Consider the following 57,671-nt stretch of genomic DNA (forward strand, 5'->3'; position numbering starts at 1 on the left):
CCGGGGCACCATCGCCGACACGGGTGAGCCGTTCGCGCAGCCCGCCATCTTCGTGCTCCGCGTACGCGACGGCGAGATCGTCAGCTCCCGCGACTACTTCGACCACCTCACCACCGCCCGAATCCGCGGCCAACTGGACGAACTCGTCGCGGCTGTCAGCGCGACCCCGACCACCTCGACGTAGCACCGTTGGGGGACACGGCGGTGTCCTGAACGACGCGATCGGGACGTTCAACGACACGAGCGCGTCTTTCGGGACACCGCCCGCAGCGTGAACACGCCATTCGTGCGCGGCCGGCACGCTTGAGCGGTGCGAGGAAGGACGCCTTCCTCACGCTGGCGGTGAAGAAGGACACCTTCCTCGCACGGCTGCCCGCCGAAGTCGCCACCACCCCGTGACGTCAGGCGGTTTCGGGCGCTTCGCGCCCGAAACCGCGCAGCGGGCCCAACGAGCCGCACCCTGGCGCACCGCAAGCCATCAAGACCATCGGTGGGCTCAAACGTCCCCAGGTGCCCCTCAGGACATCCGTGCCGGCTATGCGCACACGCTCTGGGTGCTGTTGACCAGTGTGTTGTTGCGGAAGACCGTGTTGGTGCCGCACGGGCTCTCGCGGATCGTCTGGTTCGTCACCCGCAGGTTCTGGACGTAGATGTCGGCGTTGTTGGGGAACTCGGTGCGGGCCGCGAGGCGGATCTCGCCGCCGCCCGTGATCGTGCCGCTCTGGCCGGCGATCGTGACGTTGTAGCAGTTCTCGATCAGGATCGCGTTGTTGCCGGTGTTCGCGATGTCGACGCGGTCGATGACCATGCCGCCGCTCTCCGAGACGCAGAAGATGCCACGGCCGCCGCCGCGGGCGCGGACCGTGCCGACTCGGATGTTGGTCGGGTAGCTGCTGCCGACGCGGCCGTTGCGGTTGGCGACCCGGAACGCCGCGTACCCGGTGCCGGCGCCCGCGTTCTCCGCGTCCACCGTGCCGACCGTGGCGTTGATGGTGTCGTTGAGCAGCAGTCCGGAGTCCCGCGTGTTGCGTGCCGTGACCGTGCCGATGGTGAGGCCGTCCACGCCGTAGGTCTCCACCCCGTGGGTGCCGCTGCCGGACACGAACACGTTGTCGATGCGGATGTTGCGGCTGCGCACGCTCGTGTCGCCGCGGTTGTCGACACGGATGCCGAGGCCGCCGGACAGGCGCATGTCGATCTCGCCGAGGATCACGTTGTTGACGTTGCGCATGAAGATGCCGTACAGCGGGGCGCCGGTCAGGTACAGGTGCTGCACCTCGACGTCCCGCGTGCCCCGCGAGTACACCGGCGCCTGGTCACCGGAACCGGAACCGGTCACGTTGATCGTGCCGCACGCGTCCAGCACGGTGTAGCTGGGCAAGGAGATCCGCGAGCCCGCGCTGATCGTGCCGCCCTGCCAGACCACCACCCGCTCCTTGGCCGTGCGACCTGGGGTGAGGCTGTTCACCGCGGCCTGCACGGCCGCGCGCATGTCGCTTCCCGTGTAGACGGTCGAACCGCCTCGGCGGGCGGTCCATGTGCCGCCGTTCAGGTACGCCTCCGCGTGGAAGGTCCCGCTGCCGCAGGTCGCGGCGATCTCCGTGTCGTCCGCAGAAGCCGCCGGCACCGTGACGAGACCGCCGGCCAAGGCCAGGACGACAGCCGCTGACGCGCGGCGAAATGAGGTTCGAGGCATCGTTGCCACTCTCCGTTGAATGGGCCGCCATGCTTTCCCTCCGGCTGCAGGAAAGCGTTTGCCTCCAGCAGGGTAAGGGCGGAGCGTGACGGCCGTCAACGGTAAGTGATTTGTGAGCGCTCCCAACAGGCGTTTTCGGGAGCGCTCACAAGTGTCAGGCGGCGACCCAGAAGGTGTAGTCGGCGGTGTAGGGCACCGACGCGGTGGCGCCCTCGGTGCACGCCCCGGTCGGGGCGACTCCGCCGGTCGTGTTCAGGCGCTGGATGAAAGTGACGCGCGCGAACAGCCCTGGCCCCCGGTTACCGGTCGCCTTGAGCAGCAGCTGCGGGATGGTGTTCGGCACCGGCGAGTTGGCCTGCGCGGCGGCGGTCACCGAGCTCCCGTCCCGCACCGACGTCCACACCGGACCCTTGCTGTGCAGCACCTCGGGCCGGCCGTGGTACCGCAGAATGGCGTCCGGCTGCAGGAAGACCCAGGCCCCGCCCGTGCACTGGTAGGTCTGCACGCCGTTCGCCGGCATGACGGCGATCTTCTTGTTGCCGGCTGGCACCTTGATCACGTCCGGTACCTGTGACCGCTGTGCGGCCGGCACGTCCTCCATCGCGCCGGCCGGCACAGCCGCTCCCCCAACCCCCACCGCCGCTAACGCCGCGACGGCCAGTCCAGCTATGACCCGTCTCATGTGTACGCACTCCATGTTCGGATTGGTGCCGGCACGCGCCGGCACCCTCGGAGACGAACTGGCCAGGCCACCTGTTCACACCGTTATCCGCTTGTTGCTGATCCACTTCAGACACGACGAAGGGCGCCTTCCTCGGCGGGAAGGCGCCCTTCGGGGCATGGAGTCAGCCGATGGTCGCGCCGATGCCGGTCACCGAGCGGACCTCCAGCTCGTCGGAGCGGTCCTGGTCGGCGCGGTCGCGGCTGAGGACCGTGCCGAGGAAGCCCAGCAGGAACGACAGCGGGATCGACACGATGCCCGGGTTGCTCAGCGGGAACAGGCTGAAGTCGACGCCCTTGATGATCGAGTTTGGACCACCGGAGAACACCGGCGAGAACACGATCAGCAGGAGGCACGTGCCGAGCCCGCCGTACATGGAGAACAGCGTGCCGGTGGTGTTGAACCGCTTCCAGAACAGTGTGTACAGGATGGTCGGCAGGTTCGCCGACGCGGCGATCGCGAACGCGAGCGCCACCAGCGAGGCCACGTTCTGTCCGATGGCGAGGATGCCGCCTGCGATGGACAGGCAGCCGATGACCACCGCGGTGATGCGTGCCACCCGCAGCTCCGAACCCGGGGCGGGACGGCCGTGCTTGAGCACGTTCGCGTACACGTCGTGGGCGAACGAGGCGGACGCGGTCAGGGTGAGACCGGCCACGACCGCCAGGATGGTGGTGAACGCCACTGCCGCGACGATCGCCAGCAGGATCGGGCCGCCCACCTCGAAGGCCAGCAGCGGCACCGCGGAGTTCTCCTTGCCCGGGGCCGACACGATCGTCTCGGACCCCACGATCGCGCTGGCGCCGTACCCGATGATCAGCGTGGACAGGTAGAACAGGACCATCGCCCAGATCGCGGACAGCACGGACCGGCGGGCCTGGTAGGCGTTCGGCACCGTGTAGAACCGCATGAGGACGTGCGGGAGCGCGCCCGCCCCGAGCACCAGCGCCAGTGACAGCGACACGAAGTCGAGCTTGGTCGTGTCGGTCTTGCCGTACTGGGCGCCCGGCTGGAGCACGGCGTCACCGAGCGAGTTGTTCTCGGCGGCCCGGTCCAGCAGGTTGCCAAGGCTGAACCCGAACTTGCCGAGCAGGAACACGGTCATCAGCAGCACGCAGACCAGCAGCAGGCTGGCCTTGATGATCTGCACCCAGGTGGTGCCCTTCATGCCGCCGACCAGCACGTAGAAGATCATGACCGCGCCGACGGCGATGATCACCAGCGCCTGGCCGCCGCCCGAGCGCACGTCCAGGAGCAGCGAGATCAGCACGCCGGCGCCCGCCATCTGCGCGAGCAGGTAGAACGCCGAGATCACCAGGGTCGAGTTGGCCGCCGCCGCGCGGACCGGCCGCTGCCTCATCCGGAAGCTGACGACGTCACCCATCGTGAACCTGCCCACGTTGCGGAAGCGCTCCGCGATGAGCAGCAGCGGCACCAGCCAGGCGACGAGGAATCCGATCGAGTAAAGAAAGCCGTCATAACCGTGTACCGCGATAGCGCCGGAGACGCCGAGAAATGACGCGGCGGAAAGGTAGTCGCCGGAAAGCGCGACACCGTTCTGCACACCGGAGAACGCGCCGCCGGCCGCATAGTAGTCGGCGGTCGTGACGTTTCGGCTACTTACCCGGTATACGACGAAAAGGGTGACCGCGACGATCACCATGAAGATGCTGACGTTCAGCAGCGGCTCACCGGTCATGATCGTTCTCCCCGGCCATCGCGCGCAGCCTTTCGATCTCCGGGTCCACCTTCGTCCTGGCGAAACGCGCGTACCACAACATGATCACGACCGTGACCACGAACTGGGACAGCCCGAGCAGGAGCGCGACGGTGACGCTGCCGACCACCCGATGGGACATGAAGTCGTGCGCGTACGCCGCGAGCAGCACGTATGTCATGTACCAGGTGAAGAAGAGCACACTCGCGGGCACCACGAACCGCGTCAGTCGACTCTGGACACGAACGAAATCGGGATGATCACGCAGTGTCGCGTAGTCGAGTCCACCTTTCCCAGATTCTGGGAGATCACCCGAGAAAACGTCCTCCCCCGACTCGAAGGCGACATACCGCCCCGTCTCCGGCGCACGCGCGAAGGAGGGTGGGTGAGTCATACGGGATTCCCTTCACGAGCAAATGGGTGGCGACACAGTGATGCGCCGTCGGAAGCGTAACCACCGGACGCGCAGAGTCAAGTCCCCTGTAGCGTGAAACTTTCGACATAGAACATGATCTAGAAAACTGCTGTCCTTGATCGTGTTAGCAACAGAGCGTGCTCAGTCGGTGGCGTAAACGGAGCTTGAACATTGCGCCAGGCGATCCCTAAATTAACTGGGATTGTCGGGCCGGCCGGGCGTGCCCGAGAGCCAAATCCCTGTGTGAGGTGCGAACTCGTGAGCTCGGTCGAGGAGACTGGCCCCGACCACACCGGCCGTCGCGGAACGTGGTGGTCGGCTGTCGTCCAGTGGCGTAACTGGCCGCTGCTGGTGAAGCTGGGCGTGGTGCTCGTCGTTCCGGTGGTCAGTGCGTTGGTCCTTGGCGTGCTCAAGGTGAAGGCGGACGTCGACCTCGCCGAGTCGTACACGGCCACCGAGCGGGTCGCGGAGCTGCGTGCCCAGTTCGAGCCGGTGCTGGCCGGCGTCGAGCGGGAGCGCGCCGAGGCCCTGCGCGCCGGCGGGCAGTTCGACGAGGCCGTCAAGGCCACGGACAAGGCCGTCGCCGACCTCAGGGAGATCATCCGCGACAACCCGGACCTCGGCGCCGCGGAGTCCGGCTACGCCGCGGTCACCCGCGCGCTCAACTCGCTGCCGGCGGCCCGCAACCAGGTGACCGTCGAGTCCGGTGACGCGCTGGTCGTTCTGAGCGCCTATAACGCTGTGATCAACACCGTGCTCGAGTTCGACCGCTCTCTCGTCGGCCGCTTCCCCGACGAGAACCTGGCGAGTACGTCCATCGCGCTGAGCGAGCTGCTCGGCATGCGTGACCAGGTCACATTGCGGCAGGCGATCGGGAACCTGGCGCTGCGTGACCGCTTTCTGCCGAACGCCGCGCGGCAGCTGCTGATCGAGACGGACGTGCGGCTCGACGACAAGCTCGACGACTTCCGTTCGCAGGCCCCGTCGGCGCTGGAGGCCCGCTACGAGGACGCCGCCGCGGCTGACAGCATCGCGGACTTCCAGCAGATGGTGGACGCGGTGCGCACCGTGGACCCGACCGTGCTGCCGTTCAACCAGGAGGAGTGGGACACCGCAGGCGCCGCCAGCGCGACGATGATGTCCGACCTCACCCGCCAGGCCGCGAGCGACCTGCGGACGGACTCGAACGAGCTTTCCGAAAGCATCGGCGACCGCGCCGGTCTCGAGTCGGTTCTGCTGCTGCTGATGGTGCTGCTCGCCGCGGGCGTCGGCGGCGGTCTTGGTCGCTACCTGCTGCGTTCGGTCGGCATGCTGCGCCGCACCGCGCTCGACGTGGCGAACCAGCGGCTGCCGGAGGCGGTCGCGAGCATCCGGGCAGGTGAGGGCGCCAGGGTCGTGATCGAACCGGTGCCGCTGCGGACCACAGAGGAGTTCGGCCAGCTGGCGCGGGCGTTCGACGCCGTGAACGACCAGGCGGTGCGGTCGGCGACCGAGGAAGCGAGCCTGCGCAGCAACCTCGCCAACATCTTCACCAACCTCTCCCGCCGCAGCCAGGGGCTGGTCGAGCGGCAGCTGCGCCTGATGGAGCAGCTGGAGCAGAAGACCGAAGACCCCGAACAGCTCGAGAACCTGTTCAAGATCGACCACCTCGCGACCCGGATGCGGCGCAACAACGAGAACCTGATGGTGCTCTCCGGCACCGGCTTGCTGCGCCGGTTCACCGAGCCGATGCCGCTGCCGGACGTGCTGCGCGCGGCGATCTCCGAGGTGGAGCACTACCAGCGGGCCGTCGTGCGGTCCGTGCCCGAGGTCCGGGTCGCCGGCTACGCGGCGGGCGACCTGATCCGCTCGGTCTCCGAGCTGATCGAGAACGCCACCGCGTTCTCCCCGCCGGAGGCCCAGGTCGTGGTCAACAGCCGGATGCTGGAGGACGGCTCCGCGGTGATCGACATCCTCGACGAGGGCGTCGGCATGAGCGACGCGGACCTGCGGGACGTCAACGAGCGCATCGCCGGTGGCGGCGGCGTCGACGTGCCGATCTCCCGGCAGATGGGCCTGTTCGTGGTCGGCCGCCTGACGGCCCGGCACGGCATCGGGGTGCGCCTGATGCGCCGCGGGGAGGCCGGGTTGTGCGTGTCCGTCACGGTCCCGCCCGGCCTGGTCACGGTGGCGCCGGGGCAGACAGTCACACCCTCCGCGCCGGCCGAGACGACCTCGGTGCCGGCAGTCGACTGGCCGGTCGAGATCCCGGGGGCGGCCGAGGCGACGACGCGGTTCCAGCCGGTCAGCCCGGTCCTGGTGGGCGCGAGCCACTCCCCCGCGGAGGCGTTCGAGCCGGCGGCGGTATCCAGCCGCCTCGAGACAGCGGGTATCGTTGTGTCACTGCCGGAACTGCCGCCGGCGACCACGCCCGCATCGATCCTGTTCGCCGCGAGCACCCCGGTCGAGGACAGCGGCGGCGAGGAAGCGGCAGGAAGCCAGGAACCGCGGCGCGGTTTCACGTGGCTGCAGACATCGGCCGACGGTGGCAGCGAGGACGCTGCCGAGTCGGCGCCCCAAGCGCCGGTGGTGACCACCGGCCCGGCCGGGTTACCCAAGAGAGTGCCGAAGGGACAGCTGCGCGCGCCCGCGCGTGGGCAGCAGCCCCAACAGCCTGCGACCACACGTAACGCCGCACGGGCCAAGGGTTTCCTGACCGGCTTCCAGGCCGGCATCCGCCAGAGTGAGAATCGCAAAGGGGAGACTGGGTCATGACGGGTGCCCCCAGGTCGGAACAGACCCACCAGGTAGGCCAGTTCGGCTGGCTCGTCAACAACTTCGCGAACAACGTGCCGGGCGTCGCACACGCGGTCGTGGTGTCGGTGGACGGGCTGCTGCTCACGAAGTCGGTCCGCCTCCCGCTCGACCGCGCCGAGCAGATGGCGGCGATCGCCGCCGGTCTCGTCAGCCTCAACCTTGGCGCGGCGAGGCTGCTCGGCGCCGACGAGGTGATCCGGGCGATCGTCGAGATGGACCACGGCGCGCTGCTGCTGACCTCCATCAAGGACGGTTCGTGCCTCGCGGTGCTCGCCTCCAGGACCTGCGACATCGCGCAGGTGGCCTACGAGATGACCGTGCTGGTCGACCAGGTCGGCCAGATCCTCACCCCGCAGCTGCGAGCAGCGCTGGCCGCGGGCTGAGGGTGCCATGAGCGTGGAGGACGGGCCCGAGTCCGCGGAGGGAACCTTCGCGGATGTGTTCAACGGGCTCATGGGCGTCAGCAAGCCACGCAAACGGCCTCATGCCCGCCAGGAGCCCCGGCCGCCACGACACCAGCAACAACCGCAGCCGGAGCCACCGCCGGAGGAAACGTACGAGGAGAACGCCGCGAGCGTCCGCGCCTACGCGTGGACCGGCGGCCGAACCAGAGCCGACGCCAAGCTGGAGATCGAGACCCTGATCTCGACCACCCAGCGCGCCGAGGAAACCCTGCACACCATGCGCAGCGAACACCAGGCGGTGGCCCGCCTGTGCCGCAACGCCACCTCGGTCGCCGAGATCGGCGCCCTGCTGTCCCTACCGCTCGGCGTGGTCCGCGTGCTGCTCAACGACATGGCCGAACTCGGCTTCGTCACCGTGCACAACAACGAACAGACCACCGCCGACGGCGCACCCGACATGGACCTGCTCAAACGCGTACTGCGCGGTCTCACGAACCTGCGCACCTGAACTCCCTGAAGGGCACCTTCCTCGCCGGTGCCCTTCAGGGTGCTCGCGCAGCGCGTTCGTGCTGTCCCAAGGGTGCCCCTGGAGACGCAGAACCCGGATCCACCGATGATCATGCTGCCCGCGCGGTGGATCCGACGGGCGAAGCCCGCTTCGCGGGCGGTGTCCCGCGCGCTGTCCCGCGCGCTGTCCCGAAAGACGCTTTCAGGTCGTTGAACATCATCAGCGCGTCTTTCGAGACATCTCGGGCCGCGACCGTCAGTGCTGCAGTTTGCGCTGGATCAGGTCGGCCAGTGCGCTCTGGCCCGTGGCGTTCAGGTGCAGCACCGCTTCCTGGCCTTCCTGGCCGGGGGCGAGTGCGTCGAAGCCGCGGTAGAAGGGTGCGCCCGCCTCGCACAGGGAGTGGCCGGCGAAGGTCGGATCAAGGACGACCGAGTCCACGTACGGGCTGACGAACGTCGCGCGTGACTGGCGTGCGGTCTGGCGCAGGGTCGCGTCGAGAGCGCTCGCGAGCCTGTTGCCGTCGGCCCGTTCCTGGCTGGTGAAGAACGTCGGGCCGCAGATCGGGTCCAGCGGCACGTTCGGTGCGTTGTCGCCCGCCGTGAGCTGGCTGCCGTAGCCCGTCATCACGATCTTCGCCCACGGGCTGCGGGCGCGGATCTCGCCGAGCAGCGTGGTCACGTTCTGGGCCATGGCCGGCAGCTTGTCCAGCTCAGCCTGTGTTGGCGCACCGCTGCAGTCGGCGGCGATGCACAACCCGCCGTACGCGGCGAAGTCGATGTCGTTGGTGCCGATGCTGAGGAACACCACGTGCGTGTCCCTGCGTAGTGCGTCCAGCTGCGGTGCCTCGCCCTTGAACGGCTGGCTGAGGTTCGCGGTCGCGGCCCCGCTGCAGGTGACGTTCGTGAACGACACCGACGCGCCGTCGGCCCGCAGCCGGGCGACGAGCGTCTCCGAGTACGAGTTCGCGCTGCGCCAGCACCCGCCCGCGACGCCGGTGCCGCCGAGGTAGGCGCCCGCGCCGGTGCCCGAACCGTAGGAGTCGCCCAGCGCGACGACGTTCACCGTGCCCCTCGTCGTCTCGGCCTGCGCGGATGCGGCGCCTACCCCGATCCCGCACACCGCCAGCGCGGCGGCCACGAACGATCTCGCGATCTTGCTCTGCACGAAAGAACCCCCAATACCCCATGGATGGTGTGAACGCTTTCGATCATGGCACAAGTCAGCAGCTCGAGTGCATCTTCAGCGCGGTGAGTTCGGGCAGGAGGTACTCGTCGAAGGTCGCCCACGCGCGGAAGCGGTAACGTTCGGCGCGGCTGGGCATGTGTCGCACGAACTTGCGGCGGTCTCCCTCGACGGGGTGTTCGGTCGTGAGCGAGCCCAGGACGGCGCCGTCGCGGCCCAGGAGGTCGACGTGCCAGATCACCCACGCGTTGTCGTCGGTGCCGCCGGTGACCGTGGCGTCGAACGTGGCGGTGCCGTCGGGGCAGAGTGTCCACTTCGCACCGTCGAACATCGTGCAGTCACCTCTCCTGATCAGGCTCCACGTGAACCGCAACGGGATCCATCCGGTCAGGCGTTCGGGGGTGCTGCTCGCTGTCTCGATGATGATGGCCATGCCTTCCGGATGCGCCGGCCGGCCGGTTGATACCGTCAGCGCCCCGGGGTGGCGGGTAGTGCGAGTGCGAGCGCCAGGTCGGCGTCGAGGAACATGAGGCCGCGTTCGGCGAAGCGGCGGAACACGGCTGTCACCGCCGCCACCGGCACGTCAAGGCCCAGCTCACGGTGCACGCCAGCGGCCGTGCGTGGACGTTCCACGCACGCCAGGTAGATCGCGGCCAGTGTGTCGTGGAACGTGTACGTGCCTTGCCTTTCCGGCCGGCCGTCGTAGATCTGCAGGAAGCCGGGCGCGGCGCGGTACACCAGCACGGGCGGCTCGTCAGCGGCCCATAGCTTCGACCACTGCGCGACCGCGTCACCCAACGCCTGGTAGGCCGTGGGGTCGAGGGCCTCTTCCAGTTCGTAGTCGAAGAAGTAGGCGACGCGTTCGATGTCCGTTGTGGACGGATAGACCTGCCGGTAGCTGGCTTCCGGTCGGCGCCACCGCATCGGGAAGCGGGTGAACAGCGGGCTGAACCTCTCCAGCCAGATCCGGTTCGCGCCTGCGGGTGGTTGCAGATGGGTCAGGTGCGGGACGGCGGCCGCCTGTGTGGCGTAGTCCTCTTCGGTCTCGCCCGGGAAGCCCCACAGGATGTTCCAGCCGACGCCGATCCCGTAGTACCGGGCCCACCGCAGGAGGTTGACGTTCTGCGCGGCCCGAACTCCCTTGTCCCTCAACGAGAGCACGTGGGAGCTGAGCGACTCGAGGCCGGGTTGCAGCTGGGTGACCCCCGCCGCCGCCAGCGCCTTCAACTGGGCGCGGGTCAGGTTCGCCTTGACCTCGTAGAAGATCTGGTAGTCCCGGTGGTGCTCGGTGAGCGCCGGCAACAACTCCTTGAGGTAGCGGGGATCGAGGATGTTGTCGACGGCGTCGAAGCGGAACGTGCGGTGCCGTCGGGACTGCCCGTCCAGCTCGGCGAGCACGCGCGTCGGCGACTTGGCGCGGAAGGACATCGTGGTCCCGTTGAGTCCGCAGAAGGTGCAGTGGTGCTTGGCACCCCACCAGCAGCCACGCGCGGACTCGAACGGCAGCGCGACATGCGACACCGGCAGCCCCAACGACGCCGCGCGCTCGAAGTACTCGCCGTAGTCCGGCGCGGGCAGGTCGTCGAGCCCGGTGAACGGCGCGGCGGGCGGGGTGGCGACCACCCGGTCACCGACCCGCCTGGCGACACCCGGTATGTCGAACGGGTCCTCGCCGGCCGCCAGCGCGGCGAGCAGGCGTGGGAACGCGACGTCGCCCTCACCGACGACGGCGAAGTCCACGCAGTGGACCGACCTGACCAGCTCCAGGCCCATCCCACCGTCGAGGTTGGCGCCGCCGAACACCGTCAGGATGTTGGGGTAGAGCCGTTTCAGCCGCCGCGCGAGCGCGAACGACGCCGTGTTCTGTTGGAACGTCGAGCTGAACCCGACCAGCCGCGCCCCGGCGAACTCGTCGAGCAGGGAGTCCAGGAACGCCGGGACGTCGTGCTCGCGGATGGACAGCAGCCGCTCCCGCGTGCACTCCAAATAGGACAGTTCGGCGCCAAGTTCGTCGAGCAGCTCGCCATTCGGATCCGGCGCGGCGGCACCGAAAGCCTCGACGGAGAACAACCAGTCGCCGAGTTGCCGGCCGCGGTGCTCGGCCAGCAGCCGGTACAGGTCGATGCCGATCCGCGTCGCGAAGTCCAGGCTCGCATGGAGGGTGCGCACGGGAAACCCGTGCGCCTCCCCGATCGCCTTGAGCAGTCCCAGCTGGATCGACGGCCGATCCACCTGCTGGAACGGCATCGACACGAGAACGGCCGGCAGGCCGGTCATTTGATCAATCTGTCATCGCGCAGCATGCCCTTGATCAGCCGAGGTATGACGACCGCCTGGTCCTGGCCGTAGGCAAGGATCATGTCAGCCTCCCCTGCCTTGAAACATCCGTCGAACCCGAGCGTGAGGGACGGCTCGTCGGCCACCGCCCGCCAGGCGAGTTTGAAGGCGGCGTCGAGCAGCGCCGCCTGCCTCGGCGACAGACTTTCCTTGAACGTGTCGACCTTGTCGCAGAACTCCTTGACTTCGGCATCACTGATGTCCGCCATGGCGCACTCCTAACTGGTTGACTGTCTACTGTTGACCTCGGCGAGCCTTGCTCTGACCTCGTCGGCTTCCGGGTGGGCGAGCTGGACGAGGATGTCGTGGGCGCGCTGCCAACCGGCACGGGCCGAGCCGTCGTCGCCCAGACCGTGATGGACGTCGGCGAGGTCGATCAACACGCGTGCCTCGGTGACGGAAACCCCCTGACGGCGCAGCAGATCCACCGCTGCCTCGTAGCAGGCGATCGCCTTGGCCCTCTCACCGAGTTCCTTGTGGGCACGGCCGAGGCTGTGCCAGGTGTGCGCGGCGCCGGTGTGGTCGCCGAGCTGTGTCTGCAGTTCCAGAGCCTGCTGGCAGTACTCGATGGCGGTCGTCTGTTCGCCGAGTAGCGCGTGGAACCAGCCGATCGCGTTGAGCGCCTTCGCCTGCCCGGCCTGGTGTTCGGTGGCGCGGAACAGCTCAAGTGTCCGCTCGGCGTGCGTGAGCGCGTCGGCGATCTCGCCCTGCCGGTCGAGCATCCAGGCCAGGGAGAGGTGCACGTAGGCCTGGCCGACGACGTCGTCCGTCGACTGGTACAGGTCAAGTGCCGCCTGGAGGGCACGGGCTGCGTCGGCGTGCCGGCCGAACCAGATGTAGGTGCGGCCGAGTTGGCAGTGCGCGAAGGCCTGCATGCGTTCGTCGCCGAGCCGGCGGGCGGCGGCCAGCGCCACCGACAGCACGTCCAGGTCGTCGTGCCAATGTCCCTGCATCTCGAGGAAGAGATGCGTCCAGCGGACGAGGTCGCACACCTCGGGATCGAACCTGGGGTCCTGGCGGACGGCCATGAGCAGGACGTGGTGCTCGGTCGTGAACCAGGCAACGGCCTGCTGGTGGTGCAGGATCGGCTCGGACTCGGCACCAAGCGGGAGCGGGGTGAGCGGGGGCGGCACCTCGCGACGCGGTCCGAGGAAACCGTCCGCGTGGTAGGCGGTGTGGGAGTAGTGGCCGAGCAGGCGGCGGACGGCGCTCTCCCGCTCGTCCGGGGTCTCGTCCACTTCGGCCAGTTCCGCGGCGTAGGCCCGCAGGAGGTCATGGCAGGCGTAGCGGCCGGGGGCCGGCTCCGCGATCAGGTGGGCCTGGGCGAGTTCGGCCAGCAGCTGGCGCGTCGCCCCTGCGGGCCGGGCGGCGAGGCTGGCCGCGGCGCGGATGCCGATGTCCGGACCGGAATGCAGGCCGAGGAGGCGGAACAGGCGGGCGGCCGCCGGGGTCAGGCGGAGGTAGGACCACGAGAACACGGCACGCGGGTCGGTGGCGGGGTCGGCGCCGGCGAACTCGTCGAGGCTGCCGCGGGCGTCCCGCAGCTGGCCGGCGAGGGCGGCCAGGCTGAACCTCGGATGCGTGGCGGCGCGGGCGGCGACCACGGCCAGTGCCAGCGGCAGGCGGGCGCACAGGTCGACGATCTCGTCGACGGTTCCTGGCTCGGCGGCAAGGCGTTCGGCGCCGAGGCGGGCACGGAGCATGGCGCGGGACTCGTCGTCGTCGAGCAGGTCCACGCCGACCGGGTGCGCGCCGGCGGCGGTCAGGCCCGTGAGCTGGTTGCGGCTGGTCACGAGCACCATGCAGCCGGGCGCGCCGGGCAGGAGTGGACGCACCTGCTCGGCGTCACGCGCGTTGTCCAGCACGACCAGCACCCGCCGCCCGGCAAGAAGACTGCGGTACCGGCCGGCCTGCGCGTCGAGGCTCGTCGGGATCCGGTTGGGTGGCACGTCCAGCGCCTCGAGGAAACCCCGCAACGCCTCGGCCGGGGTCACCGGTGAGCCGGTCGGGTCGAAGCCACGCAGGTTCACGTACAGCTGGCCGTCGGGGAACCGGGTGGCGGCCGTGTGTGCCCAGTGGACGGCCAATGTGGTCTTGCCGACGCCCGCTGTCCCGGACAGGACGACGACCGGCGTGGTCGTCGGGTGATCGGCGAGCAGACCGTCCACACGGTGCAGTTCGGCCGCGCGGCCCGAAAAGCCGGGGATGTCGGCCGGCAGCTGCGCCGGGGTGGTCGTGGGAGCGGGCCGGCGGGTGGCCGGCAGCTCGCCACGCAGGAGAGCGGCATGCAGGGCCTGGAGTTCGGTCCCGGGGTCGGCGCCCAGCTCGTCGGCGAGCCGCTGGCGGACCGCGGCGTAGCGGTCGATGGCCTCGGCGTCCCTGCCGGCGGTGTGCAGTGCCCGCATCAGCAGTGCTTCCAACGGTTCCACGAGCGGATGCTCGCCGACCAGATCGGCGATCGTGTCGATCACCCGTTCCGGGTGACCCAGCCGAAGCTCCAGCTCGCCCCACTGGACGGCCGCGTCGAGCCGCCGCCGCTGCCAGGTTCCGCGCAGCTGGTCGGCCCAGTCGCTTGTGATCCCGGCGAGCGGCGTGCCGTCCCACATGCGCAGCGCCTCGGTCAGCGCGGCCGCCCGGTCGGCGTCGGACAGACCGCTGTCCTTTCCGCGCTCGGCAAGGCGACCGAACCGGTGCAGGTCGACCGTGTCCGGATCGGCCTCCAACACGTAACCGGCGGGCCGCCGGACGAGGTCCGTTTCCTCGGCCTGCCGGAATAACTGGCGAATCCGGCTCACGTGTGAATAAAGAACGTTACGCGCCTGTTCCGGGGGATTGTCACCCCAAACCCGGTCGACGAGTGTTTCGATGGGCACCGGCCGTCCGATGTCGACGGCGAGCGCGGCGAGCACGGCCTGCTGCCGCGGTGTTCCGACATCGAGAAGCCGTCCCGCTACCTGTAGCCGGACCTCCCCGAACAGCCGGAACTCCAATCGGCATCCTCCTGGCCGTCGACGGGACTGGAACGATGCTGCCTGGCCCGCAAGGTCGCCGCAAGGTCGGCGAGCAGGGCGTGGCGAAATCGTGAAGCAATGCGGTACCACGACTCGCCTGTCACGCCATTGCTGGAGCGCGCCGCACGCGGCACGGAATCCGCGTGGCGCGAAATCATCACCCGTTATTCCCCTTTGGTCCTCGCGGTGTGTCACGACCACGGAATCAGTGGGATGGACGCCGAGGACGTCGCCGGTTCGGTGTGGCTGCGCCTGGTGACCAACCTGACGAGCATCCGCGAGCCGGAGGCGCTGCCCGGCTGGCTGCGCACCACCGTCCGCAACGAGTGCCTCATGTTGCTGCGGCACCGGAACCGCCAGATACCGACGGACAACGTCGAGGTCCGCGAGGACATCGACTCGGACATCGACGCGGACATCGACACGAACCTGATCGGCGCGGAACGCCGTGCCGCGGCCAGGGAAGCCGTCGACCGGCTGCCCGCGCGCGACCTCGAACTGCTCACGCTGCTGTTCGCGGACCCACCGAAGCCGTACAAGGAAATCAGCTCGACGCTGGGGATCCCGGTCGGCGCGATCGGTCCGACGAGGGCCCGCTGCCTCGCGCGGGCCCGTCGCACGCCGGCGGTCGCGGCACTGCTGGATCACAGGATCACCTGATCGGTGAGCCCGGGCGCGGCTCTCGGCAGCGCCCGGCACGTCCACGTCAACCTGGAAAGTCGCATGACTCCCAGAGCACCCGAGCGGCGATCTGATACCGCGGGATCTCAGGGTGTCCCGGGCTGGCGTGCGATGAAGGACGCCTTCATCGCACCGGGTGCCAACGGGAGGTCGACCGTGATGTCCAGTCCGCCGGTCGCCGGCGCGGTGGCGGACACCTGCCCGTGATGGGCCTCGGCGACCGCACGCACGATGGACAGGCCGAGCCCGGTCCCGCCGTTGGTCCTGGGGTGGTTGGCCGGGCCTCGGACGAACGGCTCGAACAAACTGTCCACCGTGGTCGGATCGACGTGCTGACCGGTGTTGGTGACACGCAGTCGTGCGTGTCCTGCCTCGGTGCCGGTGGTGACCAGGACGTGGCCGCCGGGTTCGTTGTGGTTGACGGCGTTGTCGACGAGGTTGCCGATCATGCGGTCGAGCAGGACCGGGTCGCCGTCGACCCGCGCCGAGGACAGGTCCGTCCGCAGCTCGGTGCCGCGAGCCGACGCGCGCCTTGCGGTGGCGGCCACCGCACCGGCAGCCAGGTCCGCGAGGTCGACCCGCCGCGGCTCGGTGGGTCCGGTGTGGCTGCGGGCCAACGCGAGCAGCCCGTCGATGGTGCGCTGGCTGTGCACGACGGCGTCACGGACGTCGCCGGTCATGACGAGCAGTTCCTCGGTGCTGGGCCGGCCGTCGAGGGTCACGTCGATGGCGGTGCGCATGGTGGTCAGCGGCGTGCGCAGCTCGTGGGCGGCGTTGGCGACGAACATCCGTTGGCCGTGCAGCAGCCGGTCCCGGTCGGCGATGCCGGACTCGATGCGTTCCAGCATCCCGTTGATGGTCTGCGCCAGGGCGGCCAGCTCGTCGGCGGGTGGGGTGACCGGCACGCGCTCGGACAGGTTCTCCGCCGACAGGCGCTGTGCGGTGGCGGACATGGCGCGGATGGGCCGCAGCACCCGGCTGGCCATGAGCCAGCCCAGCAGCGCGGTGAGCAGCGTGACGATTCCCAGCGCCAGTGCGGACTGGGTCAGCAGCTGGGAGAGCGTCTCCGCCCGCAGGCGCTCCATGGCGTCCACCATGTCGTCGGGGTCGCGCAGCGGCGGCGGCACGCCCTCCCCGTTGTGGCGGAAGGAGACGAACACCGGCCGGGCGGCGAGGCTGCGTCGTACGAGGACGTAGGTGAGCCCGACGAGCGCGGCACCCGCACCGAGGACCAGCGCGGTGTGCAGCACCGTGAGCCTTCCTCGGGCACTGAGCCTCACGTGCCGATCCGGTAGCCGGCGCCGGTGACGGTGTGGATGACCGGCGGATCACCGAGCTTGCGCCGCAGGGTGCCGACGGTGATCCGGACCGCGTTGGTGAACGGGTCGGCGTGCTCGTCCCACACCTTGTCCAGCAGGGTTTCGGCGCTGACCACCGCGCCGCCGGCGGCCAACAGCTGTTCGAGCACCCCGAACTCCTTCGGCGTCAGGTGCAACAGCAGGCCGGCACGTTCGACGGTGCGCCGGGCGGGGTCGAGCACCACGTCGGCGCCCCGCAGCACCGGCGGCCGGGCGGTGACGGCACGGCGGGCCAGGGCACGCACCCTGGCGACCAGCTCGGTGAAAGCGAACGGCTTGCCCAGGTAGTCGTCGGCCCCGATGCTGAGCCCGTCCACCCGGTCCTCGACCGCGCCCGACGCGGTGAGCATCAGCACGCGGGACGTGCCACGCTCGGCCAGCCGCCGGCACACCGTGTCGCCGTGGACCACCGGCAGGTCCCGGTCCAGCACCACCACGTCATAGGGCGTGAGCTCGATCTTGTCGAGGGCGGCCTGGCCGTCCAGGGCGATGTCCACCGCGCAGCCGTGCTTGCGCAGTCCCGCCGCGATGTACCCGGCCAGGGGTTGTTCGTCCTCGACCAGCAGCACACGCATTCGCCCAGTCTGACCACCCCGACCTATGGATCATGTATGGCTCGCTCATCGGCTGCCGAACCGTGCCCGCCGGTAGGACTTCTTCCACTGTCGAAGGGAGAAGTCGTGACTGTGCTGTCCAGACGGACCGCGCTCCGCCTGCTCGGTGCCGCTCCGGTGGCCGCGGGCGCGGTGGCGGCCACCTCCGGGACCGCGTACGCCCGGTCTCCGGGGCTGGCCGAGCGGATCCAGGGGATCATCGACCAGCCGGTGTTCCATGGATCCCACTGGGGGATGGCGTTCTACGCGCCGGACACCGACGAGATCGTGTACGCGGCGAACCCCGCCGAGCTGTTCGTGGCCGGCTCGTCGTTAAAGGTGTTCATCGCGGGCACGGCCTTCGAGGCACTCGGGGCGAGTCACCGGTTCCGCACCAGGATCCGCCGGACCGGCCCGGTCGTGCGCGGCGTGCTCAGGGGTGACCTCGTGCTGGTGGCCGGGGGCGACCTGCTGCTGGCGGGCAGGTCGCGGCCGGACGGCACGCTGCTGCTGCCCGACACGGATCCCAGCTACCCCGGCCAGCCGCCGCTGCCGGACCCACTGCGGGAGATCCGGGGCCTGGCCGGGCAGGTCGCGGCGGCCGGCGTGCGGCGGGTCGACGGCAGGGTCCTGGTCGACATCTCGTTGTTCGCCGAGGCGCGCGAAGGCATCGCGTTCAACGACACGATGATCACGGTGTCTCCGATGATGGTCGGCGACAACGTGGTGCACGCGGTCGTCACGCCCGGCGCCGCCGCTGGTGAGCCGGGCGTCGTGCGGTCGGCCGTGCCGACGAACCACGTGCGCTTCGTCAGCCAGGTCCAGACCGTGGCCGGCGCACCGGCACGGCAGCTGGCGGTCACCGACGACGTCATCAACCCGGACGGGACCCACACCGTGACGGTCACCGGCGACATCCCGGTGGGCGCTCCGACCCAGTACACGTCGTACTTCGTGCTGAGCCCGACGACCTACGCGGCGGCCGTCCTCACCGAGGCGTTGCGTGCCAGGGGTGTGCACGTCGACGGTGCGGGGGTTGGCGGGCACCCGAGGGGGCCCGCTTTGGCCGAGCACGTCTCACTTCCCTTGTCGGAGCAGGTGAAGCCGATGCTCAAGTCCAGTTCGAACGTCCACACGGCGACGTTCCCGTACGTGGTGGGCGCGGGCAGCGTCAGTCCGAAGGAGACCTACGAACAGTACCGGCGGCAGCTGTTCCGCGCGGCCGGCCTCGACCCGGACCCGGCCGGCGCGACCGACGGGAAGTACACCGCGGAGACGTTCATCAAGTTCCTGGCACACATGCGGCGGCGGCCGTACTTCACCCCGTTCCACCGGGCGCTGCCCATCCTGGGCCGGGACGGGAGCCTGGCCGGGAACCAGCCCAACTCGCCGGCGGCGGGCCACGTGTACGCCAAGACCGGGACCGCCATGATGATGGCCCCCTCGGGCGTCGGTGTGGTCAACAAGGCTCTTGCCGGATACATCGAGCTGCCGAACGGCCGCTGGCTCACGTTCGCCCAGTTCATGAACCAGGAGGGGGACATGAACGCGGCCCGCGACCTGGCCGGTAAGGCACAGGAGGCGATGGCAGAGATTGCCGCCGCTGTCTACGAAACCCTCGGAAGGACATCACGATGACCACGTCCCGTCGATCGTTGCTCGGTTTGCTGGGCGTGGGCGGGCTGATGGCCTCGACCGGTTGGGCACGCGCGGAATCCGCTTCCGTGTCAAGGGATCTGCGTCCCGGCGGCGCCTTCGACCGGTTCGTGGCCCAGCAGGCTGCGGAGGACAGGTTCTCCGGCACCGTTCTCCTGGCACACCGCGGTAAGCCGGTGCTGGTCCGCGCGCACGGACTGTCCAACAAGGATCTTGGCCTGCCCAACCGCGCCGACACCGCGTTCGGCCTCGCGTCGATCACGAAGGTCTTCACCGCCATCGCGATCGCGCAACTGGCGCAGCAGAGGAAAATGGCGTTCCACGACACCCTCGGCACTCACCTGCCGGGCTTTCCCGCCGAGATCGCGGACACAGTCACCGTGCACCAGCTGCTGACGCACACGTCCGGGGTCGGCAGGCCGTCCTTCGGCAGCGGCGCACCGTCGGACCCGAGCTGGAACAGCTACGACGCGGTGATGGAGGGCACCATGGCCATCATCCGCCAGACTCCGCTCCAGTTCACGCCGGGCACCAGGTACGTGTACAGCAACGACGGCTTCGTCGTGCTGGGCGCGATCGTCGCGGCGGTGTCCGGTCAGTCCTATTTCGACTACGTGCGCCAGCACGTGTTCACCCCGGCCGGCATGAGCCGCACCGACTTCTACAGCCGTCCACAGGTGCTGGCCGACAACCGCATCGCCCGTCCCTACTGGACGCAACGCACCGGAGAACGCGCCGACTTCATGGCAAGCCCTTACGCGCCGTTCACCATCGGCCCACCCGGCGGGGCCTACTCGACCGTGTCCGACCTGCTGGCCTTCACCCGAGCGCTGGCAGGCGGCACACTACTCAGCCCGGCCATGGCAGCGCTCATGAGCAGCGGAAAGGTCCCCGTACCCGGCGACCCTTTGTCCCAAGTGGACTTCTACGGCTACGGCCACCGCGACTCGATCGTCAACGGCCAACGCGTCCACGGCCACTCGGGCAGCGGCCCCGGCATGGCCACCCGCCTGGACATCCACACCGACCGCGACTGGGTGGCGATCGTCCTCAGCAACTACGACACCACCATCAACCCGATCGTCGCACTGGAACGCGACCTCATCACCGCCTGACCGGCGCGCGCCTGGGGGTTTTCTGTGAGCGGGCAGGCGGCGCTGGGCCCGGGCCTGCCGAACTCTCAGAGTTTTCCCAGAAGCTCTCAGGACCCGGCCAGTTCGGCCCGCCAGGCTCGGGTCCATGACAGTGATCGACATACAGGGGCTCACCAAGCGGTACGGGCCCGACACCGTGGTGGACGACCTGTCGTTCACCGTGGAGCCGGGACAGGTGACCGGTTTCCTCGGGCCGAACGGCGCGGGCAAGTCCACGACCATGAGGATGATCCTCGGGCTGGCCGCCCCCACCGGGGGGTCGGTGACCATCGGCGGCCGGCACTACCGTGATCTGCCCGTGCCGTTGACCGAGGTGGGGGCGCTGCTCGACGCGGGCGCCGTGCACGGTGGCCGGAAGGCGTACGACCACCTGCTCGCGCTCGCGGTGAGCAACGGGATCCCCCGGCGCCGGGTCGACGAGGTGCTTGCCAGGACCGGGCTCGAAAGTGTGGCAGGCAGGCGGGCCGGCGGGTTCTCGCTCGGTATGCGGCAGCGGCTCGGGATCGCGGCGGCGCTGCTCGGTGAGCCGCGGGTGCTGATCTTCGACGAACCCGTGAACGGCCTGGATCCCGAGGGTATTCGCTGGATCAGGGACTTCATGCGTGACCTCGCCCGCGAGGGGCGGGCGGTGCTCGTGTCCAGCCATCTCATGAGCGAGATGGCCCAGACCGCCGATCACCTCGTCGTCATCGGCCGTGGGCGGCTCATCGCCGACACCGGGATGAGCGAGTTCCTGCACGCCAGCGGCGAAGGCACCGTGCTCGTCCGCACGCCGGAGTCGGGGTCGTTCGCACGCCGGTTGACCGCCGCGGGGGCCACCGTGCGGGAGGGGACCGAGTCCGCGCTCGTCGTGTCCGGCATGACCAGCACGGAGATCGGCAAGCTCGCCGCCTACCACGGCGTCACGCTCAGCGAGCTCACCCCGCAGCGGCCGTCGTTGGAGGACGCCTTCATGGAGTTGACCAGGGACAGCGTCGAGTACCAAGGGGTGACCGCATGAGCTTCGTCGACACCGTGCACTCGGAGTGGATCAAGCTACGCGGGCTGCGCTCCACCTGGTACACCCTGGCCTGCCTGTTCGTGGTCGGGCTCGGCATCACCACCCTCGCCATGAGCTCCGCGGGGAAGGAGTACGGGAGCGCGACGGCCGAGGAACAGCTGGCCTGGGATCCGACCAACTTCAGCCTGAGGTCGTACATCGTCGCCCAGCTGATCATCGGGGTACTCGGCATCCTGGTCGTCACCGCCGAGTTCGCGACCGGTCTGATGTCGACGTCGCTGACCGCCACGCCGCGCCGGCACCGGTTGCTGGCTGCCAAGATCGTGCTGGCCGCGGTCGTCGCCGTGGTGGCGGGGCAGGTGCTGATGTTCGCCGCCTTCTTCATCGGGCAGGCCATCGCCGCCGCGCAGGACGTGCCCAGCGCGACGCTCGGCGATCCCGGTGTGCTCTCCGCGGTGGCGGGTGGCGGTCTGTACCTTGCGGCGATCGCGCTGCTCGCGGTCGGGCTCGGCACGATCATGCGGGCCACGGCGGGAGCACTCGCCACACTGGTGGGGATCGTCTTCCTGGTGCCCGCGTTGGCAGCCCTGTTGCCCTCATGGCTCCAGGGTGTCCTCAACTACTGGCCGACTCTTGGCGCGGCCGCGGTCTTCTCGACCGTTCCGGACCCGAACCTCCCCCACCCGTGGCTGAACCTGGGTGGGATGTGTCTCGGTGTCGCCGCCGTGCTGGTCGCCGCGTTCACCGTCTTCCGTCGACGCGATGTGTGATGCTGGCCGGCGTGGAAGCGATGCTGCTGGTCGTGGATGACGAGCCCACCGTCCGTGAGCTGCTGTCCGCGACGCTGCGGTTCGCCGGGTTCCGGGTGACCTCGGCGGCGACCGGCACGGAGGCGGTCGCCGCGGCCACCGAGGAGGTGCCCGATCTGGTGCTGCTCGACGTCATGCTGCCGGACATGGACGGCTTCGAGGTGGTCCGGCGGCTGCGTGAACAGCGTCTCGCCGGCCGGAACGGGCCGGTGCCGGTCCTCTTCCTCACCGCGAGGGACCGGCAGGCCGACAAGATCACCGGCCTGTCGCTCGGCGCGGACGACTACGTGACGAAGCCGTTCGACCTGGAGGAGCTGATCGCCCGGATCCGCGCGATCCTCCGCCGCACCGGCGGAGGACAGGCCGGCGTGCTCACGGTGGGCGCGCTCGCACTCGACACCGAGGGGCATCAGGTGACGCGGGCCGGACAACCGGTCCGCGTCTCCCCCACCGAGTTCCGGCTGTTGCGTTACCTGATGGAGAACGCGGGGCGGGTGGTGTCCAAGGCGCAGATCCTGGATCGCGTGTGGCACTACGACTTCGGCGGCGACGCCAGCATCGTCGACACCTACATCTCCTACCTGCGACGCAAGGTCGACGCCGAGGAGCCCAAGCTCATCCACACCGTGCACGGCGTGGGTTACGTGCTGCGGGAGCCACGGCGGTGAGCCGGTTCTCGTTGCGGGCCAGGCTGTTGCTGCTCACCGCGGCCCTGCTCCTCGCTGGGCTGAGCCTCATCAGCGCGCTTGTGTCAGAACACGTCGAGCGCTACCAGCGCGACCGGCTCGACGGCCAGCTGCGCTCGTTCACCGAAATCATCGCCCGCGTGTCGGCCACCCGACCGCCCAAGGTCACGGGCACCGACGCGAACCCAGAACTCCTCGATCCCGCCCTCGACCTGATCGGGACGCCGTACCTGGTGTATCTCGACGCGAAGGGCGCGGTGATGAGCGGCATCCACTCGACGCGGCTGAACGCCGCGACATTGCCGGCCAACGAGACCCTGCGGACGGTCCCCACCGACGGGACCGCCGTCGACCTGCCCGCCGCGGACGACTCGGGACGCTGGCGAGCGGTCGCCGAGCCGGCAACGGGGTGGGGTGGCACGGTGATCGCGGCCGCACCGCTCACCGAAGCCGACGCCACCATCGCCCAGCTCCGCACCAGCAGCCTGATCAGCGGCGCCGCGTTGCTCGTCCTGCTGACGGCGGTTGGCTGGTTCGCCCTCGGCCGGGGACTGAATCCACTGCGCCGGATCGAACACACGGCGGCCGCGATCGCCGGCGGCGACCTCACCCGGCGCGTGCCCGGCATCGCGCCGCCCGGCACGGAGATCGGCCACCTGGCGACGTCGCTCAACACCATGCTCGGCCAGCTCGAACAGGCCTTCTCCGACCGTGCGGCGGCCGAGGCCCGGATGCGCACGTTCCTCTCGGACGTCAGCCACGAACTGCGCACCCCGCTCTTCGGCATCAAGGGCTCGACCGAGCTGTACCGGATGGGCGCGCTACCGGAACGGGCCGACGTCGACGAGACAATGCACCGCATCGACCGCGAGGCCACCCGGCTCACCGCCCTGACCGAGGATCTGCTGTTGCTGGCCCAACTCGACGAGGCGCCGGAGGGACAGCTGGACCCAACACCGATGGACCTCCGCACCCTCGCGGGCGACGCCCGGCACGACCTGCGTGCCCTCGACCCGACCCGCCCGATCGAGCTGACCGGCCCAGGCGGCCACGGCTCAGCTGGCCCGGCCCCCGTCCACGCCGACGAGGCCCGGCTGCGGCAGGTCGTCACCAACCTCGTCGGCAACGCCGCCGCCCACACTCCGCCAGGCACACCGGTCCGCATCGGCGTCGGCACCGCGAACGGCCACGCCGTGTTGGAAGTCGCCGACGAGGGCCCGGGAATGACGGCCGAGCAGGCAGAACACGTCTTCGACCGCTTCTACCGCACCGACCGCTCCCGAACCCGCTCGGACGGCGCCAACGCGGGCCTCGGACTCGCCATCGCGCGCTCACTGGCCCAGGCACACGGCGGCGACGTCGAGTTGGCAACCGAACTCGGCGAAGGCGCGTGCTTCCGGTTGACGCTGCCGCTCGCACCGTGACGGAACGACGGGCAGTGTCCCGAAAGACGCGCTCATGTCGTTGAACGTCCCCATCGCGTCTTTCAGGACACCAGCGAGCCGTTCGTAGGATTCCGGAGCCGGATTCGCGGGGCCAGATGGTCAGACAGGTGAGCCGCTTCGGCGAGCGCCAGGTCGGCGGTGTGTACCGGCTGTCCGGACACCAGCAGGTAGTCGATGCGGTGGGCCGGTCGTCCGACGGGCAGGTACTCGGGGCGGTAGGTCGGGTGGTCTGCCGCCGCGAACGGGTCGTGCCAGGCGCCGTGATCGACGATGTGCGGGTAGAGCGCGCTGGTGCTGGCGATGTTGAAGTCCCCGCCGAGAATCGACAACGGCACGGTGTGAGCGCCGGCGGTGCGCATCGCGTCGTGGACGATGCGCAGCTGTTGGCTGTGCAGGCGGTGGTGCCGGTTGGCCGGTGACCAGTCGCCATCGCGGTTGGCCGTGAGTTGGGTGTTTCCCAGCAGGACGGTGTCATCCACCGTTCGCGCGGTGAGCACGCCCTGCAGCCGGCAACTCAGCGCGGCCATCGCACGAAAGCGCAGGTTCCCGATACCAGGACGCGCCGGGGTGAAGGCGGTGAACGTTGGCCGGCGCAGCGGTTGGCGTGCGAACACCGCCAACCCACCGGCCGGGTGACCGGCCAGACCAGAACGCCACGCGACATGGGGCAACGACGGCAGGCGAGCGCCGATGAACCGCAGCAGCGAACGGGTCCAGACCTCCTGCAGCAACAACACGTCCACGTCCAGGTCCGTCAGGCGACGGCAGAACTCGACCGCCCGCTCGCGAGCCGGGACCCCGCGGGCCCGCACGCCCACGAAGACGTTGAAGGACAGCACATCCATCGCCCCTCCGAGCGCCGTCGTTTCTGGGAGTATGCAGGAGCCGGTTGTGTGACAACGAAGTGAGGACGTGCGATGCAGGTGATCCCGCTCGATGTCAGTGGTTCGGACATTCACGCCGAGGGCGTTCGGTTGCGGGCGCGGGGAACGGCGACGCCGGTGGAGTTGCCTGGCGGTGTGCGGGTCTGGGCGGTGACCGGCCACGAGCCGCTGCGCCAACTGCTCGCCGACCCCAGGGTGTCGAAGGACGCGCGGCAACACTGGGCGGCGTACGTCAACGGTGAGATCACCGAGGACTGGCCGCTGCACATCTGGGTTTCGGTGCGGAACATGTTCACCGCCTACGGATCCGACCATCGGCGACTGCGTTCCCTGGTGTCTTCTGCCTTCACCGTTCGCCGCACGGCCGCGCTCCGCCCCGAGATCGAGGCGATCACCCAGGACCTGCTGGACACGATCGAGCAGACGCCCGATCCGGTGGACCTGCGCGCCCAGTACGCCTACCCGGTGCCCATCGAGGTCATCTGCCGGCTCTTCGGCGTGCCCGACGACCAGCGTGCCGTCATGCGTCAGATCGTGGACCTGCTGTTCGACTCGACCGTGACCGCCGAAGAGGCGCAGGCCAACATCGCCAGGATGTACGAGCTGTTCGCCGATCTCGTGGCACGCAAACGCGATGCACCCGGTGACGACCTGACCAGCGCGCTGATCACCACCCGGGACGACCAGGCCGACCGGCTGAACGAGACCGAGCTCGTGGACACGCTGGTCCTCATGCTGTCCGCCGGCCACGAGACGACGGTGAACCTGCTCGACCACGCGATCACGGCGCTGCTCACCCACCCGGACCAGCTCGACCAGGTCCGCGCCGGGCACCGAACGTGGAGCGACGTGATCGAGGAAACCCTGCGCTGGCAAGCACCCGTGCCGTACCTGCCCCTGCGCTACGCCGTCGAGGACCTCGCCGTGGACGGCACGATCATCCCCCGAGGCGACGCGATCCTCGCCTGCTACGGCGCCGCCGGCCGCGACCCCGGCCCGTACGGTGACACGGCCGACGAGTTCGACCTCAGCCGTGCCACCAAACAACATCTGTCCTTCGGTCACGGCGTGCACCACTGTCTCGGCGCTCCGCTGGCCCGGCTGGAGGCCGAGATCGCCCTGCCCGCCCTGTTCGACCGCTTTCCACAGTTGACGCTCGCGGTGCCGGCGGAGGAACTGACTACGCTGCGCACGTTCCTCTCCAACGGCCACACCGCCCTGCCCGTAAGGAAACGCTAGGTGCCCTCTCACCTTCAGGAAACGGCCGACGCCTACGACGCCATCGCTGTCCGCTACGCCGAACTCCCCCGCGACGACCTGGAAACCATTCCCCTGGACCGTGCGGCGCTCGCCGCGTTCGCCGAGCTTGTGCGGACGGGGCCGGTGGCGGAGCTGGGTTGTGGTCCCGGCCCCGTCACCGCGCACCTGCGGAACCTGGGACTGGACATCTTCGGCATCGACCTGTCGCCGGTGATGATCGACCTGGCCCGTGAGGCGTACCCGGACCTACGGTTCGAGGTCGGTTCCATGGATGCCCTGGACCTGGCCGACGGCGAGCTGAACGGCATCGTGTCGTGGTATTCGGTCATCCACACCCCACCGTCGGACCTGCCCGCGTACTTCACCGAGTTCCGCCGAGTACTCGCCCTCGGCGGCCATCTCCTGCTCGCCTTCTTCGAATCGGAAGGCGAGCCGGTCACACCGTTCGACCACAAGGTGACGGAAGCCTTCCGCTGGCCGATCGACGACCTCGCCGAGCTCGCAGGCGAAGCGGGGTTCGTCGAGGTCGGCCGGGTGCTACGCGCGCCGCGCGAGGACGAACGACAGTTCCGCCGGGGTCACCTGCTGATGCGCACAGGTTGAGCAGGCAACGGGTTCGCGGGCTGCTCGCTCGACGGCTTGGCCGTGGAAGGCGTGCCACCCTGGCTCTGCTTTCCGATGAACGTGAGCACCTCCTTGACGAGCTTGACGACGCCGACCGACCCGTCGATGATCTTGATCAGGTTCTCGCCGCTGGACAGCAGTTCGGCCATCTTGCCGGCGATCTTGCCGGCGCACTCGACGGCGATGCCAACGCACTCCGGGATCGCGGCGGCGATGCTCTGCCCGAACGTCATCGGGGCCTCGGCGATCGCCTTGCTCATGATCGGCACGATCCTGCCGACCGCCTCGTTGATCAGCGTGGTGACGTCGGCGACGGTCTTGGCGACCGCCTGACCTGCGCCGATCAGTCCCTTTGCCGTGGTGAGCGCCGTTTCCGCGATCGAGAGGATCCCGTCCGCCAGCTCGGTGCCCTTGCTCAGGTAGTCCGACGCGGCCTGACCGGACCACTCACTGGTCTGGCCGGACGCCGTGGACCGGTACTCCTCCGCCACGGCGGTACCGTTCCGCGCGGCGCCGTCGAACTCGTTCGCGCCGGACGAGACCGGGGACGGGTCACCTCGCAGCTGGTTCAGCGGCTCGTCCAGGAACGAGACCATCGGCGTGAGGAAGCCCATCCCCGAGCTATCCAAAGTAGACAATGGGCTGCCGGTCGAGTTGATCGTGTCGAGGGAGACGGTCGGCCCGCCGGCGAGGTCCGCCGACAGCCATTCCTTCTTGTCGACGGCGCCCTTGGCGATCCGCAGTTGGGCGAGCAGCGCGTTGATCTCCAGGGCGTCCGGCTCGCCGGAGTGCGAGCCGTTCCTGGGCAGTGTCGCGGTCATCGGACGCCCTCCATGCTCGCCTCGATGCCGGTCAGGGTGGTCGCGTTGACGCCGTCGGTGCGCTCGTAGTCGTCCGCGGCCTGCCGGATGCCGCCGCTCACCATGTCTACTGTGGATGCGGCATGCCCGAAGGCGTTCAGCGTCTCGGTCATCGCACCACCCAGCCCGGCGGTGAGGAACTGGGCGAACGAGCCGAGCGACTGCTCGGCCAGCGAGCCCGGCAGCCCGGCACCGATGGCGGCGAGTTGGTCGGCGTAGCGAGCCAACGCATTGGCGTGCGCACGCAGTTGGTCGGGGTCTACATCGAAGTCAGTCATCGCACGACCTCCGCCGGCTGGTGTTGCGTGATCTGCGCCAGCGCGTCGCCTTCGCCGAGGTAGACCGCCATCACCTCGGCCACCCGCGCGCTGGCGAGCCGCTGCGCCTCACGCGACGTCGCCGTGATGAGCGCACCGAGGGCGTCGGTCTCGAGCTTGCGGGCCGCCGGTGTCAGCCTGACCTGCTCGAGCCCGCCCCCGGCGTTCACGGTCACGGTGACCTCGCCGCGCGGCGAGGTCACGCTCGCCCCGACCTCACGCAGGCTCGCGCTCGCCGCGCGGGCGTTGTAGGCGACGCGCTCGATCCGGTCGCGGTAGTCCGCCAGCCACTGTGCTGGTTCCATGAGATTCCCCTTCTTTCCTGTGTCATGCACGGGCGAGCGTCGCCGCCTCGCGGATCAGCCACACGAGTTCGCCGCGCCGCAACGGGTTGACGCTCATCCAGCCGCGGTCGTCCTGACTCACCCGAACCCTCCCTCGTGGACTGTCCAACCAGGACAGCTCGAGTGGCCGTGAGACCGCCCCGCCTGACCTGCGGGTGACGCCGAGCTGGCCCCGGCCGATCAACGCCGGGATCAGGTCGACGAGCTGGTCGACCACGGCCTCGTCGCCGCCGTACTCACGGATCAGCTCGCGCACGCACCGCCGGGTGGCCGGGGTGTCGGCCGTGTTGCTGAGCAGCCGCAGGGTGTCGCCGACCACTCCGGGCGGAAGGGTGATCGGCATGGTCACCGCCGGCGCGGCGTTCGGGATCAGGGCGGCGAGCTCGTCGGCCAGCGCGGTCGCGGCGACCCGTCCGACCCGGACCGTGCCAGCCCGCTCGCCGCAGAGCGGCTGGTGGCACACCAGTGCCCGGTTCCCGTGGACGATGGCCACCACACCGGTGGCCGTGTCGGCGCCGAGCACCACCAGGTCGATCGCGCTCCGGTACTCACGCAACGCGGCGACCAGGTCGGCCGCCATCCCGATCGGCCCGTGCGCGGTGGCCAGACCGCGCTCGCACAGCACCTGACCCGCGTCGGCGAGCAACGCGTCCCGCTCGCCGACGAGCCGACCGAACGACGGCACCCGCAACGGAAACGGGAACCGCACACCGGCGTGCGTCGCGAGCAGATCCAGCTCGACCAGTCCAAAGTGGATTTCTTCGTCGGCGGTGGTCGCGATCATGCCCCACCCCGGTCGCCCGCCGCACGCGCCGCCGACTCGGCCTTCGCGTCCTGCTCGACGTAGGTGTCCCTGGCGTCGGACAGCGTCCGCTGGAACGCCGTCACCTCGCCCTGCGCCGCACGGACCTCGCCGGCCAGGCCGGACTGACCGGCCGCGTCACGCAGGCGCATGGCCAGGTGCACGGCCGGCGGCGCGGTGCCGAGCATCGGCAGCCGCTCGGCCAGCCGGCTCGCGGTCGCGACCAGGTCGCCGGTCAGGTCACCGAGCCTCGTCAGCGTCGTGATCCGCTCCTCGAGCAGGTCCGGCACGACGCGGTAACCCTCTGGTGTGCTCACTGCTTCTCACCCCCGATGACCTCGACGTAGTTCGGCATGTCCACGGCGAACAGGCCGTGGTCCACGGTGGGCAACCGGTTCTCGTGCGACTCGTCGTCGGCGCTCGCGGCACGCTGGCCACCCATCGGGGGCGGGTACATCCCGCCCTGCGCGGCCGCGCGGGCCGCCGCGGTCTCGGCGAGATGCGCGGCGGTCAGGCCGGGTCCGGTCATGCCGGACAGCGCGCCGACGCGGGCACCGATCCCGAGCGGCACGCTCCGGACCGGACCGGGACCACCGGAAACGCCGTCGGTGACCGCGCCATTGCCACCGCCGGCGCGGAGTCCGTCGACGGGACCGGCGCCGACGAGGCGCTGCCACGGCACGCCGGGACCGGCCTGGGCCTGTTCGGTGGCACCGGCCAGCGGAGGAGCCGCCGCGGGAACCGCGCCACGGGCGGTGCCGAGCATCTGGCTGCTGCTCGTCAGGCTGGACTCGTAGGTCTGCATGGCTCGCACGGCCTGCGCCTTCTGCTGGTCCTCGGCGACGCCGCCGACGTAGAAGCTGAACCCGCCACCGCCCACCGCGCCGAACGCGGTGCCCATGTCCGGCGTGGCCGAGCTGGTGGTCGTCGGTGCGGGGATCGCGGTCGGGGTGAACGCCGACTGCATGGACGCCAGGTAGGACTGCATCGACGACATGTACGTGTTCAGTGACGACATGGACGGCGTGGCCGGCGCCGGCGGCACGAACAGCGCCGGCATGTCGGGTGCCGTCGGTACGGCGTTGGTCATCGGCGTCGCAGGGTTGCCCGGTGGCGGCGGCATCATGGCCCGGGCGGTGGCCAGCGCGTCGGCGGCCTCCTGCGCGGCCTGCCCTCCCACGTGCGCCAGCTCGCTGATCTTCTCCACCCGGTCGGCCAGCTGTTCCAGCCGGCTGGCCGCCTCCTCAGCGCCGGGACCCTCCCAGCTGTCCCGCAGCGCCACACACTGCTCACGCAACACCTCGGCATGCGTGGCCAGCGCGACGCGGTGCTTGGCCCACTCCGTGGCGACCGTGCCGACATCGGCGACGTCGGCGTCCTGCCACAGCATCTGGTACAGCTCCTCGTGGCTGTAGGCCTCCCAGTTCACCCCGCCCTCGACCGGCGGCACCGGCCCGGCGAAGTACTCCTCCCACGCGTCTGACACCCCGAATCCCCTTTCCCCACAGGCCGGCCATCCCCGGCGGCCACATGGTTACCGGCGCGGGGCGAGCGGGGACAGGCAAACACGGCGGCCATATGTGGCCGGTGGCCCTGAGCTGGGCAAACGACTCAACGGCCGGCGCGGAAGACCTGCTTCAGATGATCTTGAAGGCGGGCGTGCCGGAACTGGTAGACCGCGCCGGCCCGGCGCAGCACGCCCCGCTGGTAGGCATCCTCGAGGAACTCCGGCAGCGACCAGGGCAGCCGTCCGTTCACCGGCAGCCATACGCGGGCGAACACGATCCAGGTGCCCCACGCGGTCAGGCTGGCCGCGCCGAGGGTGATCGCGAGGCCGAGGACCAGCCCGTAGGACAGGCCGTACGCCAACCCCAACCGTGGGCCGTGCAGCGCGCCGACCATGACCGCGTAGGCGAGGCAGGTCACCAACCCGAACGCGACCGCCTGGACCGCGACGGTCCGGCGGTTGGTGTTCAGCAGGTCCATGGGGCTCGCCGCCGAGCTGATGTCCACCGGCGCCTCGAAGTTGGCCAGCACACCCCAGACCAGCCCCCACAGCAAACCGAAGCCAAGCCCGAACAGCACGACGGTCTCGGTCGTGTCGCCGATCCGGCCGACGATCCAGAACGTCGCGCCGAGCTCACGCGCGATGCCGAGGCCGGCGCCGAGCCCCACCCCGATCGCGAGCCCGGTCACCAGCCTGCGCAGGACCGTCGAACGGCCGCGACGTGCCGCACGCAGCCGGATCCGCACCCGGGACGGCTCGAACACGGCGCCGCTGAACGCGAGCGAGGCACCGTGCGCGAGGCCGACGGTCATCGACAACGCGAGCGCCTCCAGCGGTCCGGCGGCGACCGCGGCGGACAGGCCGTTGGCGAGCCCGGAACCGGACGTGCCGACCCCGACGGTGTGGATCAGGCCGATGACGAGAGCGGCGGGAAGCCCGGCGGCGACGCCGAGCACCAGCCCGCTCACCACCATCCGCAGCCAGGCCGGCATCCGGTTGCCGAGCTGCCACCAGGCGAGGTCGTGCGTGCCGAGCCTGTCGAGGTGGTGGGCGAGGAAGCCGAGCCAGTGCTCGACGCGGTCCTCGTCGTGAGCGCGGCCGCCCGGCGGGTGCCGGTAGACGGCAGGGACGAACCCGCCAAGCAGGTGCCGCTCGATCGCCTCGCGGTCACCGAACCGGCCGGTGTCGAGCAGTTCGGCCGGGTCGTGGTCGGGGGTGTCGCTGTAGATCGTCCTGGCGAGGCTGACCATCAGCGGCGTGGTCAGCACGGCGGCGAGGTCACCGTCCGGATGGTCCCGCACCCGAGCCAGGACCGGTTCCCACACCGTGCCCGCACTGCCGCGCCGACGCGTCGTGCGGGGGAGGTAGTCGGCGAGGTCGGTCGCGACCAGGTCGGTGAGCACGACAGCTCCTGCGGAGGTCAGCACGTCGGTCGACTCGACCGCGGCGCGGTACTCGTCGACCCGGCTGGTCACCAGCAACGGCAGCGTGGTGGCGTTCAACGCGGCCAGCGCGGCCTGGTGCAGGCCGGCGGCGATCTCGTCGAACCCGTCCAGCACGGGCAGGATCCGGCCGGTCTCGACCAGTGCCGCGGCCAGTGTCGCCCCGGCGGGCCCTGGCGCGGCGAGCCCGGGGTGGTCACGCAGGAGCTGGTCGATCAGCCAGTCACGCAGTGGCGTCGTGCGGGGATGCCACGAGCCAACGCTGAAGATCACCGGCACCGGGTCGCCCGGCGCGCTGATGTCCAGCAGGCCGAGCACGAACCGCATGGTGAGGATCGTCTTGCCGGACCCGGCGCGGCCCAGCACCACCAGCCGACCGGACGGAATCCGCCGGTACACCTGGACGATCTGGTCGAGCTGACCGACCAGGTCGACCGGACGCGCGGTCTCGCCGTGCTCGGCCCTGCGGATGTTGCCCCAGGAGTCGATCAGCGCGGCGGGCGCCGGCTGCCAGCGGACCGGCAGCGGCACGGGGTCGTGGATCTGCCGCTGCTCCTCCTCCCGGCGCAGCCTCGTGCGCAGTTCGTAGGCGAGCAGGCCCGCGGCATCGGCCAGCTGATCCGGCACGGGAATCGGCGGAGGCTGACCACCCGCCGCGGCAAGGAGTTCGATCCGCTCGGTCGCGGTGAGGTCGAGCGCGTCCGCCAGCGCTTCCACCGTGCCGAGGCGAGGGTCGCCACGCTCGCCGGTCTCCAGTCCACGGACGGTGCGCACACCCAGCCCGGACTTCTCCGCCAGCCGCTCCTGGGTCAGTTCCGCCCGCAACCGAAACCGCCGCAACAGCGGGCCGAACTGGCTCGACACCTGCCCCCTCCCGGTCGTCCACCCGGGAACCAACCCTAGTGCCGGCCAACCTGGCGACCACCCACACCGGTGCGAAACGCCGCGAACCCTGGTGCACGGCGGGTGAGCGCGGTACAACCGGAGTATGTCCGAGCGCGTCGAGCGCAGAGACCCGCACGCCACGGTGATGCGTGAGCTGCTGGTGCGCTATCTCGACGCGTGGACACCGGCCGTGCTGCGGTCACACCGCCGCGCCACCTACATCGAGGCGGGTCGCGACGACTTCGCCGCGGCGGCACTGCGTGTGTTCGGCGAGTTCGCCGACCGTCTCGCCGGGCACGACCTCGATGTCGTGGTCGTGCGGGCCGAGCCGCTCACCGCCGCCCTCCAGGAGCTGAGCACACCGCCAGGGCTGGCGCTGCGGTCGGTCAAGGACCCCGCGGACCTGACGGTGACCGGGCCGCTGTTGGCACACCTCGACGTCGCCACCGGCGCGGTGGACGAACCAGCGGCGTGGCGGCTGGTCGCGACGCTGGCGCCGGGCAAGGCACGGGAAGTGCTGCTCACCCTGCCGCCGGCCACGGCCGAGGAGGTGACCGACCACCGCACACGGCTCCGCGCGGTGGGCCTGCCCTACGCGGTCGCGGTGGAACTGGCCGCCGACGACGGGCACGCACAGTTGCTGCTGTTCGCCACCGGCGACCACAAGCACCTCGTGACGTTCAAGAACGAACTCTGGGCCGCCGACGAGTTCGCCGGCATCCGCTACCGCGATCCCCGCGATCCCGAACACGCACTCGTCGACATCTCGATCAACCCGCAGCTACTGCCGCTACGCCGGGCCCTGCTGGACGAACTGGCCAGGCGAGGCACGTGCACGGTCGCCGACCTGCAACAGCACACCCTGCGGGAGACGATGTACCGGCCAGCCGACACCGTCGGGGTCCTGACGTCCGCGGCCTCGGCGGGCGCCATCACCCGCGAACCACCGAAGGGCCGCCTGTCCCCCCGCACGGTCGTGAGCCCCCGGCCCTAACACGAAACCGCGTCGACAGGCGGCGACACCGCTGGCAAAATCACGAAAATGCGGGCGTTGCGGGTCATCAAGGGCGACGCGACGAGCCCACAGTCCAAGGGACCGAAGATCATCGCTCACGTCTGCAACGATCTCGGTGGTTGGGGCAAGGGTTTCGTACTCGCAATCTCGAAGCGGTGGCCGGAACCGGAACGCGCCTACCGCGACTGGCATCGCGAGCGGGCCGGCAACGACTTCGGTCTCGGCGCGACCCAACTCGTCCAGGTGCGCCCCGACACGTGGGTGGCGAACATGGTCGCGCAGCGCGGAATGCGCACGGGCAGCAAGGGCCCACCCATCCGTTACGACGCCGTGGCGCAATGCCTGACCACACTCACGGACCACGCCCTGCGCCTCGCGGCGAGCGTCCACATGCCCCGAATCGGCTGCGGCATCGCGGGCGGCCGTTGGGAACGCGTCGAACCGCTGATCACCGAAACACTGCTGGCCCGCGACGTGCCGACGACCGTGTACGACCACGACTGACCCACGCCCCTTGTCCTGACAGCCTTCCTGACCTGGGGAATTCACCCACTGATGCTCGGCATGACGTTCGGCCCCAACCCGTTGGGACCGTGGACGGAATAGCCGAGGAGGCGGGCCACGGTCACCCCGTCTTCGGTAGCTGCCGTAGCGCGTTCTTGAGTTCCTCCTTGGGGTTGGTGGTTGTGAGCACGGCCGCGATTCTGTCGAGGGTGTCGATCGGGTCCTTGCCGGTGATGCGTGCGCCGTAGGCGGCGGCGACGGTCGGGGTGCGGCTTTCGGCGTAGGCGCAGTGCAGGAGCACGGTTTTGCCTTCGGCGCGCAGGTCCTCGATCAGGGTGGCGGTGTCCGACAGTACGGCGGGCAGGTTGTTGTTCGCGTCGGGCTTGTCGATCAGCCACACCTCGACGTGGTCGCGTGGGTCCACACCGGACAGTGGGACCTGGGCGGTGCCGAGCCGGCACATGCTGATCACGGCGTCGGCGATCCCGGGGCGGAGTGCCCACGCCGCGCCGAGCAGGACACCCGGGTCATCAGGATGGGCGACGGGCTCGACAGTGCCGTGGTAGTGCATGATTTCGCACTCGGGCCACCCGTGTTCGTCGCTGCCGCCCTGTGCGGTGACATAGGCGAGCCGGGTCAGGTCGCGGGTCCACAGGCCGGGCCAGCCGTGCAGCCCGCGGCGCCACTTGGCTGGGACGGCGCTGATGCCGTAGCGGGCGCCGAGCAGGGCGCCCGCGATCGCGGCGACGGTGTCGGTGTCGCCACCGCCTTTCACCGCCGCCTGCAAGCCTTCCTCGACGCTGGCGGCGTGCGTGACCGCGGCCCAGGCTCCCTGCAGCGCGGTCACCACCCACCCGTTGGGCACGAACCGGGCGGGGTCGGGGGCACGTTCGGCTTCCTCGATGAGCGTGGCCCACTGGGGGTCGACGTGGTCGAGACCGATCCGCACGTCCAGTTCGCCGGTGCGCACGGCGTGGTCGATGGCCAGGCACCACAGCACACACGCGTCCCCGGCCTGTGGATCGTGGTGGGTCAACGCGCTGACGGCACGGGCCGCCTCGGCGATGGCGTCGGTGTCACCGAGATGTGCGAGCGCTACCGGCGCGGTGCGCATCAGCGAGCCGTTGCCGGCGGTCTTGCCGGTTCGGGCATGCAACTCGGCGGCCAGCGTCCGCATGCGCTCCGCCAGACCTTCCTTCGGACTGCCCACCAGTCCACTGAGGACACGCCGGGTCTGGATCCCGATGTCGCTGGCTTCCGCGTACCAGCGCAGAAACCCGGCGGCGATCTCGTCCAGGGCCGTCTCGTCGCGCAGGTCGGCCCCCGTGGCGGCGACCTGGGCGATCACGCACGCCATCTCGGTGTCGTCGCTCCACTGCCCCGGCTCGTAGTCGCCCAGGCCGCCGCCCAGCATCTCCGCGGGTTCACCCGGGCCTGGCAGCGGCCGGCTGTGGGCCTCGTACGGCACGCCGAGAGCGTCCCCGGCCGCCGCACCCACCAGCGCGCCCACCGCTCGATCAAGCTGCTTCCCCTTGAGTCTCATCAGATCACTCCTCCAGCCACGAGTTCACGCCGCGGGTTGATCGCGACCGTGTGCACCGCTCGACCGCGCCACACCCGCACCGACATCACCACATACGGCGACCTCGCCCGCCCGCTCGCGCAAGGCCAGGGCCCGGCCGCGGCGTCATCGGGACCGCCGCCACCCGAGTGGCGAACCGGCGCGCCCGTCCGCTCCACCCGATCGGTCGCCGCGAGCAGAATGGGTGTCGGTGGCGGCGTTCGTACCGAGCGACCCGCTCCCACACCTCATGCTGCCCTTCGGCGGCACTCACCGCGACTGGGCGACCCACATGCACGTCGACGGACCTCCATTAGCGCAAGAGTGCGCTAACTCAATAAGAGCACATCTGCGCTAACCTGTCCACCGTGGAGTGGCGAGACAGCGCGGGTAAGCGGCTGCGCGACTACCCGCGCCCGTCGGTCGCGGTGGACGTCGCGGTGCTGACCGTCGATCCCGAGCAGGGTCTGATGGTCCTGCTGCACCAGCGTGACGAGACCTTCGCGACCGGCCGCTGGTCGCTGCCCGGCACGTTCGTCCGGGAACACGAACTGCTCCGCGACGCCGTCGGCCGCGCGCTGGACACCAAGGTCGGGGTGTCCGGCCGCGCGCCGCAGCAACTCCACGTCTTCGACGAGCTCGACCGGGACGACCGAGGCCGCGTGCTCAGCGTCGCCCACCTCGACCTCGTCGCCTTCGACCAGCTCGACACCTCGCGACGTCCCGGGTGCCTGCTCGCCCCCATCGACGGAACTCCGCCGCGCGCCGTCCTGCCGGACGACGGTCTCGCCTTCGACCACGACGAGATCGTCACCAGGGCGGTCCGGTCGACCAGGGCCGCCTACCAAGACCGACCCGACCCCCACCACCTCATCGGCGACGAGTTCACCCTCCGCGAGCTACACCGCCTGCACACCGCCGTCCTCGGCGACGACGTCCTCGCCAAGGACACCTTCCGGCGCCACATGCTGCCCCACCTCGTCGAAACCGGCCGGTACAGCGACGGCACGGTCGGCAAACCCGCCCGCCTGTTCCGACGCGCGAACCCCTGAGGCGATCACGACGAGACCACGTGCTCGACCGCGTGTGTCGGGCCAAGGAAGAGGAGTACCGAGCGGACGACGGGTTCGGCCGCGGCGTCGTGAATGGCGTGGGCGTAGACGCGGAGTTGGGTTTCGTACGCCGCGAGTGTGTCCGAGTCCGGGGCCGCGTCGGTTTTGTAGTCGACCAGTACGAGGCCGTCGTGGTCGCGGTACAGGAGGTCGACGTAGCCCTCGACCAGGGTGCCGTCGACGATCGTGCCGACGTAGGTCTCTCTCCAGTGTGGACTGCGGGCCGCGCGGGCGATGACCGTCGTGGTGAGGGCGGCGCGGACGGCGGCGGCGATGTCCGGGGCGGCGTCGACCACGCCTTCGGCGAGGGCCTGGGCCGCGGCGAGGTCGTCGATGCCCGCGCCGGTGGTGAGGTCGACGGTTTGCAGGACGGCGTGGACCGCGCGGCCGATGGCCGTCCCGTACCGGCCTTTGGCCCACGCGGGTAGTTCGAGGTCACGCGGTTTCTTGGCCAGGCCCTGGCACGCGAACGTCGGCAGTGGGGTCGCGGCGCGGCCGTGGGCGATGTCGGTGGCGGACTCGGCCTCCCGCACACGAGCGTGCGCCAGCGCGGCATCCCGGACGTCTGTCCATTCGCGCCACCCCAACAGCGGTGGCGCAGCTTGCCGGCCTGGCGGCGCGAGCGGCTCGACGAACGCCGGTGCGGTCCAGGTTTCGTGGGAGGCCCCGACGCATCCGTCGGCGAGGGTGGTGGCGGGGCACTCGCGGCTGCCGCGGTGCAGGGAGACGGCGAGGTGGTCCTTGGCGCGCGTGCACGCGACGTAGAGCAGCCGGACGTCCTCACAGTCCTCAATGGCCTGTTCGTGGTCGTCGGCCGCGGCGTAGCCCAGGGTTTGCAGGTTGGCGCCGAGGTTGAGCTCGCAGCCGCCGTCCGGCCACAGCACCGGTGGACGCCGGGGCGAGCCATGGCTGGACAGGCCGGTGAGGATGACGACGGGGAACTCCAAGCCCTTGGCGGCGTGGATGGTGGTGATCCGCACCGCCCGCGTGTCGGTCTCGTCCAGCACGGTCTCGGTGACCCGGGCGTTGTCGTCGGCCTGGCCGTCCGCCCAGCGCAGATACTCCCGCAGGGAGCCATGTTCGGCCTCCGACCACGCCCTGGCCTGGTCGACCACGAACCGCAGCCGTCGCCAGATCTCGCGGTAGCGGGGTGAGTCGGTGGCGGCCTCCAGCACCCGGCGCTTCTCGAGGATGTCCTCCAACAGCTCGGCGGGCGTGTGTCGGGACCGGGACCTGGCCCACCTCCGCAGTTGTGCGAGGCCGTCGGCGACGACACCGTCGTGAACCCGTGGGGCGAAGGGGTTCCACGACCCACCGGCCTGCTTCCAGCGCCAGAGGTCCACATCGGAGCAGGCGAACAGCGGGGTGCGCAGGGTGGTGACGATGGCGAGGTGGTCGGTGGGGTCGTCGACCGCGGCGGCGCAGAGCAGGAGCTGCCGCACCTCGGGTGCGGAGTAGACGAACGTGGCGGCCTCCGTCCGGTACGTCACCCCGGCCCGGTCCAACGCCTGTTCCAGTCCTGTGATCGAGGTGCGGGTCGGCGCCAGGATCGTGATGTCCGACAAGGACACCGGCCGCACTCCACCATCGTCGCGGACCGGCCAGCCCTCGCGGACCGCGCGGACCACCAGGCCGGCGACGTCATGTGCCTCCCGCTCCCGCAGGACGTCCGCCTTGGTTGCGTCGGTGTGTTGTTCGGCGCCGAGGACCACCACGTGCGGACCGGCCAGGGCCGGTGCGTCGGGTGGCGGGTGCAGTGGGAAGTAGGCGGGTTGGGCACTGGGTTTCTCGGTGATCAGGCGGGCGAAGACGTGGTTGAGCCACGCCAGCAACGGTGGCGTGGAGCGGAAGTTCGTGGTCAGCCGCAGCGGTTCGCCGAGCGTGTCGCGGGCGTCGAGGTAGGTGCCGATGTCGGCGCGGCGGAAGCGGTAGATCGACTGCTTGCCGTCGCCGACGAAGAACAACGCCCCCGGCGGCACGGGCACCGCGCGCCAGTCCTCGGCCTGCGTGATCGAGGTCGCCCCGGCGGCGATCCGGACGGCCAGCTCGATCTGGATGGGGTCGGTGTCCTGGGACTCGTCCAGCAGGATCCGTCGATACCGGCGGGACAGCTGTGCCCGGACGTCGGCGTGGTGGCGGACGAGCCGGCGGGCCAGCACCAGCAGGTCGTGGAACCGCAACCGTCCCGCGGCCGCCCGTCTCGTCGCGGCCTGCAGGGTGTCGGCGGCGATGGCGGGCAGCAGACAGCGCAGGATCCGGTCCACGGCCTGACCACGCAGCGCGGCACCGGCCTCCCGGACGGCACGGAACTCCTCCCTGATCTCGGCCACCACGGCCCTACCGCCCCAGTTGGCACCCTTGCCAACCGCACCGGCACTGGGCAGCTCCAACAGGAACGGCAGCAGGTCCGCCTGGTCCACATCGTCGGTGTCGGCCAGCCAGTGCGCCAGTTTGTCGAGCCGTGCCAACAGTTTGTCGCCGGGATCCCGACACTCCTGTCGCCGACCGGTCAACGCGGTGATCCGGGCGCGGAGCGGGGTGGCGTCGATGTGTGGGGCGGTTGGCCGCTCGGGCGAGAAGAGGCGTTCCTCGACGAGGTCCCAGTTGGCGTCCAGGTGCTGGGCCAGGGTTCGCAGGTGGTCGAGGGTGAGCCCGGCCGCGAAACCGAGCCGCAGCGCGGGCGCGATCAGCGGATCTCGCAACAACCGGGTCTGCGACTCGTCCCACTGGCGGTCGGCGGCGACGCGGGACGCGACCTCGTCGAGCACCTCGATCAACGGCGGCAGCCGGGCCTCGATCGGATGTTCGGTGAGGATCCTGCGTGCGAAGGAATGCAGGGTGCCGATCGCCGCACCGTCCACGTCCGCCGCCGCCACGCGCTGCCCGGCCTTGGCCAGCTCGGCTCGGGTCCGGTCCCGCAGCTCCTCGGCGGCCTTCTCGCTGAACGTCACCGCCGCGATGTCCCGCAACGAAATCCCGGACTCGACCAGGTCGACGATTCGTCGCACCAGCACGGTGGTCTTGCCCGATCCCGCGCCCGCCTCCACGAACAGCGTGTGGTCGAGGTCGGTGCGGATGCGCTCGCGAACCGCGTGGTCGGCCAGCATCAGCCATCCTCACACAGGAGGGTCCGCAAACCGGCGAGCTCGACCGCGCCGGCTTTCCGCTCCCACGCGGCGGCCACGCCTTCGTTGCCGTGTTCGCCGAGATCGCAGCCGGGGCACGCGAAGAGCGTGTTGGTGGCGGCGTTCCTCGCGCGTGCCAGGAAAACCCCGCCAGCGATGCCGTCGACCACGATCCGCAGCGCCTGCCGGACCCGGTCCAGCACCGGCGGGTCGATGACGTGCCCGATCCGCCGGAACCCGCCCAGCCGGGTGGCGAACCAGTACTCCGATCGCACCACCGTGTCCTGGTCACCGAAGTCGGCGCGAGCCGCCTGTGCGTACACGGCGAGCTGCAGCCGGTGGCCCCGGTCGCACGGGTCCTCCTCGACCCGCAGGTACCACTTCGCCTTGCCGGTCTTGTAGTCGGTCACGACCAGTGCCCCGTCGGTGGCGCGGTCGATCCGGTCGATCCGCCCTTTCAGCGCCAGAATCCGACCGTCCCCCAAGGGGAACTCCACGTGGTCGAAGCTCCACTCCGCGGCCACCGGCGTCAGCCCACCGCAGCACCGGCGTCGCTCGTCGTCCCGCGTCACGCTCTCGACCAGATCGGCGAGCATGGCTTGTCTGTCCAACTCCCACAGCAGACCGAAGCCGGTCACCCCTTCGGCCTCCGCACGGGCGAACCGCTCGTGCGCGACCTCGCTGAGCACCAGCCGGGAGCGCTCGGGCCACTGCTGCCCGGGGCCTGGCGCCCACCCCTCCGACACGGCCCGGCTCACCAGCCGCTCCAGCACGTCGTGCATCACCGTGCCGCGATCCAGCGCGGAGATCCGGACGACCTCTTCTGGCTGCCGCACGGGCGCCACCCGCAACAGATGCCGGAGGAAGTACCCGTGCGGGCACTGGACCCACGCCTCCAACGCCGTCGCCGACACCGCCACGCCATCGGTGGGATCCGGCAGCGTCTCCCCGGCGAGGTTCCCGTCGAACGCCGTGAACTCGCTCCCCGCCCGCGCCCGACGAGCCTCGATCGCCTTTGTCATCACCGGATCGCTGTCGAGCAGGTGCTCGACCACGGCACGTTGCCGCCACTCCTGCGGGGTCGCCGGACAGCATTCCCGTTCCACCGCCCCGGCGTACGACGGCACCCCGATCCGAGTTCTCGGGTTCAGCCAGCGGGACAGCATGCGCGTGCCGCCCTGCCGAAGGTCACCGCGCGGGAAGCTCACCATGCGCCCACCCGGCGGGGCCGCGGCGAGCGTGGCGAGCAACTGCCGGTGCTGACGGGCCACCCGCTCCCGCGCCGTCGGCAACGCGCCGTCGGTCAGCTCGCGCACCCGATCCGGCAGCAACGGATCCTCCGCCACGCGGGCAGGCAACAAGCCTTCCGCCGCACCGACGACGAACACCACGTCGAGGTCCTCTCCGACGCCCTCCGCCACCGGTCCCACGTGGACTCCCGTACCGGCCCGGCCCACCCGGTCGAGGTCGTCGGACAGCTCCACCTCGAGAAGCTCGCGCAACAGCGCCGGATCCGGTTCACCGGCGACGGCGTCCAAACCGGACAAGGAACCCAACGTGCTCGCGATCCTTTCCGCGGCACGACGTTCCTCCGGTGCCAGCGCGTCCCCGCCCAGCAGCGAAGACCACAGACGCAGCGCCGCGTCACCCATCTCCCGCCAGGACCTGGAGCAGTCCACTTCAGACAATCCGCGTCGAAGCTCGCCGACGAAGTCGAACAGCGAACGGGCGCTGTGCGTCTCCCGACCGGCACGGTCCACCTGCCACGGCTCCGCATCGGGATGATCGCCGAGCCACCGTTCCTGGTGCGCGGCGTAGTCCTTCAACCGGGTCCAGTCGTCACCCCGCACCACACCCGCCGCCCGGGACACCCGCTCCCACGCCGAACTCGGTACGCGGCCCTCCTCGTGCCACAGCGGCGCGTCGGTCACCAACCCCAACACCTCACCGCGACGGAAGTCGTTGCGTGCCAATGCCAACAGCCGCAGCACCGACCGCCCCAACCGCCCCTCCGCCGTCGGCCGCACACCGCGGCCGAACACCTCGACCCCCGCCCGCGCCAGGTGTTCGTGCACCAGACGGGCATACGGATCCGCAGCCCCGTAGAACACCCCGACCCGATGCCCGGGCCGGTCCACCAACGCCGAGACGACCCGTCGCACCACGTGACGCACCTCGTCGTCCGGGTCCGAGGCGTCCACCACGACGTCACCCACCGGTGAACGCGCCGCACCACCACAGTCGTGCACCCCGAGCGCGCGGCACACGGCCAGCGGCCCCGCGTCGGCCCGCGGCTCCCCCATCAGCCCCAGCACCAGCCGGAGGTCGGAAACCCGCGCCACCGCTCCCAGCAACGCGACCTCAGGCGGATCGAGGTCCTGTGGCAGGAACACCACCGCCGACCCGAACAGCTCGCTGTCCGCCGCGACCACGGCCGCGTCCAGCAGGTCCACCTCGTCGAAGAACCGGGCCTCGCACCGCCGCCGCACGAGCCGGTGCAGCCGGACGGTCTCCGCGGGCACCGCGTGCGCGGTCGCGGCGATCTTGTCCAACTGCTCCTCGGAAAGGACCCGCAGCCGCCGGTACGCCCGAGCCACCGCCCGTACCGTGCCGATGTGCTCCGCCACCGGCGTGAACATCCCGCGCTCGGTCCTCAACACGTGCCGCACCGCGGCCGCCAGCACCGGACCGGTGAGCGGACGGCGACCATCCCGCGCGAACGCGTCACCCACGAGGGTTTCCGCCAACCGACGCACGGTCAGCACCCGCAACGCGGCCACCCCGGGACGGCGGGGCGACAGTCCCCGAGCCAACGCCCGCCGGGCAGCCACCCCCACCCGCTCCCCCGGCACGACCAGCGTGACCGTCGCGAGTGGATCGTCCACTTTGGCGGCGGCGACGGCCTCGGCGAGCGACACGTACGCCGGCGCGCCATACGGCGTCGCCACTACCGTCACGCTCGGCATCCCACGTCTCTCTCACCCGTCGTTCGAACGACGGTGGAGAACGGGGAACCAAGGGGTGTCGAATCAGCCCGACATGACCGCCTTACAAACTAGATCCACCCGGCCATCGACGCACTCACCCACGACAGGTGAAGAGCGGTCGCACTCACGGAGCGGGGACTTCGCCGTGTGCGGCAAGCCATTCCAGGGCTTCCCGGACCGCCTGCAGTGAGCTGTACCGTGGCCGGTAGTCCAGCAGCCGCACCGCTTTCGCGATGCTGCTGTTCGGGCTGTGTGCGATGTGGTCCCACGTGGCGCCTGCGACGTCGGGTTCGACCGTGTCCCGCCACTGTTCCCACGGCAGGAACGCCAGGTCCGCCTCGCGCCCGTACCAGCCGGCCACGGCTTCCGCGTAGCCACGCAACGTCAGCGCGGCCGGCGACACCACGTGGAAGCTCTCCCCGACGGCCACCGACCGGTTGGCCATGGCCGCGGTGAACGACTGCGCGACGTCGTCCGCGTGCACGTGGTGCAGGGTCTCCATACCGAGGTTGGGCAGCACCACCTCCGCGCCCTCGGCGAGCCTGCGGTAGATGTCCAGCTCGAGGTTGCCAGCCGGGTTGATCGGCACCCACCCGGGCCCGCTGATGTGCCCCGGATGCAGCACGGTCGCCGGGAAACCGTTGCGCTGCGCCCGATCCAGCAGGTACGCCTCGATCGCGGCCTTCTGCACGCCGTAGTCGCCGAACGGGCGGCGCGGCGCCTGTTCGGTGGTCGGGACCTCCGCGCTGGGCCCGTGGACCCAGATCGTGCCGCAGTGCAGGAAGTGTCGCACGCGGCCGTCGAGCGCGTCGACGATCTGCCGCGCGCTGTCCAGCGTGAAGCAGATCAGGTCGATCACGACGTCCGGTTCGAGATCGCGGACGCGGGCGCCGAACGTGCCCGCCGCCTCCTCCTCGACCCGGTCCGCGACCACGGTCGTGACACGCGACCACGCCCCGTCCGACCGGTACGGGGTCGCCTTTCCCCTGGTCAGAACCGTCACCTCGTGCCCGGCCTCGACGAGCCGCGGCACGAGGTATCCGCCGATATGTCCGGTACCGCCGAGCACCATCACATGGGTCATGCCCCGATCGTGCTCAGCCGACGCCCGCGATGTCCAGCTCTCCGACCCGTTGGGCGCCTGCCGGAGGCGCCCAACGGCAGTCAGCTCTGCTGTGTCTGGTTGCGGAACACCAGGAGCTTCGGCTCCTTGGCGACGTAGTACTTGTCCACTTTGTACGCGATGGTGGCGAAGTCCAGCAGCCCGTCCTGGCCGCCGAAGTGGCCCGTCGCGATGCGGGCGGTGGACTCGGAGGAGATCCGCCACTTGGCGAAGATGCCTCGGGCCAGGTCGATCGCCTTGTAGTACATGACGCCCTGCCACGGGTAGGGGCCGCGCAGTGCCACCAGGAACTCGTCGTCGCCGTCGCCGTCGAAGTCGGCACAGACGACCTGGTGGCTGGGTCCCTCGCCCAGCTCGTTGGGGTCGCCGAAGACATCCAGCACCACACGACGCCACCGCGCCTGTGCGACGGGGATTCCTGGCGTGTCCTTGACGTACACGGCAACGGTGTTGCCGTGGAACGGCTCTGTGGCGGCGACGTACGCGAACGGGTCCGTGCCAACACGGCCGACGTTCACATCGCCACTGCCCTTGAACGTGGTCTGCTCGAACTGGCCGAGTTCGCCGGTGCCGATGAGGACGCGGTGCCATGAGCCCTGGTCGTGGTAGAGCCAGGTGACGCCCTCCTCGGAGGCGAGGATGATCGAGTCGCGTCGGGAGCCCGGAATGGCGTTCTTCACCAGCTCGGCGCCGTGGATCATGCGGAAGTGCGTGTCGTCGACGACGGTCTTGACCCACTCCGTGGCCGTCCTGACCTCGTTGAGGGGCGGTGAGGTGAACAGGACGACGGGGATCAGCCCGTGCACGTTCGTCAGACCGACGACCGGCACGCCCATGATCTCCAGCTTCTGATCCTGGGTGAGGTGCCCGACCCGCAGCCGGTGCATGCCGACCTCCCGGCCGACGTAGTGGCGGGCCCACCGCCGCTCGTACGCTTCGGGCCCCTCCCTGCCGGGGTTCTCCAGCCAGTCGATCTTTCCGCCGTCAGGGTCGGGATCGTTGATGCGGCCACCCTCGCCGTACAGCTCGTAACACACGACGAGGTCCGGGTGGTCGTCACCCTTGATGTTGGCGTAGTGGCCACCGACCGGCATGCGGATACCGTCCGCGACCAACCGCTTGGTCCACGCGTCGCCGGACGGGCCGGTCTCGTACCAGTAGAGCTCACCCAGCCGTAGCCCGTATCCGAACAGGTCCGGGGTGCCGTTGTTGTTGATGTCGGGCGCTTCGAGCCAGTAGCCGTCGTTCAGCTGGTCCGCCACGAGCACCTGTTCGAACTTCGGTTCCCTGATCTTGTCGATGTACGAGGTCATGGCTACAGCCCCAGGCTCCTGAGGTACTCGCGGGCGAGCTTCGCGTAGTACAGCCCGGGTAGCCCCGGGAGCGTGCCCGTCCGGAGAGGGTCCTGCTCGGCCTCGACCACGAGCCAGCCGTCGTACCGCACGTCCTTCAGTGCATTGAGGACGGCCGGGAAGTCGACCAGGCCGCCGTCGTCACCGGGAACGGTGAAGATGCCCAACCGGACGAACTCCTCGAAGCTCGCCGTGTCCAAAGTGGTGTTGTCACGAACCTGCTGGCGGATGTCCTTCAGGTGGACGTGCGCGATGCGCGCCCCGTGGTTCGTGATCACCTCGTGCAGGTTGGCGCCGGCCCAGGTCAGGTGGCCGGTGTCGAGGAGCAGGTGCACGCTGGGGTCGGTCTGCAGCATGAGCTTGTTGACGTCGTCCTGCGTCTGGATGCCGGTGCCCATGTGTGGGTGGTACGCGAGCTTGAAGCCTTCGTTCTCCGCGAGCCTGCCGAGATCGTTGAGCCCCTCCGCGAGCGCGGCCAACCGTTCGTCCTTGAACTCGGGTTTGTTGTTCTTCAGGCTCACGGCCTGCAGGTGGATGGAGTGACCGAACTCGGCCACGCCGATGATGGTGGTCCGCCTGGCGGGGTCACCAATGGCGTTGTTGAGGGCCGTGAGGAAGTCGAGCCGCTTCTGAAAGTCCGAGTTCGTGCGGTCCCGACCATCCGGCACCGTGAAGAACGTGCTGACCCACGGTTCGGTGATACTGAGGTCCCGCAGTGTCAACGCACTGGCCAGCTGTCGCACGTCCGTCGGGAACTTGTGGCCGATGCTGCATCCCCGAAACCCCGCGAACGCGATCTCGCTCAGACACTGCTCGAACGGGATGTCGTTGCCGATCAACGGAAAGTCGTCGTTGGTCCAGCAGGTCGGGGTGATCCCCAGCCGCGCTACGGATGTCATGTCGTGCTCCTTCGGTGTTCGGGACGGCTTTCAGTCGCGGAATTCGGGACGGAGGATGGCGTCGGCCGCGTGCAGGGCCATGGCCATGCTGGTCAGCGTCGGGTTGGCGGCGTTGCCGTATGGGTGCAGGCCGTTGCCGCCGAGGACGAGGTTCGTCATCCCCCACACCCGGGACTTCTCGTCGACCACGCTGTCGGCGGGGTTCCTGCCCATCCGGGTGGTGCCGGCGATGTGCAGGGGGTAGACCCGGCGTGAGGAACACGGGCTCTGAGCCGGGCATGAAGCCGCCGAGCGCCGAGGCCACTTGCAGCATGTGTTCGTTCATCCGGTCGGCTTCCTTGCGTTCCGCCCGGCTCAGTGCGAAGTGGAACGTCGGTTGTGGCATCCCGAAGGTGTCGCGAATCGTCTGGGAGAACTCCACCCGGTTCTCGGAGCGGGGCCGGCAGACGCCGAACCACCGCAGGTCGACGATGAGCCGAGGGTCGATGTTGGGCGGCACCCCGCCGTAGGTGAAGGCGTCACGGTGGATCTGGCAGTGCCATGGCCGATCCGGCGTCGCCTTGATCCAGAGGTTGGGGTCGAGCTCGGTCGGCGGGATGGGCACCGGGTCGGCCAGCCGGTCCCCGCTGGCGACCCGCTTCTCCTGCTTCACCCGGTAGTCGTGTACGCGCCTGCTCACCTCCGGGTACTTGTCGCGGAGAAGCTCCTCCAGGCCATCGACGTGCTGCTGGTCCAGCACGATCTGACAGAACGTCATCGGCTGTTCGGTGAGGTAGCGGCCAAGCGCGGCCGGGGCGATGCCGGAGTTGAACAGCAGCTGAGGAGTGAGAACCGCGCCGCAGGCGACGATGTACGTGTTGGCGCGAATCGTGGCCTGCGTGTGCACGTTGCGCAGATCGCGGACCACGGCGCCGGTCACCTTCTTGCCGGTTTCGTCACGCTCGACCAGGAGCTGGGTGCACTGGTGCTCCGGAAGCAGGGTGAACGTGCCCTCTCCCGGATTCGCCTGGTACCTCGGGTTCGCGAGCCTGCCGAGCACCGTGTCGGCGGCGTTCCAGTGCACGGCTCCGGTCTTCTCGGTGTCGTCACGTTTGGCCACCGCGAGCGGGAGGTGGTCGACGTCGGCGAACTCGGCCTTGGACAACACCTCCTTGACCAGAAGGTGACGGGCCGACGTGGCGAACACCGACGTCTCCTTGCCGATCAGCGCTTCGGCCCGGAGGTACAGCTCGTCCATCTTGCTCGCGGGAATCGGGTACGGCTGGCCCCGGTAGGTCCGCTCCAGCACCTCGTCGAACCTGGGGACGGCACAGGTCCAGTGGGTGGCCATGCCACCGACCGCGTAGGTGACCGCCGTGGCGGCGAGGTTGTCGTGCTTCGTCTGCTCGGGGTTCTGGTTGCGCATCGAGAAGCCGTCGTACAGCTCGGGGTCGTAGGCGAACGCGGAGGGGTCGAGGGTGACCATCGGCTCCTTGTTCGTCGCAACGGAAACAGGCAGGATGTTTCCCTTGATCACGGAGACGAACTGGTCGATGTTCCGCTGGTAGAGATAGCTGTTCTTGACGTGGTCGCCGTAGACGCCGGAGAGCTGTGCCCCCGCGTCGATCATCAGGACGTTCTTGCCGGCATCCACCAGTGCCCTGGCGAACGTGCAGCCAACCGGGCCGCTGCCGATGATCAGCGCGTCGTACACCAGCCCGTAGATCTTCTTGTGCCTCTCCCGCTTCTCGCGCTCCTGCTGGTCTCGCACCTGCTGGTCCCGCAGCACGGTCTCGTCCATGGAAGGAAGCCCTTCTTCCGCGTGTTCGGGAGAACCTCGGCAGGGCGCGTACGTCCCATGTGGACGTTCGACGGCATGGGCGGTCCCGATGCCTCTCCCGGTGCCACCTGAGTCGTCGCGAGATGCGGTGACAAAGCTCCCCACCGTTGCCACCCACTCGGAATTCCAGTTGTCCCCGAGCGAGTGGGTGACGGTCACGGATCGTCCCGCGCGATCACGGACCGCAGCGGACAGACGGTCAATATTCCCCATAGCCTTGACGGCCGTAGGTTGTTATGTCGCATGATTAAGTGGCAGGGTCGACGCACAGAGAGGTGCGACATGGCAGTCGACACACAGGTCGGGTTGTTCGCACCGCCACGGACGGTTCGGCGGGAGCTGGCCGACGGCGCGGTGTTGTTGGAGTCCGCGGTGCCGCTGGAGTCGTATCCGACGTCCACCGTGGAGTGGTTACGCACGTGGGCCGACGTCGATCCGGACGCGGTGCTCGTCGCCGAGCGCGGTCCGGACGGGGCGTGGCGGCGGCGGACTTACGGCGAGATGCTGGCGGCGGCGAACGCGATCGGGCAGGCCCTGCTGGACCGCGGGTTGTCGGCGGAGCGCCCGCTGCTCGTGCTGTCGGGCAACTCGGTCGGGCATCTGGAGATGATGCTCGGCGCGATGACCGTCGGGGTGCCGGTGGCGCCGGTCAGCGTCGCGTACTCACTGCAAAGCCGCGACCACGCACGGATCCGCGCGATCGACGAACTGGTCGCCCCGGGGGCGGTCTACGTCGAGGACGCCGAGGCGTTCGGCGCCGCGACCGCCGCGTTGACAGGCACGCCGTTGATCCTCTCCTCGGTCGGCGGCCCCGAGGAACACTCGCTCGCGACGTTGAAGGCGACCGAGCCGGGCACCGCGGTCGACGCGGCGCTCGCGAGGATCACGGGCGACACGGTCGCGAAGATCCTCTTCACCTCCGGCTCGACCGGCAACCCCAAGGGTGTCGTCACCACGCACCGGATGCTGTGCGCCAACCAGCAGATGATGCGGCAGGTCTGGCCGTTCCTGCGCGAGGAGCGTCCGGTGCTGGTGGACTGGCTGCCGTGGAGCCACACGTTCGGCGGCAACCACAACGTGAACATGGTGCTGGCGAACGGCGGCACGCTCTACATCGACGACGGCCGGCCGGCCCCGGCGCTGTTCGGCCGCAGCCTCGCCAACTACCGGGACGTCTCCCCGACGCTGTCGTTCAACGTGCCGGCCGGGTACGCACAGCTGGTGCCCGCGCTGGAGCAGGACCGCGAGCTGGCCGAACGGTTCTTCGCCCGGATGCGGCTGGTGTTCAACGCCGCGGCCGCGCTGCCGCCGGTGCTCCGCAGCCGGCTGGAGGTACTGGGCCGCGCGGTGACGGGCCGGGACGTCCCGGTGACCGGGTCCTGGGGCACCACCGAGACCGCCCCCGCGTCGACGAGCGCCCACTTCGACTTCGGTGACGCGCGGTGCATCGGCGTGCCACTGCCCGGGGTGACGATCAAGCTGGTGCCCGCGGAGGACGACACGTACGAGATCCGGGTCCGCGGCCCACACGTCACGCCCGGCTACCACCACCGGCCCGATCTCACCGAGGCCGTGTTCGACGAGGAGGGCTTCTACCGGCCGGGGGACGCGGTGAGCCCCGCCGACACCGGCCTTCTCTTCCGCGGCCGCATCGCGGAGGACTTCAAGCTCACCACCGGAACGTTCGTCCACGTCGGCGCCGTACGAACGGCTCTACTGTCCACCGCCCCCATCCTCGCCGACGCGGTGATCGCGGGCGAGAACCGCGGGTACGTCTCGGCACTCGCGTGGCTGAACCCAGCGGAGGCGGACCGCCTGCTCGGCGGCGTCCCCGCCGCCGACGGCGAACTGGTCCACTCCGCCGAACTGGCCGAGCACCTCGCACAAGCGCTCGCGACTCTGGGCGCCGAAGCGGGCTCAGCGGCCCGCGTCCAACGACTCCTGATCATGTCAACACCGGCGAACCTGGACGCGGGCGAGATCACCGACAAGGGCTACGTGAACCAACGCCGAGTCCTGACCCAACGCGCCCCACTGGTCGAACTGCTCTACACCGACCCCGTCCCACCCCAGATCATCACCCCCTGAAAGCCGCGAGTCTCGCGTTCGGCCCCGGCGAGTCGCGCGTTCAGCACCCCCGAGTTGCGTTTTCGTGAACGCAGCCGGCATTGACGCGAGGCGCCCCGACTGCCCGTGAAGGACGCTTTCGCCACTCCGGCTGGCGTGAAAAGACGCGTTGGGCTCGTTCAGCTCTGTGAAGGCGTCTTTCATCACACCGGGTTGGGTGGTGAAAGCGCTTTCACAGCGCGAACAGCCAGACCCGTGGCCCAAAGGGCGCCATTGACCGGCGTCGCGCGGTGTGAGGCGTCCTTCATCACCCCCACGGTGAGGAAGGAATCTTCATCGCACGCTGGGCCCACCGCAACCCGTGGGGCCGGGCGCGCAGCGCCCGGCCCCACGAAAACCCGCCGCACGGACAGCTCACGCCGCCGGCTTGTAGTCCTTGGCCGCGTCCGCCTCGACCGGGTCGCCGATCGTGACCAGTCCACCTTGGACGGTCGGGTCGACCTTGGAGAGGTAGACGGTGCGGGTCGGAGGCTGGGCCGGGTCGGTGTAGTCCAGCGGGCCAGCGGTCAGGCCGCCGGTGTCCAGATCGGAGATCTCGTGCATTGCGGTCAACACACCGGCGCGCGTGAGGTCCTTGTTCTCACAGGCCTTTTCCAGAACCGCGAGTGTCACCTTGGCCTGGGTGTAGCCGAACATGAACCCGACCTGCGTCGGCTTGTCGTCCGGGTACTCGGCGGTGAACGCGTCGGCCACCTTCTGGACGTCCGGGTCCTCGGTGGCGAACGGCGCGATGCTGGAGACCACGGTCAGGTTCTCGGCGAGCGCCGGGCCGGCCGGGGTGGCGAGCAGCTGTGGGGTGAAGCCAGGTCCGTTGGCCACGATGGGCACCGTCAGGCCCACCGACTTGGCCACGCCAGCCACCGAGGCGGTCTGGGCGGGACCGGCGGACACGAGGATCGCCTTCACGCCCTCGTTGCGGAACGCGGCCACCTGGGCGGAGAGGTCGGTGTCGGTCGGCTTGATCTTCTGCTCGACGATCGTGAGACCCTCCTTCTCCGCGAGGTACTTGCTGCCGCGCAAGGCGTTCTCGCCGAAGTCGCCCTCGAAGTAGACGTGGCCGACCTTGTCGCCGGACTTGATGCCCTTCTCCCGCATCAGGAAGTCGAGGCCGGTGATCGCCTCGATGTCGTAGGTGGTGCCGACCAACTGGAAGTGCTCGTCGCCCAGGACCGAGGCGGACCAGCCGGCGAAACCGGCGAACATGTCGTCCTGCGCGATCGAGGACTTCAACGCGCCGACCACCGGCGAGCCCAGGACGGTCTGCAGTCCGAGCACGTCACCGGAAACCTCCCGGTAGAGCGCGACGGCCTTCTGCGGGTCGTAGCCGTGGTCCTTGACGACCACCTCGACCTTGCGGTCGCACACCCCGCCGGCCGCGTTCTGCTCCTTCCAGAACAACTGCGTACCCTGCACGAGGCTCTTGCCGAGCGGGGCGAACACGGCGGTCAGGTCGACCAGGCTGGCCAGCGTGATCGTGCTGTCGGTGACACCGGGCCCGGTCTTGAGTCCACCGGCGTTCTGGCCGCCGGACGTGGCCTTGTTACACGCGGTCAACGTGAGGAGAAGTGCTGTCGCCGTTGCCAGCAGTCGTCTGTTCATGGCGGGACTCCTTGGCGGAGATGCGGTGGGTGAGCTGGGCGAGACCGCCCGGTAGGTACAGCAGAACCGCGAGGATGGCGGCCCCGTAGAGCAGTCGAGCGGCCTCCGCGGCGCCGATACCGGCCTCGCCCGGTTGGGCCAGGAACGGCAGTGCGTCGCTGTAATGGTTGAGTACCAACGGAAGTGCGATGACGAAGACGGCACCCGCGGCGGCGCCGCCGATCGACCCCAACCCGCCGATGATGATCATGGCGAGGAGGTCGACGGACAGGAGGAAACCGAAGCTCTCCGGGACGATCCGGCCGAACGCCAGCGCCAGCAGGACTCCGGCGAGGCCGGCGTAGGCGGAGGAGACGGTGAAGGCGGCCGCCTTGTACCGCCGGACGTTGACGCCCATCACGGCCGCGGCGGCCTCGCTGTCACGCACGCCGACCAGCGCCCGGCCCGGCCGGCCGCGCAGCAGGTTCCGCGCGTACCAGACCGCCACCGCGACGAGCAGCAACCCGAGGTACCACAGCCGTTCCAACGCTCCATACGGGACGTTGAAGATGATCAGCTCGGGATCCGTTGCGGTGAAAGAGAAATCGAACAGCCTGAACGGCGCCGCGTCGCGGCCGTTGAAGCCGCCGGTGACGGCGGTGGCGTTCTGCAGGATGTGCTGGCCGGCGAACACCAACCCGAGCGATGCCAGACCGAGGTAGATGCCGCGCAGCCGACCGGCGATCGGGCTGAACAACGCACCGGCGACACCCGCGAGCACCACGGCGCCGACCGTGGCCACCGCCGGCGGCAACCCCACGCCGACCACGTCCCCGTCGGAGGACCCGGCGAGGAACGCGTAGCCGTACGCGCCGACGGCCACGAAGAACGCGTGCCCGAGCGACAGCTGCCCGGTCACGCCGACCAGCAACGTGAGCCCGACGGCGCCGATCACGGCCGCCATCGCGAACAGGCCGGTCTGCAGCCAGAAGCTCTCCAGTGACAGCGGCGCCGCGAGCAGCAGCAGCACGCCGGCCAGTGCGCCGACAATCCGCAGTGGAAACTTGGTTCGGTCAGACACGGGCGATCTCCTTGCTACCGAACAGACCGGACGGTCGGGCGAGCAGGACCAGCAGCATCACCACGTAGGGCGCGACCGTGCCGAACCCGCGGCCGAGGAACGCGAGCTGGTCCTGGTAGCCGGCGGCGAACGTGGCGGTCACGCCGACCGCGAGCCCACCGACCAGTGCCCCGGTCGTCGAGTCCAGGCCGCCGAGCACGGCCGCCGGCACCGCCGCGGCGAGCGCCGCCTGTCCGACCGTGCCGCTGATGCCCGGTGACGGGAACGCCGTGAAGAACAGCGCCGCGGTGGCCGCCAGCGCACCGGCGAGCGCCCACGCGCTGGCGGCGACCCGGCTGAGCCGGATGCCCATCAGCGCCGCGGTCGCCGGCTTCTCCGCCGATGCGCGCAGGGCGATGCCCCAGTCGGTGAACTTGACCACCGCGAGGAAACCGGTGACCAGGACCACGGCGACAACAGCGGCCGCGACCCTCGTCTGGGGCACCTGGATGCCGGCCAGCGACACGACGTCCGCGCCCCACGGGTCGCCGGTGGTGAGCAGGTCCGTGCCGATTCGCCGGGTCAGCTCGGTCGCCAGGAGGATGTCGATGCCGAGGGTGAGGATCGCCAGCGTGCCCGGATCGGCCAGCCGCGCCCGCCGCAGTAGGACCACTCCGAGCAGCACGGCCAACACGGCGGTCACCGCCACGCCCAGCAGCGCGGCGCCGGCGAACCCGAGGCTCTCGTGGGTGCTGCCCACCACGTACGCGCCGAGCAGCAGCAGCGACCCGTAGGCGAAGTTGACCACCCGGGTGGCCTTGAACACGATCACGAAACCGAGCGCGATCAACGCGTCGATACAGCCCAGTGACAACCCGTTGACCAGCAAGGTGAAGAACTGATTCATCGGGCAGCCTCCTGTGCCGGGGTACCGAGATACGCACGGATCACCTCGGGGTCGCGTTGGACCTCCGCCGGTGTGCCGGTCGCGATGCGCCGACCGAAGTCGAGCACCGTGACCCGGTCGGCGAGACCCATCACGAACGTCATGTCGTGCTCCACCAACAGGATCGAGATGTCCAGTTCGGACCGAACGCGAGCGACGACGGCGGCGAGCCGGGCCGACTCCTCGGCGTTCATGCCCGCGACCGGCTCGTCGAGCAGCAGCAGGGTCGGCTCGGCGCACAACGCCCGCGCCAGCTCGACCCGCTTGCGGTCGCCGTAGGAGAGCGCGGCCACCGGCCGGTCCAGCGCGCCGTCGAGCTCGAGCAACTCGGCGATCTCCCGCACGCGGCGTCGCTGCTCGGCCTGTTCGCGTCGCGCGCCGGGGGTGCGCAGCCCCGCGGTGACGAACCCTGCGCGGGTGAGCCGGTGCCGGCCGAGCAGCAGGTTGTCCGCGACGGTCGCGGACGGCGACAGCGCCAGGTTCTGGAACGTGCGGCCGACGCCGAGCCGGGCGATCCGATGTGGACGGAGCTTGGTCAGCTCGGTGTCGCCGTAGCGCACGCTGCCCGACGCCACCCGGTACACCCCGGTCAGCACGTTGAGGCTGGTGGACTTGCCGGCGCCGTTGGGGCCGATGAGCGCGTGCACCTCGCCCGGCTCGACCGTGAACGACACCTCGGACAGCGCGGTCACCCCGCCGAAGCGCACGCTCACGCCGTCCACCGCCAGACTCGGCCCGGTCCGTGTCGGCGGCGGGCCGGTCGGCGGCGGGCCCGCGGGAGCCGCGGAGATGCCCAGGTAGCGGTCACGCACGTCGTCCGTCGCGGCGAGTTTCGCGGCCGGACCGTGCAGCGTCACCTGGCCGACCTCGAGCACGTACGCGAGGTCGGCCAACTCCAGCGCCATCGCCGCGTTCTGCTCGACCAACACGACGGCGGTGCCCTGCCGGTGGATCTCGGCGATCACCTCGCCGATCCGCGCCACCATGTGGGGCGCCAGGCCGAGCGACGGCTCGTCGAGCAGCAGTACACGGGGCTCGGCCATCAACGCGCGGCCCATGGCCAGCATCTGCTGCTCGCCGCCGGACATCAGCCCGGCGCGCTGACCGGACCGTTCCCGCAGCACAGGGAACAGGTCGTACACCCGGTCCCTGGCGCGCCCGCGCGACCGCCGCGGGGTCGCCAGCGCGCCGGCACGCAGGTTCTCCTCGACCGTCAGCTCGTCGAATACCTGCCGTCCTTCCGGCACCTGGACCACTCCGGCCCGCGCGATCGTCGCGGGGTCGAGGCGGTCGAGCCGGCGGCCGTCCAGTTCCACGGAGCCGCTGGTGATCGAACCGCCGACGAACGGCAGGGTGCCGGAGATCGCGCGCAGCAACGTGCTCTTGCCGGCACCGTTGCTGCCGAGCACCGCCACGACGGCGCCGTCCGGCACCGCAAGCGACACCCCATGCAGTGCCCGCACCGCTCCCGCGTACCGCACGTCCACGTCCCGCACCTGGAGCAACGGGGCATGCCCATCACTCGTCAGCGGGACCGACCTAGCCGACGCTGGTGGCACGGGCCTCACCTCGATCGTTGAGGAGCTTAAGCAGGCATGCACATAATGCGACATAGCTATGGTCTCGCGTCAAGCTAAAGGGACATAACGATGGATGAGTGGCAGGATGTCGAGGTGTTCGAGTCAGCACTTCACGTGGACGGGAACGGGCAAGCCACGTCGCGTCGCCCCAGCTCGGTGCGGGGCCCCAGCGCGCGCGCCTACCTGCTGATCGTGCTCGGTGAGTACGCGCTCAACCACGGCGGCGCGGCGTGGACCCAGACCGTCGTCGACACGCTGGCGCTGGCCGGCTTCGAGGCCAAGGCCGCCCGTCAGGCGCTCACGCGCACGGCGGCCGAGGGGCTGCTCGTGTCGCAAAGGGTCGGCCGGCGCACCCGCTGGGAGGTGACCCCGGCCGGCCACGACTTCCTGATCGCCGCCAAGAACCGGCTGTTCGCCGCAGGCCCGGAGACGGACTGGAACGGTGACTGGCTCATCCTGCTCACCAGCGTCCCGGAGAACCACCGCAACCTCCGCCACCGGCTGCGCGCGGCACTGAGCTGGGCCGGGTTCGGGTCACCGGTCCCCGGCGTCTGGCTCAGCCCACACCCCACCCGCGCGACCGAGGCACGCCAGGCACTCGGCTCCGTCGGCGAACCCGTCCAGGCAACGCTGTTACACGCGCGACTGGACGACGCCGAGGAGCGCCACCGCCTGGTCGGCCAGGCCTGGGACGTCGCCGCGCTCGACGAGGACTACAGCGCTTTCGTCGACCACTTCGCCACCGCCACACCCGCGTCGCCCGGCGAGACGCTCGCCCAACTCGCACACCTGGTCTACCGGTGGCGTCGGCTGCTGCTCGCCGACCCCGGCCTCCCGCCCACCCTGCTGCCAGCCGGCTGGAGCGGTGAGCAGGCCCGCGAACTCCTCCTGGACCTGCACCGCCGCTGGCACCCAACAGCCCTCACATGGTGGCGCGACCGCGAGGCCACCCACGCCCGCTGACACTCAGGCCGCGAACTGTACGGACGTCCGTACAGTTCGCGGGGCCCACCATTGCCGCGCCGGCACCACAAGCCGACCTTCCGGGCCAAATATACGGACGTCCGTACAGTTATCCGGCCGCGCCACGGTCACGCGCCGGCACCTCTGACCAAACATACGGTCGTCCGTATAGTTTTCGCCCCGCCACCGGAGTGTCCGTGCAGTAGAGCGACAAGCTGATGCCGTGTCCCGACTAACTGTACGGTCGACCGTACAGTTAGTGGACCGTCATCGTTGCCGCACAGGCACCACAAGCCGTTGTTCCAGGCCAAATGTACGGACGTCCGTATAGTTACTGCGGCGCCACCGGAGCGGCTGCCGGCCGGCGACGGCGTCGGAAGCGGATCACCAGCACGGCGGGAATCGCGAGCACGAACAGGAACGGCAGCACGGCGCCGAGCACCTGCAGCGTGACGGCGCCGGCGTCGAGGAACGCGTCCCAGCCGTCGGACAGGCCGGTGAGGAAACCGCTCGACTCGTCCTCCTGCTCCACCGCCGCGGCCGAGCCGCTGATCTGGACGTTCACCGTCGACATGGCCACCTGACCGGCCAGCGCCTGCCGGCGTTGCTCGAGCGACTCGAGGTCCGCCTCGCGGGTCGTCAGCTCCGACTCGATCCGCACGATCTCCTCGACCGTGCCGGCCCTGGCCAGTAGCGCGCGAACGCGGTCCACGCTGGCCCGCTGTGTGGCGATCCGGCTCTCCAGATCGACCACCTGCTCGGTGACGTCGTCGGCGGTCTGGTTCCGGGAGATCACCTCGCCCAGCTCGGACAGGTCGCCGAGCGC

48 protein-coding genes and 1 pseudogene (2 of these 49 running past the window's edge) are annotated in these 57,671 nt (G+C 69.9%); 18 read left to right on the top strand and 31 right to left on the bottom strand.

The window, feature by feature from the left end; all coding sequences use genetic code 11:
* Positions 1-184, top strand: the final stretch of a protein-coding gene (locus VF106_RS49465; protein WP_330847099.1) for a nuclear transport factor 2 family protein. The gene continues 266 nt to the left of window position 1, outside the view; 184 of the gene's 450 nt are visible here — the last part of the coding sequence; its start codon lies off the left edge, out of view; the stop codon is at positions 182-184.
* Between the two features lie 351 nt (positions 185-535).
* On the opposite strand, the gene VF106_RS49470 is transcribed toward VF106_RS49465, so the two are convergent.
* The 4 genes from VF106_RS49470 to VF106_RS49485 all read right to left on the bottom strand — a co-directional run bounded on the left by VF106_RS49470 (position 536) and on the right by VF106_RS49485 (position 4,528).
* Positions 536-1,696 carry a hypothetical protein gene (locus VF106_RS49470; protein WP_330847100.1) on the bottom strand — a complete coding sequence of 387 codons (1,161 nt, stop codon included), beginning with the start codon at positions 1,694-1,696 and terminating at the stop codon, positions 536-538.
* A 154-nt stretch (positions 1,697-1,850) separates the two neighbouring features.
* Positions 1,851-2,378, bottom strand: coding sequence for a DUF3455 domain-containing protein (locus tag VF106_RS49475; protein WP_330847101.1), 528 nt, complete (start codon positions 2,376-2,378; stop codon positions 1,851-1,853).
* Between the two features lie 163 nt (positions 2,379-2,541).
* Positions 2,542-4,116 carry a monocarboxylic acid transporter gene (locus VF106_RS49480; RefSeq protein ID WP_330847102.1) on the bottom strand — a complete coding sequence of 525 codons (1,575 nt, stop codon included), beginning with the start codon at positions 4,114-4,116 and terminating at the stop codon, positions 2,542-2,544.
* On the bottom strand, positions 4,106-4,528 hold the full coding sequence (locus tag VF106_RS49485; RefSeq protein WP_330847103.1) for a DUF485 domain-containing protein: 423 nt from the start codon (positions 4,526-4,528) through the stop codon (positions 4,106-4,108). Before VF106_RS49485 ends, VF106_RS49480 begins: the two co-directional genes overlap by 11 nt.
* A 279-nt stretch (positions 4,529-4,807) precedes the next feature.
* On the opposite strand from VF106_RS49485, the gene VF106_RS49490 reads away from it, so the two are divergent.
* The 3 genes from VF106_RS49490 to VF106_RS49500 are packed head-to-tail and all read left to right on the top strand — an operon-like array spanning position 4,808 to position 8,257.
* Positions 4,808-7,303, top strand: coding sequence for a sensor histidine kinase (locus VF106_RS49490; RefSeq protein WP_330847104.1), 2,496 nt, complete (start codon positions 4,808-4,810; stop codon positions 7,301-7,303).
* The gene (locus VF106_RS49495) at positions 7,300-7,728 is read left to right on the top strand and encodes a roadblock/LC7 domain-containing protein (protein ID WP_330847105.1); all 429 of its coding nucleotides are present in this window, start codon (positions 7,300-7,302) and stop codon (positions 7,726-7,728) included. Before VF106_RS49490 ends, VF106_RS49495 begins: the two co-directional genes overlap by 4 nt.
* Positions 7,729-7,735: 7 nt before the next feature.
* On the top strand, positions 7,736-8,257 hold the full coding sequence (locus tag VF106_RS49500) for a DUF742 domain-containing protein (RefSeq protein ID WP_330847106.1): 522 nt from the start codon (positions 7,736-7,738) through the stop codon (positions 8,255-8,257).
* A gap of 255 nt (positions 8,258-8,512) precedes the next feature.
* Here the strand turns inward: VF106_RS49500 and VF106_RS49505 are convergent, their stop codons facing one another.
* The 5 genes from VF106_RS49505 to VF106_RS49525 are packed head-to-tail and all read right to left on the bottom strand — an operon-like array spanning position 8,513 to position 14,766.
* Positions 8,513-9,421, bottom strand: coding sequence for an SGNH/GDSL hydrolase family protein (locus VF106_RS49505; protein WP_330847107.1), 909 nt, complete (start codon positions 9,419-9,421; stop codon positions 8,513-8,515).
* 55 nt (positions 9,422-9,476) lie between these two features.
* The gene (locus VF106_RS49510; protein ID WP_330847108.1) at positions 9,477-9,872 is read right to left on the bottom strand and encodes a DUF6294 family protein; all 396 of its coding nucleotides are present in this window, start codon (positions 9,870-9,872) and stop codon (positions 9,477-9,479) included.
* A 35-nt stretch (positions 9,873-9,907) separates the two neighbouring features.
* Entirely contained in the window at positions 9,908-11,716 is a 1,809-nt protein-coding gene (locus VF106_RS49515; RefSeq protein ID WP_330847109.1) for a RiPP maturation radical SAM C-methyltransferase, read from the bottom strand.
* Positions 11,713-11,985 carry a hypothetical protein gene (locus VF106_RS49520; protein ID WP_330847110.1) on the bottom strand — a complete coding sequence of 91 codons (273 nt, stop codon included), beginning with the start codon at positions 11,983-11,985 and terminating at the stop codon, positions 11,713-11,715. The genes VF106_RS49515 and VF106_RS49520 overlap by 4 nt, the downstream gene beginning before the upstream one ends.
* 9 nt (positions 11,986-11,994) lie before the next feature.
* Positions 11,995-14,766: an AfsR/SARP family transcriptional regulator gene (locus tag VF106_RS49525; protein WP_330847111.1), complete on the bottom strand. Its 2,772-nt coding sequence runs from the start codon at positions 14,764-14,766 to the stop codon at positions 11,995-11,997.
* Positions 14,767-14,865: 99 nt separating this feature from the next.
* On the opposite strand from VF106_RS49525, the gene VF106_RS49530 reads away from it, so the two are divergent.
* Positions 14,866-15,447, top strand: a complete 582-nt coding sequence (locus VF106_RS49530; protein ID WP_330847112.1) for an RNA polymerase sigma factor — start codon at positions 14,866-14,868, stop codon at positions 15,445-15,447.
* A 107-nt stretch (positions 15,448-15,554) separates the two neighbouring features.
* Here VF106_RS49530 and VF106_RS49535 read toward each other — a convergent pair whose 3' ends face one another.
* Positions 15,555-16,748, bottom strand: coding sequence for a sensor histidine kinase (locus tag VF106_RS49535; RefSeq protein ID WP_330847113.1), 1,194 nt, complete (start codon positions 16,746-16,748; stop codon positions 15,555-15,557).
* Entirely contained in the window at positions 16,745-17,401 is a 657-nt protein-coding gene (locus VF106_RS49540) for a response regulator transcription factor (RefSeq protein WP_330847114.1), read from the bottom strand. Before VF106_RS49540 ends, VF106_RS49535 begins: the two co-directional genes overlap by 4 nt.
* Positions 17,402-17,506: 105 nt before the next feature.
* On the opposite strand from VF106_RS49540, the gene dacB reads away from it, so the two are divergent.
* From dacB to VF106_RS49570, 6 genes are all read left to right on the top strand, one after another.
* A complete protein-coding gene (gene dacB, locus VF106_RS49545; RefSeq protein WP_330847115.1) occupies positions 17,507-19,057 on the top strand; it encodes a D-alanyl-D-alanine carboxypeptidase/D-alanyl-D-alanine endopeptidase in 1,551 nt (516 codons plus the stop codon).
* Complete coding sequence (locus tag VF106_RS49550) at positions 19,054-20,190, top strand: serine hydrolase domain-containing protein (RefSeq protein ID WP_330847116.1); 1,137 nt, start codon at positions 19,054-19,056, stop codon at positions 20,188-20,190. The genes dacB and VF106_RS49550 overlap by 4 nt, the downstream gene beginning before the upstream one ends.
* A 124-nt stretch (positions 20,191-20,314) precedes the next feature.
* Positions 20,315-21,229, top strand: a complete 915-nt coding sequence (locus VF106_RS49555) for an ABC transporter ATP-binding protein (RefSeq protein ID WP_330847117.1) — start codon at positions 20,315-20,317, stop codon at positions 21,227-21,229.
* Entirely contained in the window at positions 21,226-21,999 is a 774-nt protein-coding gene (locus tag VF106_RS49560) for an ABC transporter permease (RefSeq protein ID WP_330847118.1), read from the top strand. The genes VF106_RS49555 and VF106_RS49560 overlap by 4 nt, the downstream gene beginning before the upstream one ends.
* An 11-nt stretch (positions 22,000-22,010) precedes the next feature.
* Entirely contained in the window at positions 22,011-22,706 is a 696-nt protein-coding gene (locus VF106_RS49565; protein WP_330847119.1) for a response regulator transcription factor, read from the top strand.
* Positions 22,703-24,148 (top strand): sensor histidine kinase, encoded by a 1,446-nt coding sequence (locus tag VF106_RS49570; RefSeq protein WP_330847120.1) that lies wholly within the window; start codon positions 22,703-22,705, stop codon positions 24,146-24,148. The genes VF106_RS49565 and VF106_RS49570 overlap by 4 nt, the downstream gene beginning before the upstream one ends.
* A gap of 62 nt (positions 24,149-24,210) precedes the next feature.
* On the opposite strand, the gene VF106_RS49575 is transcribed toward VF106_RS49570, so the two are convergent.
* A complete protein-coding gene (locus VF106_RS49575; protein WP_330847121.1) occupies positions 24,211-25,014 on the bottom strand; it encodes an endonuclease/exonuclease/phosphatase family protein in 804 nt (267 codons plus the stop codon).
* 72 nt (positions 25,015-25,086) lie between these two features.
* On the opposite strand from VF106_RS49575, the gene VF106_RS49580 reads away from it, so the two are divergent.
* Positions 25,087-26,292 (top strand): cytochrome P450 family protein, encoded by a 1,206-nt coding sequence (locus tag VF106_RS49580; protein ID WP_330847122.1) that lies wholly within the window; start codon positions 25,087-25,089, stop codon positions 26,290-26,292.
* Positions 26,293-26,916 (top strand): class I SAM-dependent methyltransferase, encoded by a 624-nt coding sequence (locus VF106_RS49585; protein WP_330847123.1) that lies wholly within the window; start codon positions 26,293-26,295, stop codon positions 26,914-26,916.
* Here VF106_RS49585 and VF106_RS49590 read toward each other — a convergent pair.
* From VF106_RS49590 to VF106_RS49620, 7 genes are all read right to left on the bottom strand, one after another.
* Positions 26,892-27,758: a WXG100 family type VII secretion target gene (locus VF106_RS49590; RefSeq protein WP_330847124.1), complete on the bottom strand. Its 867-nt coding sequence runs from the start codon at positions 27,756-27,758 to the stop codon at positions 26,892-26,894. The two genes, VF106_RS49585 and VF106_RS49590, sit on opposite strands and share 25 nt — an antisense overlap.
* A complete protein-coding gene (locus VF106_RS49595; protein WP_330847125.1) occupies positions 27,755-28,075 on the bottom strand; it encodes a type VII secretion target in 321 nt (106 codons plus the stop codon). The genes VF106_RS49590 and VF106_RS49595 overlap by 4 nt, the downstream gene beginning before the upstream one ends.
* Complete coding sequence (locus VF106_RS49600; protein ID WP_330847126.1) at positions 28,072-28,419, bottom strand: YbaB/EbfC family nucleoid-associated protein; 348 nt, start codon at positions 28,417-28,419, stop codon at positions 28,072-28,074. The genes VF106_RS49595 and VF106_RS49600 overlap by 4 nt, the downstream gene beginning before the upstream one ends.
* Before the next feature lie 22 nt (positions 28,420-28,441).
* Complete coding sequence (locus tag VF106_RS49605; RefSeq protein ID WP_330847127.1) at positions 28,442-29,242, bottom strand: ESX secretion-associated protein EspG; 801 nt, start codon at positions 29,240-29,242, stop codon at positions 28,442-28,444.
* Entirely contained in the window at positions 29,239-29,577 is a 339-nt protein-coding gene (locus tag VF106_RS49610; RefSeq protein WP_330847128.1) for a hypothetical protein, read from the bottom strand. The genes VF106_RS49605 and VF106_RS49610 overlap by 4 nt, the downstream gene beginning before the upstream one ends.
* Entirely contained in the window at positions 29,574-30,746 is a 1,173-nt protein-coding gene (locus VF106_RS49615; protein ID WP_330847129.1) for a PPE domain-containing protein, read from the bottom strand. Before VF106_RS49615 ends, VF106_RS49610 begins: the two co-directional genes overlap by 4 nt.
* A gap of 125 nt (positions 30,747-30,871) precedes the next feature.
* Positions 30,872-33,073: a helix-turn-helix domain-containing protein gene (locus VF106_RS49620; protein WP_330847130.1), complete on the bottom strand. Its 2,202-nt coding sequence runs from the start codon at positions 33,071-33,073 to the stop codon at positions 30,872-30,874.
* 124 nt (positions 33,074-33,197) lie between these two features.
* Between VF106_RS49620 and VF106_RS49625 the strand changes: the two genes are divergently transcribed.
* Together VF106_RS49625 and VF106_RS49630 are read left to right on the top strand one after the other, a co-directional pair.
* The gene (locus tag VF106_RS49625) at positions 33,198-34,088 is read left to right on the top strand and encodes a hypothetical protein (protein ID WP_330847131.1); all 891 of its coding nucleotides are present in this window, start codon (positions 33,198-33,200) and stop codon (positions 34,086-34,088) included.
* A 48-nt stretch (positions 34,089-34,136) separates the two neighbouring features.
* Positions 34,137-34,613, top strand: a complete 477-nt coding sequence (locus VF106_RS49630; protein WP_330847132.1) for a macro domain-containing protein — start codon at positions 34,137-34,139, stop codon at positions 34,611-34,613.
* A gap of 121 nt (positions 34,614-34,734) precedes the next feature.
* Here VF106_RS49630 and VF106_RS49635 read toward each other — a convergent pair whose 3' ends face one another.
* Positions 34,735-36,156 (bottom strand): ADP-ribosylglycohydrolase family protein, encoded by a 1,422-nt coding sequence (locus VF106_RS49635; protein WP_330847133.1) that lies wholly within the window; start codon positions 36,154-36,156, stop codon positions 34,735-34,737.
* Between the two features lie 386 nt (positions 36,157-36,542).
* On the opposite strand from VF106_RS49635, the gene VF106_RS49640 reads away from it, so the two are divergent.
* Positions 36,543-37,226 carry an NUDIX hydrolase gene (locus VF106_RS49640; RefSeq protein WP_330847134.1) on the top strand — a complete coding sequence of 228 codons (684 nt, stop codon included), beginning with the start codon at positions 36,543-36,545 and terminating at the stop codon, positions 37,224-37,226.
* A gap of 5 nt (positions 37,227-37,231) precedes the next feature.
* On the opposite strand, the gene VF106_RS49645 is transcribed toward VF106_RS49640, so the two are convergent.
* The 6 genes and pseudogenes from VF106_RS49645 to VF106_RS49670 form a co-directional block, all read right to left on the bottom strand.
* Positions 37,232-40,393 carry a UvrD-helicase domain-containing protein gene (locus tag VF106_RS49645; protein ID WP_330847136.1) on the bottom strand — a complete coding sequence of 1,054 codons (3,162 nt, stop codon included), beginning with the start codon at positions 40,391-40,393 and terminating at the stop codon, positions 37,232-37,234.
* The gene (locus VF106_RS49650) at positions 40,393-43,368 is read right to left on the bottom strand and encodes a PD-(D/E)XK nuclease family protein (protein WP_330847137.1); all 2,976 of its coding nucleotides are present in this window, start codon (positions 43,366-43,368) and stop codon (positions 40,393-40,395) included. The genes VF106_RS49645 and VF106_RS49650 overlap by 1 nt, the downstream gene beginning before the upstream one ends.
* A 154-nt stretch (positions 43,369-43,522) precedes the next feature.
* Positions 43,523-44,482 (bottom strand): NAD-dependent epimerase/dehydratase family protein, encoded by a 960-nt coding sequence (locus VF106_RS49655; protein ID WP_330847138.1) that lies wholly within the window; start codon positions 44,480-44,482, stop codon positions 43,523-43,525.
* Positions 44,483-44,562: 80 nt separating this feature from the next.
* Entirely contained in the window at positions 44,563-45,834 is a 1,272-nt protein-coding gene (locus VF106_RS49660) for a hypothetical protein (protein ID WP_330847139.1), read from the bottom strand.
* A gap of 2 nt (positions 45,835-45,836) precedes the next feature.
* Complete coding sequence (iolE, locus tag VF106_RS49665) at positions 45,837-46,772, bottom strand: myo-inosose-2 dehydratase (RefSeq protein ID WP_330847140.1); 936 nt, start codon at positions 46,770-46,772, stop codon at positions 45,837-45,839.
* 817 nt (positions 46,773-47,589) lie between these two features.
* A pseudogene (locus VF106_RS49670) lies at positions 47,590-48,804 on the bottom strand (NAD(P)-binding protein); the annotation flags it as partial.
* Between the two features lie 69 nt (positions 48,805-48,873).
* Between VF106_RS49670 and VF106_RS49675 the strand changes: the two are divergent.
* Positions 48,874-50,679: a feruloyl-CoA synthase gene (locus VF106_RS49675; RefSeq protein ID WP_330847141.1), complete on the top strand. Its 1,806-nt coding sequence runs from the start codon at positions 48,874-48,876 to the stop codon at positions 50,677-50,679.
* A 393-nt stretch (positions 50,680-51,072) separates the two neighbouring features.
* Here VF106_RS49675 and VF106_RS49680 read toward each other — a convergent pair whose 3' ends face one another.
* Genes VF106_RS49680 through VF106_RS49695 form a run of 4 tightly spaced genes read right to left on the bottom strand, consistent with a single transcriptional unit; the run spans position 51,073 to position 55,789 of the window.
* Positions 51,073-52,317, bottom strand: coding sequence for an ABC transporter substrate-binding protein (locus tag VF106_RS49680; protein ID WP_330847142.1), 1,245 nt, complete (start codon positions 52,315-52,317; stop codon positions 51,073-51,075).
* Positions 52,259-53,377 (bottom strand): branched-chain amino acid ABC transporter permease, encoded by a 1,119-nt coding sequence (locus VF106_RS49685; protein ID WP_330847143.1) that lies wholly within the window; start codon positions 53,375-53,377, stop codon positions 52,259-52,261. Before VF106_RS49685 ends, VF106_RS49680 begins: the two co-directional genes overlap by 59 nt.
* Positions 53,370-54,263: a branched-chain amino acid ABC transporter permease gene (locus VF106_RS49690; protein ID WP_330847144.1), complete on the bottom strand. Its 894-nt coding sequence runs from the start codon at positions 54,261-54,263 to the stop codon at positions 53,370-53,372. The genes VF106_RS49685 and VF106_RS49690 overlap by 8 nt, the downstream gene beginning before the upstream one ends.
* Positions 54,260-55,789 (bottom strand): ATP-binding cassette domain-containing protein, encoded by a 1,530-nt coding sequence (locus VF106_RS49695; protein ID WP_330847145.1) that lies wholly within the window; start codon positions 55,787-55,789, stop codon positions 54,260-54,262. The genes VF106_RS49690 and VF106_RS49695 overlap by 4 nt, the downstream gene beginning before the upstream one ends.
* A 162-nt stretch (positions 55,790-55,951) precedes the next feature.
* On the opposite strand from VF106_RS49695, the gene VF106_RS49700 reads away from it, so the two are divergent.
* Positions 55,952-56,845 carry a PaaX family transcriptional regulator gene (locus tag VF106_RS49700; RefSeq protein WP_330847146.1) on the top strand — a complete coding sequence of 298 codons (894 nt, stop codon included), beginning with the start codon at positions 55,952-55,954 and terminating at the stop codon, positions 56,843-56,845.
* Between the two features lie 331 nt (positions 56,846-57,176).
* Here VF106_RS49700 and VF106_RS49705 read toward each other — a convergent pair whose 3' ends face one another.
* Positions 57,177-57,671: the 3' portion of a DUF4349 domain-containing protein gene (locus VF106_RS49705; protein ID WP_330847147.1), read on the bottom strand. Its footprint extends 381 nt past the window's final position; the window shows 495 of its 876 coding nt (coding positions 382-876); its start codon lies beyond the right edge, outside the window — the gene reads right to left on this strand; its stop codon occupies positions 57,177-57,179.

Source organism: Actinophytocola sp. (assembly GCF_036378875.1).
Classification (GTDB): domain Bacteria; phylum Actinomycetota; class Actinomycetes; order Mycobacteriales; family Pseudonocardiaceae; genus Actinophytocola.

What these genes read in the sequence shown, in the direction of transcription:
- VF106_RS49470 (WP_330847100.1), bottom strand. Translation starts at nt 1,696, where the DNA reads ATGCCTCGAACCTCATTTCGCCGCGCGTCAGCGGCTGTCGTCCTGGCC.
- VF106_RS49475 (WP_330847101.1), bottom strand. Translation starts at nt 2,378, where the DNA reads ATGAGACGGGTCATAGCTGGACTGGCCGTCGCGGCGTTAGCGGCGGTG.
- VF106_RS49480 (WP_330847102.1), bottom strand. Translation starts at nt 4,116, where the DNA reads ATGACCGGTGAGCCGCTGCTGAACGTCAGCATCTTCATGGTGATCGTC.
- VF106_RS49485 (WP_330847103.1), bottom strand. Translation starts at nt 4,528, where the DNA reads ATGACTCACCCACCCTCCTTCGCGCGTGCGCCGGAGACGGGGCGGTAT.
- VF106_RS49495 (WP_330847105.1), top strand. Translation starts at nt 7,300, where the DNA reads ATGACGGGTGCCCCCAGGTCGGAACAGACCCACCAGGTAGGCCAGTTC.
- VF106_RS49500 (WP_330847106.1), top strand. Translation starts at nt 7,736, where the DNA reads ATGAGCGTGGAGGACGGGCCCGAGTCCGCGGAGGGAACCTTCGCGGAT.
- VF106_RS49510 (WP_330847108.1), bottom strand. Translation starts at nt 9,872, where the DNA reads ATGGCCATCATCATCGAGACAGCGAGCAGCACCCCCGAACGCCTGACC.
- VF106_RS49515 (WP_330847109.1), bottom strand. Translation starts at nt 11,716, where the DNA reads ATGACCGGCCTGCCGGCCGTTCTCGTGTCGATGCCGTTCCAGCAGGTG.
- VF106_RS49520 (WP_330847110.1), bottom strand. Translation starts at nt 11,985, where the DNA reads ATGGCGGACATCAGTGATGCCGAAGTCAAGGAGTTCTGCGACAAGGTC.
- VF106_RS49530 (WP_330847112.1), top strand. Translation starts at nt 14,866, where the DNA reads ATGCGGTACCACGACTCGCCTGTCACGCCATTGCTGGAGCGCGCCGCA.
- VF106_RS49540 (WP_330847114.1), bottom strand. Translation starts at nt 17,401, where the DNA reads ATGCGTGTGCTGCTGGTCGAGGACGAACAACCCCTGGCCGGGTACATC.
- VF106_RS49550 (WP_330847116.1), top strand. Translation starts at nt 19,054, where the DNA reads ATGACCACGTCCCGTCGATCGTTGCTCGGTTTGCTGGGCGTGGGCGGG.
- VF106_RS49555 (WP_330847117.1), top strand. Translation starts at nt 20,315, where the DNA reads ATGACAGTGATCGACATACAGGGGCTCACCAAGCGGTACGGGCCCGAC.
- VF106_RS49560 (WP_330847118.1), top strand. Translation starts at nt 21,226, where the DNA reads ATGAGCTTCGTCGACACCGTGCACTCGGAGTGGATCAAGCTACGCGGG.
- VF106_RS49575 (WP_330847121.1), bottom strand. Translation starts at nt 25,014, where the DNA reads ATGGATGTGCTGTCCTTCAACGTCTTCGTGGGCGTGCGGGCCCGCGGG.
- VF106_RS49580 (WP_330847122.1), top strand. Translation starts at nt 25,087, where the DNA reads ATGCAGGTGATCCCGCTCGATGTCAGTGGTTCGGACATTCACGCCGAG.
- VF106_RS49590 (WP_330847124.1), bottom strand. Translation starts at nt 27,758, where the DNA reads ATGACCGCGACACTGCCCAGGAACGGCTCGCACTCCGGCGAGCCGGAC.
- VF106_RS49595 (WP_330847125.1), bottom strand. Translation starts at nt 28,075, where the DNA reads ATGACTGACTTCGATGTAGACCCCGACCAACTGCGTGCGCACGCCAAT.
- VF106_RS49600 (WP_330847126.1), bottom strand. Translation starts at nt 28,419, where the DNA reads ATGGAACCAGCACAGTGGCTGGCGGACTACCGCGACCGGATCGAGCGC.
- VF106_RS49605 (WP_330847127.1), bottom strand. Translation starts at nt 29,242, where the DNA reads ATGATCGCGACCACCGCCGACGAAGAAATCCACTTTGGACTGGTCGAG.
- VF106_RS49625 (WP_330847131.1), top strand. Translation starts at nt 33,198, where the DNA reads ATGTCCGAGCGCGTCGAGCGCAGAGACCCGCACGCCACGGTGATGCGT.
- VF106_RS49630 (WP_330847132.1), top strand. Translation starts at nt 34,137, where the DNA reads ATGCGGGCGTTGCGGGTCATCAAGGGCGACGCGACGAGCCCACAGTCC.
- VF106_RS49635 (WP_330847133.1), bottom strand. Translation starts at nt 36,156, where the DNA reads ATGAGACTCAAGGGGAAGCAGCTTGATCGAGCGGTGGGCGCGCTGGTG.
- VF106_RS49645 (WP_330847136.1), bottom strand. Translation starts at nt 40,393, where the DNA reads ATGCTGGCCGACCACGCGGTTCGCGAGCGCATCCGCACCGACCTCGAC.
- VF106_RS49655 (WP_330847138.1), bottom strand. Translation starts at nt 44,482, where the DNA reads ATGACCCATGTGATGGTGCTCGGCGGTACCGGACATATCGGCGGATAC.
- VF106_RS49660 (WP_330847139.1), bottom strand. Translation starts at nt 45,834, where the DNA reads ATGACCTCGTACATCGACAAGATCAGGGAACCGAAGTTCGAACAGGTG.
- iolE (WP_330847140.1), bottom strand. Translation starts at nt 46,772, where the DNA reads ATGACATCCGTAGCGCGGCTGGGGATCACCCCGACCTGCTGGACCAAC.
- VF106_RS49675 (WP_330847141.1), top strand. Translation starts at nt 48,874, where the DNA reads ATGGCAGTCGACACACAGGTCGGGTTGTTCGCACCGCCACGGACGGTT.
- VF106_RS49680 (WP_330847142.1), bottom strand. Translation starts at nt 52,317, where the DNA reads ATGAACAGACGACTGCTGGCAACGGCGACAGCACTTCTCCTCACGTTG.
- VF106_RS49690 (WP_330847144.1), bottom strand. Translation starts at nt 54,263, where the DNA reads ATGAATCAGTTCTTCACCTTGCTGGTCAACGGGTTGTCACTGGGCTGT.
- VF106_RS49700 (WP_330847146.1), top strand. Translation starts at nt 55,952, where the DNA reads ATGGATGAGTGGCAGGATGTCGAGGTGTTCGAGTCAGCACTTCACGTG.